The 54,891-nt window shown below is 72.3% G+C and carries 51 protein-coding genes and 5 pseudogenes (2 of these 56 only partly in view); 24 read left to right on the top strand and 32 right to left on the bottom strand.

Going from position 1 to position 54,891, the window contains the following annotated elements; all coding sequences use genetic code 11:
* A protein-coding gene (locus ABZ854_RS02090) for a DUF6716 putative glycosyltransferase (protein ID WP_361202738.1) crosses the window boundary here: on the bottom strand, positions 1 to 1,000 show its 5' portion. Its footprint begins 311 nt before the window's first position; only the first 1,000 of its 1,311 coding nucleotides appear in the window; the start codon lies at positions 998 to 1,000; its stop codon lies off the left edge, out of view.
* 199 nt (positions 1,001 to 1,199) lie between these two features.
* Between ABZ854_RS02090 and ABZ854_RS02085 the strand changes: the two genes are divergently transcribed.
* From ABZ854_RS02085 to ABZ854_RS02075, 3 genes are read left to right on the top strand one after another with little or no spacing between them, the layout of a single operon-like run.
* Positions 1,200 to 2,216 (top strand): glycosyltransferase family 2 protein, encoded by a 1,017-nt coding sequence (locus ABZ854_RS02085; protein ID WP_361202735.1) that lies wholly within the window; start codon positions 1,200 to 1,202, stop codon positions 2,214 to 2,216.
* Positions 2,213 to 3,547 carry a polysialyltransferase family glycosyltransferase gene (locus ABZ854_RS02080; RefSeq protein WP_361202732.1) on the top strand — a complete coding sequence of 445 codons (1,335 nt, stop codon included), beginning with the start codon at positions 2,213 to 2,215 and terminating at the stop codon, positions 3,545 to 3,547. Before ABZ854_RS02085 ends, ABZ854_RS02080 begins: the two co-directional genes overlap by 4 nt.
* A 35-nt stretch (positions 3,548 to 3,582) precedes the next feature.
* Complete coding sequence (locus tag ABZ854_RS02075; RefSeq protein WP_361202729.1) at positions 3,583 to 4,827, top strand: acyltransferase; 1,245 nt, start codon at positions 3,583 to 3,585, stop codon at positions 4,825 to 4,827.
* Here the strand turns inward: ABZ854_RS02075 and ABZ854_RS02070 are convergent.
* Both ABZ854_RS02070 and ABZ854_RS02065 read right to left on the bottom strand, forming a co-directional pair.
* Positions 4,737 to 5,309 (bottom strand): Uma2 family endonuclease, encoded by a 573-nt coding sequence (locus ABZ854_RS02070; RefSeq protein ID WP_361202812.1) that lies wholly within the window; start codon positions 5,307 to 5,309, stop codon positions 4,737 to 4,739. The genes ABZ854_RS02075 and ABZ854_RS02070 overlap by 91 nt on opposite strands.
* A gap of 99 nt (positions 5,310 to 5,408) precedes the next feature.
* Positions 5,409 to 6,989, bottom strand: a complete 1,581-nt coding sequence (locus ABZ854_RS02065; RefSeq protein WP_361202726.1) for a methylmalonyl-CoA mutase family protein — start codon at positions 6,987 to 6,989, stop codon at positions 5,409 to 5,411.
* Between the two features lie 79 nt (positions 6,990 to 7,068).
* Between ABZ854_RS02065 and ABZ854_RS02060 the strand changes: the two genes are divergently transcribed.
* On the top strand, positions 7,069 to 7,902 hold the full coding sequence (locus ABZ854_RS02060; protein WP_361202723.1) for a L,D-transpeptidase family protein: 834 nt from the start codon (positions 7,069 to 7,071) through the stop codon (positions 7,900 to 7,902).
* Positions 7,903 to 8,165: 263 nt separating this feature from the next.
* On the opposite strand, the gene ABZ854_RS02055 is transcribed toward ABZ854_RS02060, so the two are convergent.
* From ABZ854_RS02055 to ABZ854_RS02025, 7 genes and pseudogenes are all read right to left on the bottom strand, one after another.
* Complete coding sequence (locus ABZ854_RS02055) at positions 8,166 to 9,386, bottom strand: hypothetical protein (RefSeq protein ID WP_361202720.1); 1,221 nt, start codon at positions 9,384 to 9,386, stop codon at positions 8,166 to 8,168.
* On the bottom strand, positions 9,386 to 10,048 hold the full coding sequence (locus tag ABZ854_RS02050) for an RNA polymerase sigma factor (RefSeq protein ID WP_361202717.1): 663 nt from the start codon (positions 10,046 to 10,048) through the stop codon (positions 9,386 to 9,388). Before ABZ854_RS02050 ends, ABZ854_RS02055 begins: the two co-directional genes overlap by 1 nt.
* Before the next feature lie 290 nt (positions 10,049 to 10,338).
* On the bottom strand, positions 10,339 to 11,157 hold the full coding sequence (locus tag ABZ854_RS02045; RefSeq protein WP_361202714.1) for a hypothetical protein: 819 nt from the start codon (positions 11,155 to 11,157) through the stop codon (positions 10,339 to 10,341).
* Positions 11,158 to 11,222: 65 nt separating this feature from the next.
* On the bottom strand, positions 11,223 to 11,843 hold the full coding sequence (locus ABZ854_RS02040) for an RNA polymerase sigma factor (RefSeq protein ID WP_361202711.1): 621 nt from the start codon (positions 11,841 to 11,843) through the stop codon (positions 11,223 to 11,225).
* 121 nt (positions 11,844 to 11,964) lie between these two features.
* Positions 11,965 to 13,173 (bottom strand): hypothetical protein, encoded by a 1,209-nt coding sequence (locus ABZ854_RS02035; protein WP_361202708.1) that lies wholly within the window; start codon positions 13,171 to 13,173, stop codon positions 11,965 to 11,967.
* Between the two features lie 12 nt (positions 13,174 to 13,185).
* Positions 13,186 to 13,587 (bottom strand): annotated as a pseudogene (locus ABZ854_RS02030) (MarR family transcriptional regulator); the annotation flags it as partial.
* A gap of 132 nt (positions 13,588 to 13,719) precedes the next feature.
* Positions 13,720 to 13,917 (bottom strand): annotated as a pseudogene (locus ABZ854_RS02025) (helix-turn-helix domain-containing protein); the annotation flags it as partial.
* Positions 13,918 to 14,151: 234 nt separating this feature from the next.
* Here ABZ854_RS02025 and ABZ854_RS02020 point away from each other — a divergent pair.
* From ABZ854_RS02020 to ABZ854_RS02010, 3 genes are read left to right on the top strand one after another with little or no spacing between them, the layout of a single operon-like run.
* Entirely contained in the window at positions 14,152 to 14,820 is a 669-nt protein-coding gene (locus tag ABZ854_RS02020; RefSeq protein ID WP_361202705.1) for a DUF4097 family beta strand repeat-containing protein, read from the top strand.
* Between the two features lie 36 nt (positions 14,821 to 14,856).
* Positions 14,857 to 15,819, top strand: coding sequence for an ATP-binding cassette domain-containing protein (locus tag ABZ854_RS02015; protein WP_361202702.1), 963 nt, complete (start codon positions 14,857 to 14,859; stop codon positions 15,817 to 15,819).
* Positions 15,816 to 16,607 (top strand): ABC transporter permease, encoded by a 792-nt coding sequence (locus tag ABZ854_RS02010; protein WP_361202699.1) that lies wholly within the window; start codon positions 15,816 to 15,818, stop codon positions 16,605 to 16,607. The genes ABZ854_RS02015 and ABZ854_RS02010 overlap by 4 nt, the downstream gene beginning before the upstream one ends.
* 115 nt (positions 16,608 to 16,722) lie before the next feature.
* Here the strand turns inward: ABZ854_RS02010 and ABZ854_RS02005 are convergent, their stop codons facing one another.
* The 3 genes from ABZ854_RS02005 to ABZ854_RS01995 all read right to left on the bottom strand — a co-directional run bounded on the left by ABZ854_RS02005 (position 16,723) and on the right by ABZ854_RS01995 (position 19,672).
* Complete coding sequence (locus ABZ854_RS02005; protein WP_361202809.1) at positions 16,723 to 17,064, bottom strand: hypothetical protein; 342 nt, start codon at positions 17,062 to 17,064, stop codon at positions 16,723 to 16,725.
* 211 nt (positions 17,065 to 17,275) lie between these two features.
* Positions 17,276 to 17,842, bottom strand: a complete 567-nt coding sequence (locus ABZ854_RS02000) for a hypothetical protein (protein WP_361202696.1) — start codon at positions 17,840 to 17,842, stop codon at positions 17,276 to 17,278.
* Between the two features lie 174 nt (positions 17,843 to 18,016).
* A complete protein-coding gene (locus tag ABZ854_RS01995) occupies positions 18,017 to 19,672 on the bottom strand; it encodes a glycoside hydrolase family 20 protein (protein ID WP_361202693.1) in 1,656 nt (551 codons plus the stop codon).
* A gap of 153 nt (positions 19,673 to 19,825) precedes the next feature.
* On the opposite strand from ABZ854_RS01995, the gene ABZ854_RS01990 reads away from it, so the two are divergent.
* From ABZ854_RS01990 to ABZ854_RS01970, 5 genes are all read left to right on the top strand, one after another.
* Entirely contained in the window at positions 19,826 to 20,398 is a 573-nt protein-coding gene (locus ABZ854_RS01990; RefSeq protein ID WP_361202690.1) for a 2-oxo-4-hydroxy-4-carboxy-5-ureidoimidazoline decarboxylase, read from the top strand.
* A 183-nt stretch (positions 20,399 to 20,581) separates the two neighbouring features.
* On the top strand, positions 20,582 to 20,962 hold the full coding sequence (gene sdhC, locus ABZ854_RS01985; protein WP_129307235.1) for a succinate dehydrogenase, cytochrome b556 subunit: 381 nt from the start codon (positions 20,582 to 20,584) through the stop codon (positions 20,960 to 20,962).
* 5 nt (positions 20,963 to 20,967) lie between these two features.
* Positions 20,968 to 21,456: a succinate dehydrogenase hydrophobic membrane anchor subunit gene (locus ABZ854_RS01980; RefSeq protein WP_129307236.1), complete on the top strand. Its 489-nt coding sequence runs from the start codon at positions 20,968 to 20,970 to the stop codon at positions 21,454 to 21,456.
* Positions 21,457 to 21,475: 19 nt separating this feature from the next.
* Complete coding sequence (gene sdhA / locus ABZ854_RS01975; RefSeq protein WP_361202685.1) at positions 21,476 to 23,230, top strand: succinate dehydrogenase flavoprotein subunit; 1,755 nt, start codon at positions 21,476 to 21,478, stop codon at positions 23,228 to 23,230.
* Entirely contained in the window at positions 23,230 to 24,009 is a 780-nt protein-coding gene (locus ABZ854_RS01970) for a succinate dehydrogenase iron-sulfur subunit (protein ID WP_361202682.1), read from the top strand. The genes sdhA and ABZ854_RS01970 overlap by 1 nt, the downstream gene beginning before the upstream one ends.
* A 412-nt stretch (positions 24,010 to 24,421) precedes the next feature.
* Here the strand turns inward: ABZ854_RS01970 and ABZ854_RS01965 are convergent.
* Positions 24,422 to 24,487: pseudogene (locus tag ABZ854_RS01965) on the bottom strand (hypothetical protein); the annotation flags it as partial.
* A 281-nt stretch (positions 24,488 to 24,768) separates the two neighbouring features.
* On the opposite strand from ABZ854_RS01965, the gene ABZ854_RS01960 reads away from it, so the two are divergent.
* Both ABZ854_RS01960 and ABZ854_RS01955 read left to right on the top strand, forming a co-directional pair.
* Positions 24,769 to 25,191 (top strand): VOC family protein, encoded by a 423-nt coding sequence (locus ABZ854_RS01960; RefSeq protein ID WP_361202679.1) that lies wholly within the window; start codon positions 24,769 to 24,771, stop codon positions 25,189 to 25,191.
* 142 nt (positions 25,192 to 25,333) lie between these two features.
* Positions 25,334 to 26,086 carry a TetR family transcriptional regulator gene (locus ABZ854_RS01955; protein ID WP_361202676.1) on the top strand — a complete coding sequence of 251 codons (753 nt, stop codon included), beginning with the start codon at positions 25,334 to 25,336 and terminating at the stop codon, positions 26,084 to 26,086.
* Here ABZ854_RS01955 and ABZ854_RS01950 read toward each other — a convergent pair whose 3' ends face one another.
* Positions 26,087 to 27,634, bottom strand: coding sequence for an ABC transporter substrate-binding protein (locus ABZ854_RS01950; protein WP_361202673.1), 1,548 nt, complete (start codon positions 27,632 to 27,634; stop codon positions 26,087 to 26,089).
* Between the two features lie 202 nt (positions 27,635 to 27,836).
* Positions 27,837 to 28,076 (bottom strand): hypothetical protein, encoded by a 240-nt coding sequence (locus ABZ854_RS01945; RefSeq protein ID WP_361202670.1) that lies wholly within the window; start codon positions 28,074 to 28,076, stop codon positions 27,837 to 27,839.
* A 91-nt stretch (positions 28,077 to 28,167) separates the two neighbouring features.
* Here ABZ854_RS01945 and ABZ854_RS01940 point away from each other — a divergent pair, with 91 nt between their 5' ends.
* Positions 28,168 to 29,463 carry a D-alanyl-D-alanine carboxypeptidase gene (locus tag ABZ854_RS01940; protein ID WP_361202667.1) on the top strand — a complete coding sequence of 432 codons (1,296 nt, stop codon included), beginning with the start codon at positions 28,168 to 28,170 and terminating at the stop codon, positions 29,461 to 29,463.
* Here the strand turns inward: ABZ854_RS01940 and ABZ854_RS01935 are convergent.
* Positions 29,411 to 30,334 (bottom strand): YihY/virulence factor BrkB family protein, encoded by a 924-nt coding sequence (locus tag ABZ854_RS01935; protein ID WP_361202664.1) that lies wholly within the window; start codon positions 30,332 to 30,334, stop codon positions 29,411 to 29,413. The two genes, ABZ854_RS01940 and ABZ854_RS01935, sit on opposite strands and share 53 nt — an antisense overlap.
* An 86-nt stretch (positions 30,335 to 30,420) precedes the next feature.
* On the opposite strand from ABZ854_RS01935, the gene ABZ854_RS01930 reads away from it, so the two are divergent.
* Positions 30,421 to 31,155 carry an SDR family NAD(P)-dependent oxidoreductase gene (locus ABZ854_RS01930; protein WP_361202661.1) on the top strand — a complete coding sequence of 245 codons (735 nt, stop codon included), beginning with the start codon at positions 30,421 to 30,423 and terminating at the stop codon, positions 31,153 to 31,155.
* On the opposite strand, the gene ABZ854_RS01925 is transcribed toward ABZ854_RS01930, so the two are convergent.
* Together ABZ854_RS01925 and trpS are read right to left on the bottom strand one after the other, a co-directional pair.
* On the bottom strand, positions 31,152 to 31,775 hold the full coding sequence (locus ABZ854_RS01925) for a 2'-5' RNA ligase family protein (protein ID WP_361202658.1): 624 nt from the start codon (positions 31,773 to 31,775) through the stop codon (positions 31,152 to 31,154). The two genes, ABZ854_RS01930 and ABZ854_RS01925, sit on opposite strands and share 4 nt — an antisense overlap.
* A gap of 101 nt (positions 31,776 to 31,876) precedes the next feature.
* Entirely contained in the window at positions 31,877 to 32,890 is a 1,014-nt protein-coding gene (gene trpS / locus ABZ854_RS01920) for a tryptophan--tRNA ligase (RefSeq protein WP_361202655.1), read from the bottom strand.
* 259 nt (positions 32,891 to 33,149) lie between these two features.
* On the opposite strand from trpS, the gene ABZ854_RS01915 reads away from it, so the two are divergent.
* Positions 33,150 to 33,692 carry a hypothetical protein gene (locus ABZ854_RS01915; protein WP_361202806.1) on the top strand — a complete coding sequence of 181 codons (543 nt, stop codon included), beginning with the start codon at positions 33,150 to 33,152 and terminating at the stop codon, positions 33,690 to 33,692.
* 18 nt (positions 33,693 to 33,710) lie between these two features.
* Here the strand turns inward: ABZ854_RS01915 and ABZ854_RS01910 are convergent, their stop codons facing one another.
* Positions 33,711 to 35,162: a glycine hydroxymethyltransferase gene (locus tag ABZ854_RS01910; RefSeq protein WP_361202652.1), complete on the bottom strand. Its 1,452-nt coding sequence runs from the start codon at positions 35,160 to 35,162 to the stop codon at positions 33,711 to 33,713.
* Between the two features lie 238 nt (positions 35,163 to 35,400).
* Here ABZ854_RS01910 and rocD point away from each other — a divergent pair, with 238 nt between their 5' ends.
* The gene (gene rocD / locus ABZ854_RS01905) at positions 35,401 to 36,615 is read left to right on the top strand and encodes an ornithine--oxo-acid transaminase (protein WP_361202649.1); all 1,215 of its coding nucleotides are present in this window, start codon (positions 35,401 to 35,403) and stop codon (positions 36,613 to 36,615) included.
* 357 nt (positions 36,616 to 36,972) lie between these two features.
* On the opposite strand, the gene ABZ854_RS01900 is transcribed toward rocD, so the two are convergent.
* From ABZ854_RS01900 to ABZ854_RS01890, 3 genes and pseudogenes are all read right to left on the bottom strand, one after another.
* Positions 36,973 to 37,890, bottom strand: a complete 918-nt coding sequence (locus ABZ854_RS01900; protein WP_361202646.1) for an RNA polymerase sigma-70 factor — start codon at positions 37,888 to 37,890, stop codon at positions 36,973 to 36,975.
* Positions 37,887 to 39,080: an FAD-dependent oxidoreductase gene (locus ABZ854_RS01895; protein WP_361202643.1), complete on the bottom strand. Its 1,194-nt coding sequence runs from the start codon at positions 39,078 to 39,080 to the stop codon at positions 37,887 to 37,889. Before ABZ854_RS01895 ends, ABZ854_RS01900 begins: the two co-directional genes overlap by 4 nt.
* Before the next feature lie 164 nt (positions 39,081 to 39,244).
* A pseudogene (locus ABZ854_RS01890) lies at positions 39,245 to 39,349 on the bottom strand (alpha/beta hydrolase); the annotation flags it as partial.
* 72 nt (positions 39,350 to 39,421) lie between these two features.
* On the opposite strand from ABZ854_RS01890, the pseudogene ABZ854_RS01885 reads away from it, so the two are divergent.
* Positions 39,422 to 39,605 (top strand): annotated as a pseudogene (locus tag ABZ854_RS01885) (IS5/IS1182 family transposase); the annotation flags it as partial.
* Between the two features lie 29 nt (positions 39,606 to 39,634).
* Here ABZ854_RS01885 and ABZ854_RS01880 read toward each other — a convergent pair.
* The 5 genes from ABZ854_RS01880 to ABZ854_RS01860 all read right to left on the bottom strand — a co-directional run bounded on the left by ABZ854_RS01880 (position 39,635) and on the right by ABZ854_RS01860 (position 47,797).
* Positions 39,635 to 42,523 (bottom strand): LuxR family transcriptional regulator, encoded by a 2,889-nt coding sequence (locus ABZ854_RS01880; RefSeq protein WP_361202641.1) that lies wholly within the window; start codon positions 42,521 to 42,523, stop codon positions 39,635 to 39,637.
* Positions 42,524 to 42,760: 237 nt separating this feature from the next.
* A complete protein-coding gene (locus tag ABZ854_RS01875) occupies positions 42,761 to 44,956 on the bottom strand; it encodes a M4 family metallopeptidase (RefSeq protein ID WP_361202638.1) in 2,196 nt (731 codons plus the stop codon).
* Between the two features lie 166 nt (positions 44,957 to 45,122).
* Complete coding sequence (locus ABZ854_RS01870; RefSeq protein ID WP_361202635.1) at positions 45,123 to 46,334, bottom strand: glutathionylspermidine synthase family protein; 1,212 nt, start codon at positions 46,332 to 46,334, stop codon at positions 45,123 to 45,125.
* 15 nt (positions 46,335 to 46,349) lie between these two features.
* Positions 46,350 to 46,709 (bottom strand): hypothetical protein, encoded by a 360-nt coding sequence (locus tag ABZ854_RS01865; RefSeq protein ID WP_361202632.1) that lies wholly within the window; start codon positions 46,707 to 46,709, stop codon positions 46,350 to 46,352.
* A 101-nt stretch (positions 46,710 to 46,810) separates the two neighbouring features.
* Entirely contained in the window at positions 46,811 to 47,797 is a 987-nt protein-coding gene (locus ABZ854_RS01860) for a ferulic acid esterase (RefSeq protein ID WP_361202629.1), read from the bottom strand.
* A 153-nt stretch (positions 47,798 to 47,950) separates the two neighbouring features.
* Between ABZ854_RS01860 and ABZ854_RS01855 the strand changes: the two genes are divergently transcribed.
* On the top strand, positions 47,951 to 48,817 hold the full coding sequence (locus tag ABZ854_RS01855) for a DMT family transporter (protein WP_361202804.1): 867 nt from the start codon (positions 47,951 to 47,953) through the stop codon (positions 48,815 to 48,817).
* A 174-nt stretch (positions 48,818 to 48,991) separates the two neighbouring features.
* Here ABZ854_RS01855 and ABZ854_RS01850 read toward each other — a convergent pair whose 3' ends face one another.
* Positions 48,992 to 50,383: a PLP-dependent aminotransferase family protein gene (locus tag ABZ854_RS01850; protein WP_361202626.1), complete on the bottom strand. Its 1,392-nt coding sequence runs from the start codon at positions 50,381 to 50,383 to the stop codon at positions 48,992 to 48,994.
* 47 nt (positions 50,384 to 50,430) lie between these two features.
* Between ABZ854_RS01850 and ABZ854_RS01845 the strand changes: the two genes are divergently transcribed.
* The gene (locus ABZ854_RS01845; protein ID WP_361202623.1) at positions 50,431 to 50,928 is read left to right on the top strand and encodes a carboxymuconolactone decarboxylase family protein; all 498 of its coding nucleotides are present in this window, start codon (positions 50,431 to 50,433) and stop codon (positions 50,926 to 50,928) included.
* Positions 50,925 to 51,647, top strand: a complete 723-nt coding sequence (locus tag ABZ854_RS01840) for an isocitrate lyase/phosphoenolpyruvate mutase family protein (RefSeq protein WP_361202620.1) — start codon at positions 50,925 to 50,927, stop codon at positions 51,645 to 51,647. The genes ABZ854_RS01845 and ABZ854_RS01840 overlap by 4 nt, the downstream gene beginning before the upstream one ends.
* 118 nt (positions 51,648 to 51,765) lie before the next feature.
* Here ABZ854_RS01840 and ABZ854_RS01835 read toward each other — a convergent pair whose 3' ends face one another.
* The 3 genes from ABZ854_RS01835 to ABZ854_RS01825 all read right to left on the bottom strand — a co-directional run bounded on the left by ABZ854_RS01835 (position 51,766) and on the right by ABZ854_RS01825 (position 53,748).
* Positions 51,766 to 52,470, bottom strand: a complete 705-nt coding sequence (locus ABZ854_RS01835) for a chaplin (RefSeq protein WP_361202617.1) — start codon at positions 52,468 to 52,470, stop codon at positions 51,766 to 51,768.
* A gap of 128 nt (positions 52,471 to 52,598) precedes the next feature.
* Positions 52,599 to 52,874: a hypothetical protein gene (locus ABZ854_RS01830; RefSeq protein ID WP_361202614.1), complete on the bottom strand. Its 276-nt coding sequence runs from the start codon at positions 52,872 to 52,874 to the stop codon at positions 52,599 to 52,601.
* Between the two features lie 70 nt (positions 52,875 to 52,944).
* A complete protein-coding gene (locus tag ABZ854_RS01825; protein ID WP_361202611.1) occupies positions 52,945 to 53,748 on the bottom strand; it encodes a hypothetical protein in 804 nt (267 codons plus the stop codon).
* Positions 53,749 to 54,140: 392 nt separating this feature from the next.
* On the opposite strand from ABZ854_RS01825, the gene ABZ854_RS01820 reads away from it, so the two are divergent.
* Together ABZ854_RS01820 and ABZ854_RS01815 are read left to right on the top strand one after the other, a co-directional pair.
* A complete protein-coding gene (locus tag ABZ854_RS01820; RefSeq protein WP_361202608.1) occupies positions 54,141 to 54,626 on the top strand; it encodes a hypothetical protein in 486 nt (161 codons plus the stop codon).
* A gap of 208 nt (positions 54,627 to 54,834) precedes the next feature.
* On the top strand, positions 54,835 to 54,891 hold the start of the coding sequence (locus tag ABZ854_RS01815) for a hypothetical protein (protein WP_129307274.1). The gene runs 237 nt beyond the window's last position; 57 of the gene's 294 nt are visible here — the first part of the coding sequence; its start codon is at positions 54,835 to 54,837; its stop codon lies beyond the right edge, outside the window.

Genomic DNA, 54,891 nt, shown 5'->3' with positions numbered 1-54,891 from the left:
CCTGCCGGGCCAGCCAGCCGTCGTCCGGCCGCGGGCGGTGTCCGGCGTCCAGCTGGTTCCAGGAGGCGAGGCAGCCCGAGCCGGTGAAGTGGTGGTTGCCGAGCGCCTCGCGCACCCCGAGGTCGGTCAGTACGGCGGTCGGGACGCGCCGGTGCAGGGCCTCCAGGGCGGCCGTGGAGCTGACGGTGACCAGCAGGTCGGTCCGGTCCAGCACCTCGCCCATGTGGCCGTACACGAGGCGGAGGTTGGCCGGCAGGTCCCGGCCCCGCACCAGCTTCTGGTACGGCAGCTCCTCGATGTGCGTGGTGTGTTCGCCGGGCCGGGAGCGCAGCTTGAGCAGCACCTCGCGCCCTGGGTACCGGCGGGCGTGGGCGATGAGCCGGTCGAGGAGGTAGGTACGGTCCCGGCGGCTGTCCGGCACGGAGGGCTGGGCGGCGAACACCACGGTGTACGGCTCGTGTTCACCGCCGTACGGCTCTCCACCGAGGAACGGCAGCGCCACCTCGGTGACCGCGCCCGCGTCGGCGCCCACCCCTTCGTACACGGCCCGGAAGCGCTCCGCGTCCTGGCGGGAGTTGGCGAGGACGAGGTCGGCGCCGTGCCGCAGCAGCAGTCCGTCGGCGAGCTTCTCGTAGACGACGCCGACGTAGCCGGTGACGACGACGGGCCGCCGCCCGGAACCCCGGGCGGCCTTCAGGCCGTGCAGCATCGCCTGGACGCCGCCGCCGACGAGCGCGAGCACGAGGACGTCGTACGACGTCTCGCTCATCGCCCGCAGGAACTCGGCGCCGGTGACCTCGCGAAGGGAGTCCGCGTGGACGCCGACTTCGGTGAGCTGGCGGGCTGTCGGGGTGGCGCGACCGCGCAGGAGGTAGCCGTCGAGCCGGAGTCCGCCGCCGGTGGGGGTGACGCGCTGCGCGGTGAGCGCGCCCCATTTCCACCGGGTGTCGGAATCCGCGAGGACGGCGACCCGCAGGGCCTTCGTTGCACTTGCTGGCACGCCGAAGACGCTAGGAAGGCATTTCGTTGTTCCGCCCAACCCGAAAGCAACAAACGGTTAACAGCACGCCGCCGAATGGCGAATCGGGCCGCGACGGCCGCCGGAAAAGGCCCGGTTCACAGCTTCGCCACGCGTCATTCACCCACCGTCAAGACGGCCGTCAGGACGAATGACGGGGCCCCGTCCTAACGTCCCCCACGTGGTCAAGCTCTCCGTCATCGTGCCGTTCTACAACGTGCGGCAATACGCGCCCGACACCCTCAGGAGCCTTGGTGCCAACGCACGTGAGGATTTCGAATTCATTCTCGTCGACGACTGTTCCCGCGACGGGACGGCCGAGATCCTCGCGCGCGCGGAGCGCGAGCTGCCGGGCGCCGTGCTCGTCCGGCACGAGCGCAACGGCGGGCTGGCGACGGCCCGCAACACGGGCATCGACCGGGCGCGCGGCGAGTTCCTGACCTTCCTGGACGGCGACGACTGGCTCGCCCCCGGCTACTACCCGCGGCTCGTCGCCGCCGCCGAGGAACTGGGCTGCGACTTCCTGCGCACCGACCACGTGCAGTGCACCGCGCGCGCCCGCACCGTGCACCGGGTGCCGGTCGGCCGGCGGAACGTGGTGACGGACCCGCGCGCGGCGATCCTGCCGGCCGACCGGTCGACGTCCGTGGACTACGCCTACGCCTGGGCGGGCGTCTACCACCGCCGGCTGGTGGACCGGGGGCTGCTGCACTTCACCGATGGGCTGCGCACGGCCGAGGACCGGCCGTGGATCTGGCGGCTGCACCGGGAGGCGGAGTCCTTCGCCGCGGTCGGCCTGCTCGGGGTGTTCTACCGGCGTGGCGTCGCCTCGTCGCTCACGCAGATCGGCGATGTGCGCCAACTCGACTTCGTCCGCGCCTTCGACCAGGTGATCGCGGAGACGGCCGGGGACCCGCGGGCGGACGTCCTGCTGCCGAAGGCCGTGCGCACCTACTGCGCCATCATCTCCCACCACCTGGGGTCCATCGAGAGGTTCGAGCCGGCGGTGGCGAGACAACTGAGGGCCCTGAGTGCCGCGGCGCTGCGGAACATGCCGCAGGACGTGCTGGACGAGGCGCTGGACTCCATGGACGTGCAGCGGGCCACACGGCTGCGCCGGCTGCGCCGCCGCCCCTCCCCCGGCACCGGCTACGGCTCCCCCGCCTCCGACTCTGCATCCTCGGGAGCCGCCGCGTGACCACTCAGATCTTCCAGGCGTCGACGCTGTACGGCACGGCCACGCTCGCCGCCGCCCTCGACTCGGGCTGCTTCGGCCCCGCCGACCGCCGCGTCCTGCTGCTCTGCAACAACGCGGCCACCCCCGAGACCACGCCCGGCCCGGACCGGATGCCCGGCTTCGAGCTGCTGCGCGAGCGGTTCGACGACGTGCTGTCGTACAACGAGGCGATCTTCCCCTTCCACCCGGGGGGCTGGGCGCCCCGGGCGGACGACCTGCCGCTCTGGGAGCGTTATCTGCGCCACGAGTGGCGACTCGGCGACGACGACGTCCAATTGGCGGTGGAGTCGATCCAGGTCAACCCGTCGCTCGCGCTCGCCCAGATCTTCACCGGCTGCCCGCTCACCGTCTACGCGGACGGCCTGATGAGCTACGGGCCCACCCGCAACAAGATCGACCCGCTGGTCGGCACCCGGGTGGACCGCGTCCTCCACCTGGACCTGGTGCCGGGCCTGGACCCGCTGCTGCTCACCGAGTTCGGCGTGCCGACCGAGATCGTGCCGACGGCCGCCTTCACCAAGGTGCTGGCCGCACTGGCCTCCCTCGGCGACGGCGTCCCCGAGGTGGCGGAGCCCGCGCTGCTGCTCGGGCAGTATCTGTCGGCCCTGGGCATCCTCACCACCGAGCAGGAGGAGGACCTGCACGTGCGGATGCTGAGGGGCGTCCACCGGCTCGGGCACGACAAGGTCGTCTTCACACCGCACCCCACGGCACCCGCACGCTTCACCCGCACCCTGGAGGCCGAGGCGGACACGCTCGGGGTGGACCTGACGGTGCCGGCCACCCCGGTCCTCGCGGAGGTGCTGTACCAGCGGCTGCGTCCCGCCCTGGTCGTCGGCTGTTTCTCCACCGCCCTGTTCACCGCCCGCGCGCTGTACGGCCTCCCCGTCGCCCGGACCGGCACCGAACTGCTGCTGGAGCGGCTCACGCCGTTCGAGAACAGCAACCGGATACCGGTCACCGTGGTCGACGCGCTGCTGCCCGATCTGGCGGACCCGGCCGCGGTCACCGAGCAGCGGCAGGGCATGGACGTGGCGGCGCTGGGCGCGCTGGTGCGCGCGGTGGGCTTCGCGATGCAGCCGAAGATCCTCCCGGGGCTGCGCCCGGAGACGGAGGCGTTCCTGTCCGCGCGCCCGGACGACGCTGCGCTGCGCTATTTCAAGCGCAGGCGGCTCACGTCGCTGGCGCTGCCCGGCGGTCTCCCGGCACCGCTGGGGTTCATCCCGCGCAATCCCACCCTGCGCCGCGTCGCGCGGCGGGCCAGGGCGTTGAGAAGGGCCGTGCGGCGCTGACTCCCGAACACCAGCCTTTCCAAGAGGGGACCACTGTGACCGAGACGGTCGTGACCACACCGGACGTACCGCCTCCCGGGAACACGGCGGCCGAGGGAGCCCCGCCCGCCCCGGCGGCCGCACGCGCCGGGGGCGGCAGACTCCGCGCCCTGGACGGACTGCGGCTGATCGCCGCGCTCATGGTGGCGCTCTACCACTACGGCGGCCGCGGCGGTCCCGTCACCCAGGCGTGGGGCACCTCGCCCCAGCAGCAGTTCCCCACGCTGCACACGCCGTTCGCCTACGGCTGCCTCGGCGTCGAGATCTTCTTCGTGATCAGCGGGTTCGTCATCTGCATGAGCGGCTGGGGGCGCCCCCTGCGCTCCTTCTTCGCCTCCCGCGTGTCCCGGCTGATGCCCGCCTACTGGGTCGCGGTCGTCCTGGTCACGGCGGTGTTCGCGTTGCCCGCGGTGGCGTACACGACGGTGTCCCCGAGCGACGCCCTGGTGAACCTCACGCTGCTCCAGGAACCGCTGGGCGTCGACCGGGTGCTGGGCGTCGACTGGACGCTGTGGGCGGAGATCCGCTTCTACGCCCTGTTCGCCCTGCTCGTGGTCCTGCCGGGCGTCAGCCGGCGCAGGGTGGTCATGTTCTGCGCCTGCTGGACCCTCGCGGCCGCCGTCGCGCAGGGGGCCGGGCAGCCCCTCCTCGACATCGTGCTGATGCCGCGGTACGCGCCGTTCTTCGTGGGCGGCATCGGGCTGTACCTCGTCCACCGCGACCGGCGGGACGCCCTGGCGTGGGGGATCGTCGCGGTGAGCTTCCTGACCGGCCAGCACTACGCGGTGCGCGACCTGTGGAACGCCGCCGACCCGCACGCCTTCGCGCACCGCACGTCGCACGGCATCATCGCGGTCGTGGCCTTCGGGTTCCTGGCCGTCACGGCGATCGCGCTGGGTTGGCTGGACCGGGTGAACTGGCGCTGGCTGACCGTGGCCGGGGCGCTGACGTACCCCTTCTACCTGGTCCACGAGCACCTGGGCTGGGTGGTGATCCGCGTCCTGCACCGCGACCTGCACCTGGCGTCGGCGGTGACCTTCGCCGCGACGCTCACCGCGATGCTGCTGCTGGCCCGGCTGCTGAACCGCTTCGTGGAGGAACCGCTGACACCCCGGCTGCGCCGGGCGCTGAACACCCCGTCGGGTGCGCGTCAGTCCTCGCCGTCGAGGAGGGTGTCGACGGACAGGTCGAGGGAGACGCCGACGGACTCCGGGACGGGGACGGACTGCCCCCGCTTGTAGTGGACGGGGTCGACGTACTTGCCGTCGACCGGATCTGTGTAGAGCAGGACCTCGGCGTGCCGGCGGTCGACGATGAGATACACGGGAATACCGGCTCGCGCATAGACGTCGACTTTGGTGGCGGTGTCGTTGGTCCAGTTGGAGGACGTCACCTCCAGAACGAGTCGGAACACGTGGGGTGCGTAGCAGTTCTTCTCGACCAGCGCGTCCTGGAAGTCCGCGTCCACGATCGCCAGGTCCGGCACCGCATAGTCGTCCGGGCCTGTAGGCAGCCAGAGCCCGATGCCCGCGACGGTTCTGAGCCCAGCCCGCCGGTCCCCGGCCTCGTGGCACGCCACGATCAACGAAGAAAGTGTCACTTGATGCGGCCCGTCCGGCGGCGGTGTCACAACGATGCTCCCGTTGAGGATCTCGACCCGGTGCCCGGGCAGCTCCTCCCAGAGCCGGTCGGCAGCATCGGCAAGCGACGACTCGTGCAGCATCACAGCCACGGCACCCTCCTTTCGGAAACACCCTTCACGAGCGTAACCGGACGTGGCCACCTTCCGCCCATGATCACCCGAACGGACTAACCGCCCAGCTCAGAACACGTCCGACGGCACGTACACCCCCCACACCCCCCGCAGCGCGTCGCACACCTCGCCCACCGTCGCCCGCGCCCGCAGGGCCTCCTTCATCGGGTACAGGACGTTGTCCGTGCCCTCCGCCGCCTTCCGCAGCGCGTCCAGGGCGGCGTCCACCGCGGACTGGTCCCGGCCGGCGCGCAGGGTGCGCAGCCGCTCCGCCTGCCGGGCCTCGATGGCGGGGTCCACGCGGAGCGGCTCGTACGGCTCCTCCTCGTCCAGCTGGAAGCGGTTGACGCCGACCACGACGCGCTCACCCGAGTCGGTCTCCTGCGCGATGCGGTAGGCGTTGCGCTCGATCTCGGCCTTCTGGAAGCCCTGTTCGATCGCCGCCTCCGCCCCGCCCATGTCCTCGACCCGGCGCATCAGGTCCAGCGCGGCGGCCTCCACGTCGTCGGTCAGCTTCTCGACCGCGTAGGAGCCGGCGAACGGGTCGACGGTGGCGGGCACGTCCGTCTCGTACGCGAGGACCTGCTGGGTGCGCAGGGCGAGTCGCGCGCTCTTGTCCGTGGGCAACGCGATCGCCTCGTCGAAGGAGTTGGTGTGCAGCGACTGGGTGCCGCCGAGGACCGCGCCGAGTGCCTGTACGGCGACCCGGACCAGGTTGACCTCCGGCTGCTGGGCGGTCAGCTGCACGCCCGCGGTCTGGGTGTGGAACCGCAGCATCAGCGACTTGGGGTTCTCGGCCCCGAACTCCTCCTTCATCACCCTCGCCCAGATCCTGCGGGCCGCACGGAACTTCGCGACCTCCTCCAGCAGGGTCGTACGGGCCACGAAGAAGAAGGACAGGCGGGGCGCGAAGTCGTCGACGTCCATGCCGGCCGCCACCGCCGTACGCACGTACTCGATGCCGTCGGCGAGCGTGAACGCGATCTCCTGCGCGGGCGAGGCGCCTGCCTCGGCCATGTGGTAGCCGGAGATGGAGATGGTGTTCCACTTCGGGATCTCGGTCCGGCAGTACTTGAAGATGTCCGCGATGAGCCTGAGCGACGGTTTCGGCGGGAAGATGTACGTGCCGCGCGCGATGTACTCCTTCAGCACGTCGTTCTGGACGGTGCCGGTCAGCCGGTCGGCCGGGACTCCCTGCTCCTCCGCCACCAGCTGGTAGAGGAGCAGCAGCAGGGCGGCCGGGGCGTTGATCGTCATCGAGGTGGAGACCTGGTCCAGCGGGATGCCGTCGAACAGCACCCGCATGTCCTCGATGGAGTCGATCGCCACGCCCACCTTGCCGACCTCACCGTGCGCGAGGGGCGCGTCGGAGTCGTGGCCCATCTGGGTGGGCAGGTCGAAGGCGACGGACAGACCGGTGGTGCCGTGCTCGATCAGCTGCCGGTAGCGGGCGTTGGACTCGGCGGCCGTGCCGAAGCCGGCGTACTGGCGCATGGTCCAGGGGCGCCCGGTGTACATGGTCGGGTACACGCCCCTGGTGTAGGGGTACGACCCCGGGTCGCCGAGCTTGGGTCCGGGGCCCCAGCCCGCCAGGTCGCCCGGCCCGTAGACCGGCTCGATGGGCAGGCCCGACTCCGACTCACGCGCCATGGATGCCTCCGCAGGATGATTCGTACCTCTCACCATGCCCCGTAGTTCGGCGGCCCTCACGCGGGGGAAGCCTCCCGGAATGAGGATCAGGGGGGTAGCCGTCGCGGGCACCGTCTTCGCCGCTCTCGCCGTGCTCGGCGGCTGCACCGCGCAGGCCCCCGGCGCCGACGGCAAGCACCGCTCCCCGGTGCACATCACGCTGCCGTCCCGTTCGGCTCCCGCGCCGGACCGGACGGGCGGGGCCCCGGCCACGACCCCTGGTAGGACCCCGGCCGCCGCGCCCCGGGTCCTGTGGTCGCGCGGGGACAGCGGCTCGGGCGTACGCGAACTGCAGGCCCGGCTGCGCCAGGTCGCCTGGCTGGCCGACGGCCCGACGGGGACGTACGACGACCTCACCGAGCAGGCCGTCCGGGGCTTCCAGGGCAAGCGCCGACTGCCCAGGACGGGCCGGACGGACACCGTCACCTGGCAGCGGCTGCTCGCCATGACGCACCGGCCCGGGACATGGGAGCTGTACCTGATGGGCGGTCAGCCGGCCGCCGCGCCCGACCCGCGCTGTCTGACCGGCCGGGTGCTGTGCGTCAGCAAGACCAGCCGGACGCTGCGCTGGATGATCGACGGCCGGACCGTCTCGACGATGTCCGTGCGCTTCGGCACCCAGTACTCCCCCACCCGCGAGGGCGTCTTCCACGTCTACTGGAAGTCCCGGCACCACGTGTCGACCCTGTACGACTCCCCGATGCCGTACGCGATGTTCTTCAGCGGCGGCCAGGCGGTGCACTACTCGTACGACTTCGCGGCGCGCGGGTACGCGGGCGGTTCGCACGGGTGCGTCAACGTGCGGGACGAGGCGGCGATCGCGGCGCTGTTCGCGCAGGTGCGGACGGGCGACAAGGTCGTCGTCTACTGGTGACGCCGGGGCGAGTGCCGGGAGAGTTCGGGAGTTTGGGGCGCGGGCGGGACCGGGGGAACGTGTCCCGCCCGCGCCAGGTGCACGAGCCGTAGGTACGGGGGGAACCCCGGCTCAGTGCGACGGCCGATGACCAGTCGGCTCACTCAGTACTGCGTCACCGGCTCCAGAAACGTCACACCCTGCGCGGAGAATTTTTCGCGAGATACGAATCCGCAGGTCAGAGTGGGCGTGGGGTGCGGGTGGGTCAGGATGCGGCGACGCCGCTACGACCGTGGACCGCCACCGGAACCGTGGCCACCACTGACTTGACCGCCACCCGAGTGACCGCCGCCGAGGTGGCCTCCGCCCGAATGACCGCCGATGGAATGACCGCCGCCCGGACGACCGCCCTTGGAGTGGCCACCACCGGAATGTCCGCCACCCGAATGTCCACCCCCCGAGTGGCCATGGCCCGCATGACCGCGCCCCCCGCCCGAGTGACCCTCGTCGTCACCGCCCTGGCCGGCGTCGCCGCCGCCCTTGCCCTTGTCACCACCCTTGCCGCCGCCGTGCCCCTTGCCGGACCCACCCGAGTCACCGGAGTCGCCGGAACCACCGGTCCCCTTGGAGCCACCGGTGCCCTTGGAGCCGGCGGAGCTGTCGGAGAGGCCGGACAGGAGGGTCTTGCAGTAGTGGTTCACCCGCGAGGAGCCGCCCGCCTGGCCCTCCAGGACACGCCGGCGGTCGGCGCCCGGGTCCTTGCCGTCCCGGACGTCCCGGCACGTTCTGGCGATGCCGCGCCACCAGGTGCCGTCGGACGTGGCGGGGTGATGGGCGCCGGGCGCTCCGCTCTTGTCGCCGCCCGGTCCGCCGGCCGCGTCGGAACCGTCCGAACCGGGGTCCGCGCTCGGACCGCCGTCGGACGTTCCCGTGCCGGAGGTGTCGGGCGGGGAGGGCGAGGTGAGGGGGTGGTCCGGGGTCGGCCCGGTGGTGACGGAGGCGGCCGGACGGGGGTGGTCGTCGCGGAAGGGGGTCGGCAGCACCCCGGTCTGGGCGGCCATCGCGACGCCGCCGAGCGTGCCGACGGTGAGGGCGGCGGCGAGGGCCAGCCGTGCCGGCCGGGCCCAGCCGGGGCGTCCGCCGCGGGCCCGGGTTCCGGGCCGGCCGGGGATTCCGCTACGGGCCGGGGAGCCGATGCGCACCAGGCCGGCGTCGGCCGCGCGCGCGGTCAGGCCGAAGCGGCGGCCGGCGCCGTCCGCGCCGGCTCCGGCGGCGGTCCGCTCGGCGTCCGCGGCCTCCCGGGCCTTGCGGAACGCGGCCAGGGCACCCTGCTCACCGGGGAGTTCGGCGGTCGCCGGAGCGGTCCCGGCGGAGAGCGCGCCGAGCGCCTCGGCGAGCCGTTTTGCCTGGTCAGGGGCAGAGGCGTCGACGGCTTCCAGCGACTCACCGCTCAGCAGACGTTCCGCTGTCTCACGGTTGAGCCACTTGTCCTGCTCGTCGGCCATCACATGTCCTTCTGCGTCCGCGCGCGCGTATGCGTCACAGTGGCGGACGTCACCGCGCCACCGCGCGGTTCTCGCTGCGGGGGGAGCGCGTCGAGGGCGCCCGCGGATTCCGGATCGTCGCCGAGCAGCTCGGCCAGCCGTTTCAGACCGCGGTGCGCGGCGGTGCGTACGGCGCCCGCGCGCTTGCCGAGGGTCTCGGCGGCGGTCTTGGCGTCGAGGCCGACGACCACGCGCAGGACGACCGCTTCGGCCTGGTCCTGCGGGAGCGTTGCGATGAGGGAGAGGGTGTGGCCGGTGGTCAGGGCCTCCAGGGCCTCACCGGCGGTGTCGGAATCGGCGGCCCGGCCGGTCAGCTCGGTCTCGTCGCCGCCGATGGCGGGGCGGCGGCCGCGCATCCGGATGTGGTCCAGCGCACGGTTGCGGGCTATCCGGGCGGCCCAGCCGCGGAACCGGTCGGCGTCGCCGCTGAACCGGTCGAGGTCCCTGGCTATCTGCAGCCACGCCTCGGACGCCACGTCCTCGGCGTCGTGATCGCCGACGAGTGTCCGTACGTACCCGAGCAGCCGTGGGTGCACCGCACGGTACACAGTCCGGAACGCGGTCTCGTCACCGTCCTGTGCCGATCGCACCGCGGCGGTCAGCTCCGCGTCGTCCCCCAGCACCTGACTCCCTAACGCCTGTCTTCTGGTCGGCGCGAAAGGCACGTTACGGCGTGAAACCTCTCTTCGTCCACGTCTGTAGAAGATGCAACTAACTCGTGACGCGTTCGGTTGCGGACTGGGTGTGACAGAAACAGCACTCACGGCGCTGAAGGAAGTACGGGCCGCCACGCGGCCCGTCCCGCGCGACGACCGGGGCCTCTCCTGTGGGGGGTGGCGGCCCCGGTCGTTGCCATGGCGAGCGGTGTCCGACCGCGCAGGCGGCAGCCGATCGACCGCAGCCGTCACGGCCGTCACTTGCCGGCGTTGCCGTGCCCCGGCTCGACGGCCTTGCCTCCGCCTCCCGTACCGCCTGCCGCACTGTGGGCGTCGCCACTCCCGTTGCCCTTGGCACCGCTGCTCGGCGTGCCGTCCTTGTCATTCCTGCCGGAGTCCCGGCCTGCCGTGTCGGCGGCGAGTCGGGCGGTGCAGTAGGCGGCGACCTTGTTCGTGCCGCCAGCGGCGGTGACGAGGCGCTGCCAGGCAGTGGCGTCCAGAGCCTTGCCGTGGCGCGTGGCCCGGCCGTGCTGGTAGGCGCGGCAGTGCGCCGCGGTGTCCTGGGCGGTGACGGGGTGACCGGGACGTGCGGGGGCGGGTCCGGTCGGGGATGGCGTATCGGAGCGGGATTCGCCGTCGGCCCGCTGGGCGTCCGGCTGTTGGGTGACACCGGCGGACGGCCGGGACGGCTGCCGGGCGCCGCCGCCACCGGCGCGGGACGCGCCGGGTCCGCCCGAGCCGATGGCCGCGACGGCGACTCCGCCGAGGACCAGGCCGGCCAGGAGGACGGAGAGCGTGGCCCGCACCGAGAGCCTCAGGCGGCGCGGCTCGCGGGGCCGCCAGTCGTCCCGGCGCCGGGTACGCGCCCGGTGGGTGCCGGTGTCCCGGGCCGCGTGGAAGGCGGCCAGGGTCCGCTCCTCGGCGGCGGGGTCGAGGCCGGCCGGGCCGGCGTCCGCACGCAGCAGGGCGGCGAGCCGTGCCTCCAAGGGGGTGGTATCCGCTTCCGCCGGGCCGGTGCCGGCTGGGTGCAGGTGCCGGCGGCCGGGCAGCAGGCCGTCGCTCTGTCGCTCACCCATGTCGTTCCCGCTTCCTCGTGGATCCGTCGCTCGCGGACCCATACGGCCGCCACGGCCGTCGCCGTTCACCTCGACTCCCCCAGCGTCCGGGGACCGTCATCCGTCACACCGCCGGCGACGCCCAGACGCCGGGCGAGGCGCTTGAGCCCGCGGTGCGCGGCGGTACGCACCGCGCCGGGCCGCTTGCCCAGGACGCGGGCGGCACCGGGGCCGTCGAGGCCGACGACCACCCGGAGCAGTACCGCCTCGGCCTGGTCCCGTGGCAGGTCCCGGATCAGGGCCAGGGCGCGCTCGGTGGACAGCGACTCCAGCGCCTGGTCGTGGGTGCTGTGCGGGGCGGGCAGGTCGAGTACGTCCTGTTCGAGGGCGGACGGGGTGGGCCGCACCCGGCGCCGGCGCAGGTGGTCCAGGGCCCGGTGCCGGGCGATGGTCGCGGTCCAGCCCCGGAAGCCGGCCCCGTCGCCGCGGAACCGGCCGAGGTCCCGGGCGATCTCCAGCCAGGCGTCGGAGGCCACGTCCTCGGCGTCGTCGCCGACCAGGCCGCGCAGGTAGCCGAGCAGCCCCGGCTGCACGATCCGGTAGGCCACCGCGAAGGCGCTCTCGTCGCCGTCCTGGGCCCGCGCGACGGCGTCACCCAGCTCCCCGTCCCGCGCCTGCCCGCGACGGGGCTGCCCTCCCTGGCCCAAGAACCGTCCTCGTCCGCACCGAACGCGCGCCGTGCCCGCACGCGCACCGAATCAGCACGCGGAACACATCAGACGTGTCCCGCCGCCCCCACCTTGATCAGCGCCGGACCACACAGAAGTGTCACAGCTCAGCAAATCCCCGGCGGGCGCCCAGGATGCCGTCGAGGGCGCCGCAGGTCGCGACCGCGACGGACAGGGAGGCGGCCGCGGCCGGGAGGAGCGTGGCCTCGTAGTACGTGGCCGGGGCTAGGCGGGTGACCGAGTACGCCGCCGCCGTCCCGGCCAGGACCGCGCAGCCGAGGCGGGCGGCGAGGGTGCGCAGCAGAGGCCCGCGGCGGCGGCCGGCCCGGAACCTCAGCGTGTCCCGTACGGCGTACGCGCCCGCCGCCGCCGCCGGCACCGTCCCCGCTACGGCGGCGAGCAGCGGGGTGCCGAACAGGACGCCGTAGCGCACTGCGAGCGCCGGCAGAAGGAACAGGGTCAGCCAGTGGCGCAGGGCCAGGTGCAGGAAACCGACGGCGAGCTGCGGGCGGGGCTCGGCGAGGCGTGCGGCGGTCAGGCGGGCCGCGGCCAGCACCGCCCCCGCGCCCAGCGCGAGCGGGAGGCGCCCGCCGAGCCGGCCCAGGCTGTAGAGGAGCGCGGTGTCGTACACGACCAGGACGAGGACACCCAGCGCGCCGAGGGACGCGATGAACGTCAGCAGCCCAGGTACGGAGGCGGGGGTCCGGTCCCTGCCGCGGTCCCGGGCCGCCAGGCGCGCGAGGAACAGGGGCGTGAGGACGGCGGAGACGGTACGGACGGCCAGGTCGTCGGCCGTGTACGGGTTGTGCAGGTCCCATTCGACCAGGCAGAACACGGCCGTGTACGACGCCGACGCCAGCGGCAGCAGCGGGGAGCGGGCGATCCGCCGGTACAGGCCGGCGTCCAGCCAGCGCACGACGGTCGCGAACGCCAGCAGGACGAAGGGGAGTTCGAGGAAGGCCTGGACCCGCAGGACGGTCGGGGCGAGCGTCCACGGGGCGGGGAAGTCCCGTGCGAGCGAACGCACCACGGGGTCGCGTGTCGCCAACTCGAACCAGCCGCCGGGCAGATAGCGCGCGATGAAGGACGGGTCGCCGTCGTGGACGCGCAGCACGTACACGGTGAACAGCACCTGGTTGACGTAGATCAGGGCGGTGACCAGCGCCAGCGGCAGCAGGGGGGACAGCGACCGGCGGGGGGACCGCGGCTGGCGCGGGCCGTCGGTGCCGGGGGGCCGTCCGGCCGCGAGCCGTGGGGCGAGCGCGACCGCCGCCGCCACCGACACGAGCACCAGGGCGTTCACGAGCATCCGTACGCCCATTCAGTCGTCCGGGAGTTGAGCGGTGCCGTCGGACGTCAGGATCTCGCGGGCCTGGTTCGCCGCGCGGGCGAGGCTCTCGGACACGAAGTCCAGGAAGCGGGCGGTGTTCTCCAGGCGGGCGCCGGCCGGGGTGCCGGGGCCGAGGACGCCGACGCCCTGCCGCGCGGTCTCGGCGACCTGGGCGGTGGAGCGGGCGCTGGCCATCATCGCCTGGTACATGACCTCGCTGTCGACGACGTACCGCTCGCGGCGGCGTTCGTCGCGCTCCCGGCGGACGAGGTCCTGGCCCTCCAGGAACGCGATGGCCTTGGACACGGACGCCGGGCTGACCTGGAGGCGCCGGACGAGTTCGGACGCGGTGAGGCTGCCGGTGTCGCTGATGGTGAGCGCGGCCATCACCCGGGCCATCATCTGGGGCGTACCCGACTGCATGAAGACGGTGGTGAGGGTCTCCTCGTACGCGCGCACGGCCTCGGGGTCGCGGCCGTGGGCCTGCGGGGCCGCCTGCGCGCTCCGGGGCGCGGCCTGCCTGCGGCGGTGGGCGCGCTGCCCGGTGGCGCGGTGGGCGAGGTCGGCGCGGTAGGCGGTGGGGCCGCCGTTGCGCATGACCTCGCGGGTGACCGTCGAGGTCGGACGGTCCAGGCGGCGGGCGATCTCGGCGTAGGCGAGGCCGTCGGCCAGTCCCAGCGCGATCTGCCGGCGTTCCTGCTGGGTGAGTCTGCCGCCCGGCATCACGGCCTCCTTCGTGGTGTGCGATGCCTCGACCATAGCGTTCACATTCATTCCATTGCAACGAGCCCGGCTCTGACGTTGCGTTAGCCAACAGCGCCATTGCAACAAATGATGGGTCCTGAGCTGGGATTACGAACATCGCATGCAACAAGCTTGTTGCCAGGACCATGAACGCAACGTAGCGTTTCCAATGTCGGAAACAACGAACGCACAACGGACCAGCAGGAGAACACCATGCCGAAGTTCGACACCCCCGCCCCCGTCTTTGTCGTCCTCGCCGTCAACGCGGGACGCGTCCAGTTCATCGCCGCCGACCGCCCCGACACCACGGTCGAGGTCCTCCCCGCGAACGCCTCGAAGGGCCGGGACGTGAAGGCGGCCGGGGAGATCGGGGTCGCCTTCGAGGACGGCGTCCTGCGGATCACGGCCCCGGAGGCGGAGAAGAACCAGTTGTTCGGCCCCTCCGGATCCGTCGAGGTCACCGTCCAACTGCCCGCCGGCTCCCGCGTCGAGGGCACGGCGGCCGCCGCCGAACTGCGCGGTGTGGGCCGGCTCGGCGACGTCACCTTCGACGGCGCCTACCGGCACATCAAGGTCGACGAGGCCGCGAGCCTCCGCCTCACGGCCGTCGACGGCGACGTCGAGATCGGCCGGCTGGCCGGCTCGGCGGAGATCAGCACCGCACGGGGAGACATCAGCGTCGCCGAGGCCGCGGCCGGCACGGTCGTCCTGACCACGCAGTCCGGCGACATCTCGGTCACCGCCGCCCACGGGGTCTCCGCCTCCCTGGACGCCGGCACCTCCTACGGCCGTGTCAGCAACGCCCTCAAGAGCGACGGCACCGCCGAGCTCGACATCCGCGCCACCACCTCGCACGGCGACATCACCGCCCGAAGCCTGTAACCCACCTCCACCACGAGCGAATCAGGGGGCACCCTCATGACCGAACCGGCCATCGCGGCCAGCGGGCTGCGCAAGTCCTACGGCGACAAGGTCGTGCTCGACGGCATCGACCTGACCGTCCCGGAAGGCACGATCTTCTCCCTGCTCGGCCCGAACGGCGCCGGCAAGACGACCGTCGTCAAGATCCTCTCCACCCTCATCGGCGCCGACGAGGGGGTGATCCGCGTCGGCGGCCACGACCTGGCCGCCGACCCCCGGGCGGTCCGCGCCGCGATCGGCGTCACCGGGCAGTTCTCCGCCGTCGACGGCCTGATCACCGGCGAGGAGAACATGCTCCTCATGGCGGACCTGCACCACCTCTCCCGGCGGGAGGGCCGACGGGTCGCCGCCGAGCTGCTGGAACGGTTCGACCTGGTGGACGCGGCGCGGAAGCCCGCCTCCACCTACTCCGGCGGCATGAAGCGCCGCCTCGACATCGCCATGACGCTGGTCGGCAGCCCGCGCGTCATCTTCCTCGACGAGCCGACCACCGGCCTCGACCCGCGTTCCCGGCACACCATGTGGCAGATCATCCGCGAGCTGGTCACGGGTGGTGTCACCGTCTTCCTCACCACCCAGTACCTGGAGGAGGCCGACGAACTCGCGGACCGCATCGCGGTGTTGCACGACGGCGTGATCGCCGCCGAGGGCAGCGCCGAGGAGCTGAAGCGGCTGGTCCCCGGCGGGCACGTCCGCCTCCGTTTCACCGACCCGGCGGAGTACCGCGGCGCCGCCGCCGCGCTCGGCTCGGCCTCCCCGGACGACACCTCCCTGACCCTCCGGGTTCCCGGCGACGGCAGCCAGCGCGATCTGCGCGCGCTCCTCGACTCGCTCGACTCGGCCGGCGTCGAGGCCGCCGAACTCACCGTGCACACACCGGACCTGGACGACGTGTTCTTCGCCCTGACCAGCACCCCGGTCCCCACCCAGCCGAACGAGCCCCAGGAGACCGTCCGATGAGCGCCCTCTCCCTCGCCGTACGCGACTCGACGACCATGCTGCGCCGCAACCTCCTGCACGCCCGGCGCTACCCGTCCCTCACCCTGAACCTGCTGCTCACGCCGATCATGCTGTTGCTGCTGTTCGTCTACGTCTTCGGCGACGCCATGAGCGCGGGCATCGGCGGCGGCCATCCGGACCGCTCCGCGTACATCGCGTACGTCGTCCCCGGCCTGCTGCTGATGACCATCGGCAGCACGGTGATCGGCACCGCGGTCTCCGTCTCCAACGACATGACCGAGGGCATCATCGCCCGCTTCCGCACGATGGCGATCCACCGCGGTTCGGTGATCGTCGGGCACGTCATCGGCAGCGTGCTGCAGTCGGTCGCGAGCGTGGTCCTGGTCGGCGCCGTCGCCGTGGCCATCGGCTTCCGCTCCCACGGTGCCACCGCCCTGGAGTGGCTGGCGGCCTTCGGCCTGCTCGTCCTGTTCGCCACGGCGCTCACCTGGATCGCCGTCGGCATGGGCCTGGTCAGCCCCAACGCCGAGGCGGCGAGCAACAACGCCATGCCCCTGATCCTGCTGCCGCTCCTGTCCAGCGCCTTCGTCCCCCTGCACGCGCTGCCGGGCTGGTTCCGGCCCGTCGCCGAGTACCAGCCCTTCACCCCGGCCATCGAGACCCTCCGCGGCCTCCTCCTCGGCACCCCGATCGGCCACAACGGCTGGCTCGCCCTCGCCTGGTGCGCGGCCCTGACGGTCCTGGGCTACGTGTGGTCGACGGCGACGTTCGACAAGGACCCGGAGTAACCACCGTGAACCGCCGACAAGCGAGAACTACGCTGCGCCGACCTCCCGTTGACGCCGTGACTTCCCGCCGGCCGGGGCCCCGCCCCACTCGGGGCGGCTCCCGGCCGGCGCGCGGTCAGTGGGCGGCCGTCGCGTCCCTGCACAGCAGCCGTAGGGAGCCGTGGCCGCCGAAGCAGCGCCGGGCCTCGTCGATGGGGTCCCACAGGCGGCCGTCGGGGGTGCGGATCCAGTGCTCACCGCCGGTCGCCCACCACTCGGCGCCGGTCTGGCGGGCGACGACCTCCCCGGCGTAGGCGCCCAGGCCGCGCAGCACGGTCTCGACCGCCGCGTACGGCGGGCCCTCGCGCCGTATCTCCTCTATCAACCGGTCGACCCGCCACAGGCTCTGCGCCGAGTAGTCGAGCCGTACCCGCGCGCCCTCGCGCATCGTCGCCACCGCGTCCGCCGCCCACCGCACGGGCTTGGCGGCGGCGTGCGGCCTGGTCTCCTGGGTCACGTGTGCTGTCACGTACTGGGCTGTCACATAGGGGAAAGCGGTCCGGCCGCGCCATCCGTCACGCCGATCGGCCCGGTTCCGGCAACCGGCGCAACACCGCCCCACGTCCACCGCACGACTGCCACAGGACTTCCCCCGCCGTGCGGGTTTACGACGCTCCGGTCAGCAGAGGTCAGCCCCGGCCGCGTGCCCGGCGGGAGACCACCGCGCGCAGGATGCGGCGGCCCTCGACCGACGCCTCCAGGGCGCCGCGCAGGCCGGCCGCGCCGTGCTCGGCCAGGAGGTCGAGGACGGCGATCTGGCGGCGCAGCTCGGCGGCGACCAGCGGGGACACGCCCTCGGTGCCGCCCGTGCCGCGGGCCTCCAGGCCGTCGGTCCCCTCTGTGGCGGGGTCGAGGAGCCGGTGGACGCGGAGGGCGTCGACCGAGCAGGTGTCGGCCCAGGCGCGTAGGGCGTCGGCGGTGCGGTCCGCGGGGGCGGCGTCGAGCATGCCGCGGGCGAGGGTGGCGGCTTCCGTCTCGGCGGAGCCGGTGTCGTCCGGGTCGCCCGGTGCGGTGAGTGCGCCGCACGCCTTGTCCAGGTGCTGGGACCAGTCGGAGCTGTCGGCGAGGGCGGCCCACAGGGGGCGCAGGGCCTCGTCGTCGCCGCCGAGCAGGGGTACGCACCGATCCAAACAAGCCAGGGCGCTGGCCGCTAGGGCTCGGTCGTCCGCCTGTGCGAGTCGTTCCACTAGGGTCATGCCGGTCTGCCTCCCCGGGGCCCCATCGTTGCGGAACCCACACTTCCCCTTACTCTGCGTGCGGGGCGCTCCGCGTGTTACAGGGCGGCTGATGGGCAGTCGCGTGCCTGTCGTTCGCCAGGTGCGGGCGCGTCGTGGTTGCTCGCGCCGTTCCCCGCGCCCCTTTGGGGCGCGTCAGCCTAGCTTGGCTGAAAGTTGACGGAAAGATGTCCACGACAACTTCGGGGTGCCCGGGTCCCAGAGTTTCTGGATCGTGGCCCTCAAGGGCAGGTGGATGCCGTTGGCTACCTGGGCTTCCGTCTGGGCGTTGGGGTAGTCGCACCAGACCGCGAAGGAGCCGCCGAGGATCTCGCTGTCGTACCGGGCCGGGACGGCTGTCGTGCCGCGGATGACCCTCGGGGTCCACTGTTCGTAGATGCGCTGCCCGGTCGGGTAGACGAAGCTCTGGGGCTGGCCGAGGACGTAGTAGAGGAACTCGTCGTTGTAGTTGATGACCTTGCGGCCCGCGCCGAGGTACTCAACCGGCTGCCGGGCGCCGATCTCCTTGCCGGTCCAGTAGGCGACCTGGAGGTCCTTGGCGGCCTGCACGGACGCGCCGCGGAAGAAGCCGTCGTTCCACGCCCGCATGGTCTTGTGGTGGGCGCGCACCGTGGCGGCGCGGTCGTTGAGCCAGCCGGTGGTGAGGTCGGTGACGGTGCCGCCGGGGCCGTACTTCTGCCGGGCGGCCGCCGCGAGCTGCGGATACGACGCCTGCGGGTCGGACACGGTCAGGGCCTGGTACTCGTCGCCGCCGAGGTGCCACTGGCCGCCGGTGAAGAGGCCGGCGTACTCGTTCAGCAGGTCGTCGACGATCTTCGCGGCCCCGGGCTTGGAGATGTCGATGGCGCCGCGCGTGGCGACGCCGTTCACGTTGCGCAGCTGGAGGTCGGGGTGGGCGGCGATGACGGCGCCGAGGTGTCCGGGCGAGTCGATCTCGGGCACGACGGTGATGTGCCGGCTCGCCGCGAGGGCGACGATGTCCTTGACCTGCGCCTTGGTCAGGTGGTCCCGGGAGACGATCTCGGGGTGGCTGCTGGACTCGATGCGGAAGCCCTGGTCGTCGGAGAAGTGCAGCCCCAGCTCGTTGTACTTCAGGTCCCCCAGCTCGCGGATCCGGTCCTCGATCCAGCCCGCGGAGTACGGCTTGCGCGCGATGTCCAGCATGAACCCGCGCACCGGCTTCGCCGGCTCGTCGCGTACGACGCCCTCCGGGGCCGTACCGCCGCCGTGGACCTCCTGCTTGAGGGTGCGGGTGCCGTAGAAGACGCCCGCGTCGGCCGGGCCGCTGATGTCGACGCGCCCGCCCCGGACGGTCATGGTGTACGACTCCGGGTTCCCGCTGCCCTTGAGCGCGAGCCGTACGTCCCCGGACCGCGTGTCGCTCTTCTGCCCGGCGTAGGTCAGCCCCAGCTCACCTGCGATCAGCCGGCCCTCGTCGGCCAGCCTGCCGTCGGTCACGACCACCCGGTCCGCCCGCCGGGGCTGCCAGCCGGGCCCGTGCTCGGCGGTGTGGGAGCGCACGGCGGGGATCGTGCGCGGCGCCTGGGAGAGCGGGTACGACCTGGTCGGCGAGGGAGTCGGCGGGGCCGACTTCCCGCCGGCGCCCGAGGAGGCCGTCGCCCCACCGGACGACGACGGCGCCGCCCCCGCGGAGCCACCGCGCCCGCCGTCCGCCGAGGCCCACACGCCGACGCCCACACCGAGCGCGACCGTCCCGACGAACGCCACGGCCACGACAGCCTGCTTCCGCCCCACCTGCTGCACCGCGACCCGGCGCTTGTGCTGGCTCACTCCGCCAACGTACGACCGATCGCGCCCCCTGTGGTCATCGAGACGTTCCGAAACTCTCCCGTCCGGGTGAATTTCGGCTATCGGTCGGACACGGCTTGATCACTCTCGATAACCTGGCACACACTCTTCACACCATCCCCTGCCACACCACATGTGACGCGAGGACCCACGCTGCCTGCGCACCGTCTCCCGTACCTGCCCACGCCGCTCGACGCCTTCAACGCCGCCCCAGCCGACGAGGCCCGAGCCCTGCTCCTGCGCTGCCTGCGCAGCCTGCGCTGGTCCCGCCGGATCGCCGACCACCGCCCCTACCCCGACCTGGACGCCCTCCTCGCGGCAGCGGACGAGGCGGCCTACGACCTCTCCCCCACCGACCTCTCCGAGGCCCTCGCCGGCGAGTCCCTCCCCGAGCTCCCCGCCGACACCTACTCCGCCGCCCACACGGCCCTGGCCGCGGCCCACGCAGCCTACGAATCCCGCTTCGGCCACGCTTTCGTCATCTACCTGGGCAATGCGCACCCGAACGAGGCGATCGACCACACCCTCGAAGGCATCCGGTCACGATTGACCAACGATCCCGAGGACGAGCGGGTAGTAGCGGCTGAGCAGCTCCGGCGCGTCGCAAGAAGCAGACTCTCCACCTGCCTCAGGGGCGCGGGGCCGTGCCCATCAGCGGCTCCGCCGCGGGGCGCGACCAGCCACAACGCACCCGCGCTCGGTAGCTGACAGGGCCCGCACCCCCGTGGCCGATACCCCATCCGGTGCCACTTTGATCACACAACAAGGCCCCCCGTAAACCACTCCCGCCCGCATGGATACGATGCTGAGGGCCGGTGGACCGTACCCGGCCGGGCCCGACCGACACCGAAGCCGGCGCGGCCCTAGTCCCCGCTCCCGGAGGGTTCTTCCGTGCCGGCTGGAACGCTGTACCGCGGCCGGGAAGGAATGTGGTCCTGGGTGGCTCACCGAGTCACCGGCGTCCTCATCTTCTTCTTCCTGTTCGTCCATGTGCTGGACACCGCTCTCGTCCGTGTCAGCCCCGAGGACTACGACAAGGTCGTAGCCACCTACAAGACGCCGATCGTGGGCCTGCTGGAGTACGGCCTCGTCGCCGCCATCCTCTTCCACGCGCTCAACGGCCTGCGTGTCATCGCCGTCGACTTCTGGTCGAAGGGCCCCCGCTACCAGAAGCAGATGCTCTGGACCGTCGTCGGCGTCTGGGTCGTGCTGATGCTCGGGGCGATCTACCCCGTCCTCGGCCACGCCGTTCGTGTTCTGTTCGGGAGCTGACAGCCATGTCCACGACTGAAACCACCGCGCCCGGGATCGGCCCCGTCGAGGGCTCCGGCTCGTCCCTCTACGACGTCGACAACCCGGCCCCCGTCATCGAGGCGCCGCGCAAGCGCACCAAGAAGACCCCGCGCTCCACCCGCGGCAACTTCGAGATGGTCGCCTGGCTGTTCATGCGGCTGTCCGGCATCGTGCTGGTCGTCCTCGTCCTCGGCCACCTGCTGATCCAGCTCGTGCTGGACGGCGGCGTCTCCAAGATCGGCTTCGCCTTCGTGGCCGGCCGCTGGGCCTCGCCCTGGTGGCAGGTCTGGGACCTGCTGATGCTGTGGCTCGCGATGCTGCACGGCGCCAACGGCCTGCGCACCGTCATCAACGACTACGCGGAGCGTCCCGCCTCCCGCATGTGGCTGAAGGCGCTGCTGTACACCGCCACGGTGTGGACCATCCTGCTGGGCACGCTGGTGATCTTCACCTTCGACCCGAATATCCGCTAGGCACGGGGCTGCGAGAAACATGAAGATCCACAAGTACGACACCGTCATCGTCGGCGCCGGTGGCGCCGGCATGCGCGCCGCCATCGAGGCGACGAAGCGCAGCCGCACCGCCGTGCTGACCAAGCTCTACCCCACCCGCTCCCACACGGGCGCCGCGCAGGGCGGCATGGCCGCCGCGCTGGCGAACGTGGAGGAGGACAACTGGGAGTGGCACACCTTCGACACGGTCAAGGGCGGTGACTACCTGGTCGACCAGGACGCCGCCGAGATCCTGGCGAAGGAGGCCATCGACGCCGTCCTCGACCTGGAGAAGATGGGCCTGCCGTTCAACCGGACGCCCAACGGCACCATCGACCAGCGCCGGTTCGGCGGTCACTCCCGCAACCACGGCGAGGCCCCGGTCCGCCGCTCCTGCTACGCGGCCGACCGCACCGGCCACATGATCCTCCAGACGCTGTACCAGAACTGCGTCAAGGAGGGCGTGGAGTTCTTCAACGAGTTCTACGTCCTGGACCAGCTGATCACCGAGGTCGACGGGGTCAAGCGCTCCGCCGGTGTGGTGGCCTACGAGCTGGCCACCGGCGAGATCCACGTCTTCCAGGCGAAGGCCGTGATCTACGCGTCCGGCGGCTGCGGCAAGTTCTTCAAGGTGACGTCCAACGCACACACCCTCACCGGTGACGGCCAGGCCGCCGTGTACCGCCGGGGTCTGCCGCTGGAGGACATGGAGTTCTTCCAGTTCCACCCGACCGGCATCTGGCGCATGGGCATCCTGCTCACCGAGGGCGCCCGCGGTGAGGGCGGCATCCTGCGCAACAAGGACGGCGAGCGCTTCATGGAGAAGTACGCTCCCGTCATGAAGGACCTGGCGTCCCGTGACGTCGTGTCCCGGTCCATCTACACGGAGATCCGCGAGGGCCGCGGCTGCGGTCCCGAGGGCGACCACGTCTACCTGGACCTGACCCACCTGCCGCCGGAGCAGCTGGACGCCAAGCTGCCCGACATCACCGAGTTCGCGCGGACCTACCTCGGTATCGAGCCGTACACGGACCCGATCCCGATCCAGCCGACCGCGCACTACGCCATGGGCGGCATCCCGACCAACGTCGAGGGTGAGGTCCTCAGCGACAACACCACCGTCGTCCCGGGTCTGTACGCGGCCGGCGAGGTCGCCTGCGTCTCCGTGCACGGTGCCAACCGCCTCGGCACCAACTCGCTGCTGGACATCAACGTGTTCGGCCGCCGCGCCGGCATCGCCGCCGCCGAGTACTCCGCGAAGTCCGACTTCGTCGCGCTGCCGGAGAACCCGGAGACGATGGTCGTCGAGCAGATCGAGCAGCTGCGCGCCTCCACCGGCACCGAGCGGGTGGGCGCGCTCCGCAAGGAGCTGCAGGAGACCATGGACGCCAACGTCATGGTGTTCCGCACCGAGCAGACGATCAAGACGGCGGTCGAGAAGATCGCCGAGCTGCGCGCGCGGTACAAGAACGTGTCGATCCAGGACAAGGGCAAGCGGTTCAACACCGACCTGCTGGAGGCCATCGAGCTGGGCAACCTGCTCGACCTGGCCGAGGTCATGGCCACATCGGCGCTGGCCCGCAAGGAGTCCCGCGGCGGTCACTACCGCGAGGACTACCCGAACCGCGACGACGTCAACTTCATGCGCCACACCATGGCGTACCGCGAGGTCGGCGACGACGGGTCCGAATCCATTCGTCTGGACTACAAGCCGGTCGTCCAGACCCGGTACCAGCCGATGGAGCGTAAGTACTGATGGCTACCCCCGTTATGGACAAGGAAGAAGCGGCCGGAGCGCCCGAGCCCGGCTTCGCCGACTCCCCCAACATCACGGTCACCTTCCGCATCCGCCGGTTCAACCCGGAGGTCTCGGCGGAGGCGGTCTGGGAAGACTTCCAGCTGGAGCTCGACCCGAAGGAGCGTGTCCTCGACGGTCTCCACAAGATCAAGTGGGACCTCGACGGCAGCCTGACGTTCCGCCGTTCCTGCGCGCACGGCATCTGCGGCTCGGACGCGATGCGGATCAACGGCAAGAACCGGCTGGCGTGCAAGACGCTGATCAAGGACATCAACCCCGAGAAGCCGATCACGGTCGAGCCCATCAAGGGTCTCGCGGTCCTCAAGGACCTGGTCGTGGACATGGAGCCGTTCTTCCAGGCGTACCGGGACGTCATGCCGTTCCTGGTCACCAAGGAGACGAACGAGCCGACGCGCGAGCGTCTGCAGTCGGCCGAGGACCGGGCGCGCTTCGACGACACCACGAAGTGCATCCTGTGCGCGGCGTGCACCTCGTCCTGCCCGGTGTTCTGGAACGACGGCCAGTACTTCGGTCCGGCCGCGATCGTGAACGCCCACCGCTTCATCTTCGACAGCCGTGACGAGGCGGGCGAGCAGCGCCTGGAGATCCTGAACGACCGGGACGGCGTGTGGCGTTGCCGTACGACGTTCAACTGCACGGACGCCTGCCCGCGCGGTATCGAGGTCACGAAGGCGATCCAGGAGGTCAAGCGGGCGCTGATCACGCGCCGCTTCTGACCGTCCGCCCCGGTCCACCGAGAGGGCCCCGCTTCCGTCCGTACCGGACCGGAGGCGGGGCCCTCGGCCGTGGTGGGCGGGTCCTGGGCGGGTCCTGCGGACGGGTTCGCCAGCCAGGGCCGGAACTGGCAGGATGAGGCGCTGATCCGACAGGGTGATCAGTAGGGCCGGGAAGCGGGGGACGAGAGCATGAGCACGCCGAATCCGTATGAGGGCGGAGCCGAACAGTGGGGCCCGGGTCAGCCGCCGGCCGCACCCGGCTACGGCTACCCGGCCAAGCCCAACATGCCCGTCCCGGCGGGCCCGGCCTACGGTTTCCCGCACCAGCAGCCGCCCGGTCCGGCACCCATGGGCGGGGGCGGTGCGCCCCTGCTGTCCATCGGGGACATCACCGTGATGGGCGATCAGATCATCACGCCGGCCGGCACGCTGCCGTTGCGCGGTGCGGTGTGGAACGCCACGGACATGTCTCACACCGAGGAGAAGATGCCGTCGCACGCGATCGTGCTCGCCATCATCTTCTTCATCTTCTGCCTGCTCGGCCTGCTGTTCCTGCTGATGAAGGAGAAGAAGACCACGGGCTTCATCCAGGTCACCGTGACGAGTGCGGGACGGCACCACTCGACGATGCTCCCGGCCCACAGCCCGCAGAGCTTCACCCAGGTGATGGGGCAGATCAACTACGCGCGCTCGCTCAGCAACATGTGAGGCCGTGCGCGTCTCCCTGGTCCGGGGAGGGTCGGGCGCTAATCTGACGACATGTCAGACGAAGAGTCGTACGAACTGCTCGGGTTCGACAACGTCGTCCTGCCCGTCGGCAGCCTCGCGGAGGCCGTCGGGTTCTACGAGCGCGCCGGGTTCACCGTGGGCTTCCGCTTCGACGAGGCCGGGATCGCCCTGCTGAAGGTGGGCGGCGAAACACCGGGCATCCTGCTCCGCGTCGAGGAGGAACTGGGCCACCGCACCCCGCCCTGGCCCTCCCCCCGCATCTGGCTGGAGGTCCCGGACACCCGCACGGCCGCCCGCGAACTCACCGCAGCCGGCATCCCCCTCCTCGACACTCCCTTCCCCACAGCAACGGGCTGGACCGTAGAACTGGCCGACCCCTGGGGCAACACCCTCGGCCTGACCGACTACACCAAACGCCCAGAACTGGGCAGGCGAACAAGCATGACTGGATAACTCCGTGTGCTTGAAGCGCCCTGAAGGGGCGCGGGGCTGTATCAATATGCGGCTCCGCCGCGTGGGCACGACCAGCCACGACGGTGCTGTAGCCGAACCACCACCCCCCGGGGGGCGCAGCCAACCGCATAGGCTCACCTTCGTGCCCGCCAAGAACGACGGCCCCGCGGCCGCGCCCAGCAGCAAGTCCGAGCAGACCCGCGCCCTCATCCTGGAAACGGCCATGCGCCTCTTCCAGGAGAACGGCTACGACAAGACGACGATGCGGGCCATCGCCAAGGAGGCCGGCGTCTCCGTCGGCAACGCCTACTACTACTTCGCCGGCAAAGAACACCTGATCCAGGGCTTCTACGACCGCATCGCCGCCGACCACCAGCTGGCCGTACGCCAGGTCCTGGACCGCGAGACCGACCTGGAGTCACGGCTGGCCGGGGTCCTCACCGCGTGGCTGGACATCGCCCGGCCGTACCACGAGTTCGCGGTCCAGTTCTTCAAGAACGCCGCCGACCCGGACAGCCCGCTCAGCCCCTTCTCCCCCGAGAGCGAGCACGCCCGCGCGCAGGCCATCAGCGTGCACCGGGAGGTGCTGGCCGGCTCCAAGTCCAAGGTGGCGCCCGAACTGCGCGACGCCCTCCCGGAGTTGATGTGGCTGGCCCAGATGGGCCTGGTCCTGTACTGGGTGTTCGACCGCACCGAGGGCCGTGAGCGCAGCTACCGGCTGGCCCGCCGCGGCGCCCGGCTGACCGCGCGCGGGGTGGCCCTGGCCCGGTTCCGGGCCCTGCGCCCCCTGGTGCTGGAGGTCCACGAGCTGTTCACGGACTTCCTGCCGGGCATGACGAAGGCCTTGCCGGACCCGGCGGCCAAGGGCCGGCCCGGGTCCGTCAACGGCGACTGATCAGATCCACTTCAGGAGCCACAGGCGGAACACGCCCGTGCCGTCGGCGAGGTACTGCCCGCCGCCCACGTCCTCGTTGCTGACGACGTACTCCTTGGCCTGCCACAGCGGGATCAGCGGCACGTCGGCGGCCACGTCACCCTGGAGGCGGCGGAAGTCCTGCGCCACCCGGCTGCGGTCGGCGTACTGCTGGCTGTCCCGGATGAGGCTGTCGACGGACTTGTTGCTGTAACCGGTGAACATGGTGGAGCCGGTGCCGACGAGGGGGGCGCCGAAGGTGTCCGGGTCCGGGTAGTCGGCCACCCAGCCGACCGCCCAGGCGTCCATCTTCCCCGCGGCCCACAGCTTCTGGAACCTGGTCCACTCGTAGCCCTTGACGTCCACCTTGAACAGGCCGCCCGCCTCCAGCTGCTTCTTCAGCTCGGCGGCCTCCTGCTTGCCCGCGCCCCGCCCCTCGCCGTACCCGAACGTGAACTCGACGGGCAGCTTGACGCCGGCCTCGGTGAGCAGCTCGCGCGCCTTCTTCACGTTCTGCGTCGGGTAGGCGTCGAAGAAGGACGTGGTGTGGCCGATAAGGCCGGTCGGGACCAGCGAGTACAGCGGGTCGACCGTGCCGTCGTACACCGTCGAGGCCAGCTGCTCGCGGTTGACCAGCCAGGCCATCGCGCGCCGCACCCGCGCGTCGTGCAGCGGGGAGCCGGCGTGGGTGTTGAGGTACAGGTTGCGGGTCTCGGCGCTGTCCGAGACGGACACGCGTTCCTTGGGGTCGCTCGGGTTCAGCGCGGACAGCACGTGCGGCGGGAGCGTCCGGGTGGCCACGTCGAGCTGCTTGCCGGCCCAGGCGGCGTTGAGCTTCTGGGAGTCGCCGTAGTAGCGCAGCTCGATCGGGCGCCCGGTGCTGTCGAGGTAGCCCTTGTAGCTCTTGTACGGCGTCAGGTCGGCCTTGCTGTTCTTGGTGTACGCCGTCAGCGTGTACGGGCCGGTGCCGTCCACCTCGGAGCCCTTGCGCAGCGCGTCCGCCGGGTACTTCTCCCGGTCGACGATCGACCCCGCGCCGGTGGCCACCTTCAGCGGGAACGTGGCGTCGGGCGACGACAGGTGGAAGGTGACGGTGTGCGCGTCGTCGGCGCTCACCGAGCCGAGCGTGGAGAACAGGGACACGGGGCCGACGTCCGAGTGGATCTTCTTGACCCGGTCGAAGGAGAACTTCACGTCCTCGGCGGTCATCGCGCGCCCGCTGGGGAAGGTGATGCCGTCACGCAGTGTGCACCGGTACTGCTTCAGGCCGCTGCCGCTGACGAAGGCGCAGCTCTTGGCCGCGTCGGGGACCGGCTGCACGCCGCCCGGCTCGAACGTCAGCAGGGTCTGGAAGACGCTGCTGTACAGGGCCCAGGAACCGGCGTCGTAGGCGCCGGCCGGGTCCAGTGAGGTGACGGCGTCCGTCGTACCGACCGTGATCGTCTTGTCTTTGTTCTCCTGCGACGGCAGCAACTGCCAGCCGCCGATTCCCACGACCGCGAGTACGAGCAGTGTCACGAGAATGCGCATGCGAACAGATCGCATGGTGGTGCCCCTCCCAGGCCTGCCAAGGCCCTACCCCTGGCTCAGCACACATACCGCCACCCCCTAGTGGCGCGGCTCACCTAATCACACGTTTTTCACCTGGGGGAAGAGCAATCCGACAGATGTGCCAGAACTTACGAAGGCCCGGCTTTCACAGGGTGCGCACAGACGAGGGGCCGACGCCCGGCTACGACGTCCGGCGCAGTGCGCGCAGTCCGCGCAACCCGATGCCCCCGATGACCGTCCCCAATACGAAGGAGACGACCGCCAGCAGCAGGTGCACCCAGAAGTAGGCGGTGGGGTGCCCGTCGTCGAAGGCGAGTCCGCTGCCGTCCTTGACGAGATTCTTGACGAAAGTGACCCAGATGACCCAGCTCCACACCCCGAAGGCGAGCAGGAACCAGGAGACCGGGCGGCTGAGTTTCATACGTCCAGTATCGCGGTGCCCCTCCTCGTTCCCGGCCGGGGGTGGGGGCCGGGTCGGGGCGCCGGGGGCGGCTCCAGGTACGTTTCCGAGCGTGCCCGCACCGAAGAACACCGCCCGGCGCGCCCTGCTGGTCGCCTCCGCCACGCTGCTGTCCCTGTCCGCCGCCGCGCCCGCCGCCCTCGCGGCCCCGACGCCCTCGGCCACCGCGTCGGCCACCTCGGGGGCCAATTCACCGGCCAATTCATCGGCCACTTCGGCGGCCAGTCCCCCGGCGACGATGTCCACGCTGGGCGGGGCCCGGCTCGGCCTGACCGGCACCCAGGTCAATCTGGGCGGCGGGGTCCCGGTGCTGCCCGAGGGCCTCACCGCCAAGTCCTGGATCGTCGCCGACGCCGAGTCCGGGCAGGTGCTCGCCGCGCACAACGCGCACTGGCGGCTGCCCCCGGCGAGCACCCTGAAGATGCTGCTCGCGGACACCCTGCTGCCCCGCTTCCCGAAGACGACGAAGCACAAGGTGGTGGCCGCCGACCTGAAGGGCATGGGCGCCGGTTCCAGCGTGGTCGGCATAAAGACGGGCCACACGTACACCGTTCACGACCTGTGGCTCGGTGTCTTCCTGCGCTCCGGCAACGACGCCGTGCACGTGCTGTCCGCGATGAACGGCGGAGTCCCGCAGACCGTCGAGGACATGCAGGCCCACGCGGACGAACTCCAGGCCGGCGACACGCACGTGGTCAGCCCCGACGGCTACGACGAGCCGGGACAGGTGTCGTCGGCGTACGACCTGACGCTGTTCGCCCGTTCCGGGCTGCAGAAGAAGGACTTCCGGGACTACTGCTCGACCGTGCGGGCCACCTTCGAGTCGAAGCCCATCCAGAACACCGACCGGCTCCTGAGCGGCGACACCGACGTGCCGGTCTACCAGGGCATCGCCGGGGTGAAGAACGGCAACACCACCCACGCGGGCGCCACCTACACCGGCGTCGCCGAGCGGAACGGCAAGGTGCTGCTGGTCACGATGATGAACCCGCAGAAACACGAGCACAACGAGGTCTACAAGGAGTCCGCGAAGCTGCTCGACTGGGGCTTCCAGGCGGACGGCAAGGTCACTCCCGTCGGCGAACTGGTGCCGCCGCTGAACGCCGTACAGGCGTCCGCGCAGCCGTCGGCAGACGCCACGTCCGGCGCCTCGGCGAGTACGACGCCGCGCACCGGCGGCGCCGGGTCCACGGCCGTGGCGAGCGCGACGACCGGGCACGGTTCGCGCGGCATCGGCATCGCCCTGGCCGTCGCCGCGGGGCTGCTCGTGCTGCTCGCGGGCGGGGCGTTCCTGGTCAACCGCCGGTGGCCGCTGCCCGACCTGATGCGCCGTCGGCCCCGTCCGTGACGGGGGCCGCCGCCGGCTGCGCCTCCTTGCTCGGCGTCGCCGTCCAGGAGGCGCAGAACAGGACCAGTTTCGTGGTGAAGTTGATCCACAGCAGCAGGGCGACGGGGACGCCGAACGCGCCGTACATGCTCTTCGCTGCCACCCCCTGGATGTAGCCGCTGAGCAGCAGCTTCAGCAGTTCGAAGCCGATCGCGCCGGTCAGCGCGGCCACCACCAGGCGGCGGCGCGGCGGTTCGACGCCGGGCAGCAGGGTCAGGACGTAGAGCAGCACCAGGACGTCGGCGGCCACGGCGACCGCGAACGCGGCGATCCGCAGCAGGACCGTGCCCCAGCCGTGTTCGGCGAGGCCCAACAGTGAGGCGAGCCGGCCCACCAGCGCCGAGGCCAGGGTGGACACGGCGAGCGTCACCAGCAGGGCGCCGCCGAGCCCGAGCAGGATGCCCGCGTCCTTGGCCTTGGCGACGACCGGGTTCTCGTCGTGGTCGGGCAGCTCCCACACCGCGCGCAGGCAGTCCCGCGTCTGGCCGACCCAGCCGATGCCGGTGAACAGCAGCGCGGCACCGGCGATGACACCGACCGTGCCGGCGTTCTGGACCAGCGAGGTGAGGTCCAGCTGGTCGGAGAGGCCCGGGAACTGGGCGGCGATCTTGTGCTGGACAGTTTTCTGCCGGGCCGGGTCCAGCGTGGCGGCGGCGATCGCTGCGGCCACGGTGAGCAGGGGGAACAGGGCCACGAAGCTCACGAACGTCATCGCGGCGGCCAGGCGCGCCCACTTCACCCGGTCCAGCCGCTCGTACGACCGCCACGCGTGCGTGTCCATCAGGCGGGTGACGATCGGCCCGACGCCGGGGAGCTTCTTCAGCCAGTCCATGAGCGGACGTCTGCCCGCTTCCCGCGCTCGTCAACACCGCGTTTCTTCACCAAGGCGGACATATGCGGGCGATACGGTCGACTGTCATGAAGGACGCCACCGATCTGCCCCAGTCCCTGCTCGTCCTCGGCGGAACCTCCGGGATCGCGCTGGCCACCGCCCGCCGGCTGATCGCCCGCCGCACCCGCACGGTATGGCTGGCCGGACGCCCCTCCCCCGCGCTTCAGTCCGCCGCGGACTCGCTGCGCCGCCTCGGCGCCGACGTCCGCACCGTCGCCTTCGACGCGCTCGACCCCGAGTCCCACGTGGAGACGCTCGGCAAGGTCTTCGCCGACGGGCCCGTCGACTGCGTCCTCCTCGCCTTCGGCGTCCCCGGCGACCAGGCCCACGACGAACGCGACCCGCTGCGCGCCGTCCGCATCGGCCAGACCAACTACACCGGCGCCCTGTCCGCCGCCCTCGTCTCGGCGAGCGCCCTCCAGACCCAGGGCCACGGCTCCCTGGTGGTCCTCTCCTCGGCCACCGCCGAACGCCCCCGCCGCGCCGACTTCATCCACGCCTCCAGCAAGGCCGGCCTGGACACCTTCACCCAGGGCCTCGGCGACGCCCTGCACGGCACCGGCGTCCACGTCATGCTCGTACGCCCCGCCCCCGTCCGCCGCACGGGCCTGATCACCACCACCCCGGAAGCGATCGCCACATCCATCGAACTGGGCCTGCGCAGAGGCTCGGAGATCATCTGGGTACCGGGCGTCCTGCGCCTGCTCATGTCAGCCCTGCGCCACACCCCGAGGGCCCTGTTCAGAAGGCTGCCGATCTAGCGCCCCAAGGGGGGCGCGGGGCTGCATCCGATATGCGGCTCCGCCGCGCGGGCGCGATCAGCCCTCGACGCGCTGCCCTGTGAAGGCACCACCCCAGCCCCCCCGAACACGTACTCCCGCAGCTTCCGCCACACCCCGTCGGGCCCCTGCTCGTACAGTGCGAACCCCGTGCAGGACCACCCCGCGTCGAACCCGGCCAGTTCCTCGAACGCCCGGTCCATCGCGTCCTCGTCGATCCCGTGCGCCACGGTCACGTGCGGGTGGTACGGGAACCGCAGCTCCAGGGCCACGGGCCCCGACGCGTCCCGCACCCTCTGCTGCAGCCGGGTGCACTCCTCGGCCCCCTGGACGACCCGTACGTAGACCACCGGCGACAGCGGCCGGAAGGTCCCCGTGCCGGAGAGCCGCATCGGGAACGGCCTGCCGGTCGCGGCCACCTCGGTCAGGTGCGCCTCGACGGCGGGCAGCGCGGACGCGTCCAGCTCGGTCGGCGGCAGCAGCGTGACGTGCGTGGGGATGCCGTGCGCGGCGGCGTCGCCGAAGCCCGCGCGCCGCTCCTGGAGCAGGCTGCCGTGAGGCTCCGGGACCGCGATCGACACACCGATCGTTACGGTCCCCACGTCGTCTCCTGTCGTCGGTGTCCGGGCTTCGACTGTACGGCCACACCCGCGGTGTCGGCAGGTGCGGCCGAGGTGATGTGCAGCGCTCGGCTCAGCGGGGCTCAGTGCTTGGCCGGCAGGAAGCCCATCCGGTCGTAGGCGTGGGCGAGCGTCTCCGCGGCGACGGCCCGCGCCTTCTCCGCGCCCTTGGCCAGGATGGAGTCGAGCGTCTCGGAGTCGTCCAGGTACTGCTGGGTGCGCTCGCGGAACGGGGTCACGAAGTCGACCATGACCTCGGCGAGGTCGGTCTTCAGGGCGCCGTAGCCCTTGCCCTCGTAGGCGGCCTCCAGGTCGGTGATCGCCCTGCCGGTGAGCGTCGAATAGATCGTCAGGAGGTTGCTGACACCCGGCTTGTGCTCGCGGTCGAAGCGGATCACCGTGTCGGTGTCGGTGACGGCGCTCTTGACCTTCTTCGCGGTGGCCTTCGGCTCGTCCAGCAGGTTGATCAGGCCCTTCGGGGTGGCCGCCGACTTGCTCATCTTGGCGGTCGGGTCCTGAAGGTCGTAGATCTTCGCCGTCTCCTTGAGGATGTACGGGCTCGGCATGACGAAGGTGTCGCCGTAGGTCTGGTTGAACCGGTCGGCGAGGTCGCGGGTCAGCTCCAGGTGCTGGCGCTGGTCCTCACCGACGGGGACCTGGTCGGCCTGGTAGAGCAGGATGTCGGCGACCATCAGCATCGGGTACGTGAACAGGCCGACGGTGGTGCGGTCGTTGCCCTGCTTGACGGACTTGTCCTTGAACTGCGTCATCCGGGACGCCTCGCCGAAACCGGTGATGCAGTTCATCAGCCAGGCGAGCTGGGCGTGCTCCGGCACGTGGCTCTGCGCGAACAGCGTGCACCGCTCGGGGTCCAGGCCGGCCGCGAGCAGCTGGGCGGCGGCGACCCGGGTGTTCTCCCGCAGCTCCTTCGGGTCCTGCGGGACCGTGATCGCGTGCAGGTCGACGACCATGTAGAACGCGTCGTGGGTGTTCTGCAGGTCGACCCACTGGCGGACGGCGCCGAGGTAGTTGCCGAGGTGGAACGAGCCTGCGGTGGGCTGGATTCCGGAGAGCACACGGGGACGATCGTTGGCCATGTTCACCATTCTCTCAGGTTCGGCACCCCGATCCGGAACTGGTCGGGAACAGGTGGGCCGCGATCGGTGCCCGGCGGTGTAACAAGGGAGCAGGGCGGGGCGGCCGGGGCCCCGGAGCGGGAGGGGGCGGTCGGTGGGCGGGCGGGGTGGACGGCTGGTGGGAGCCGTGGCGGCGGCGCTGCTGCTCGGGTGGGCGGGGGCCTTTGCCGCGTGGGCCGAAGCCGGCGGCACGGACGCGCCGGACGTGCCGGACGTGGCGATGGTCGTGGCGGGGGGCACCGGGCGGACGGCGGCGTTCACCGACGGGTCGGCGGACTTCGCGCGGCTCGTGCGGTTGCTGGATCCGGCGTACGCGGGGTCGGAGCGGGTGCCCGAGGCGTGGGCGGAGGGGCGGTACCCGGCGGTGCGGCTGACCGTGGTGTGGGGGCTGAGCGGGGTGGGCGGCTGGCCGCGGACGCGTCGGGCGCCGGGCGGTGATGTGGCCGTGGAGCGGCAGGACCAGTTGTTCCTCGCCGAGGACGGCACCCCGTGGGTGCGCTCGGACCCGGCGCCCGACGTGGAGGACGACGACATCCGCTGGCACCGGGCGTCCCGGGCGGTCTACGACGAACTGGAGCGCACGGGGCTGCTGGGCGGACAGGCCGGGGCTCCGGGCGGGTCCGGTGGCGGGGCCGGGTGGTGGTGGGCCGGCGCGGGGCTCGGCGCCGGGGTGGGCGGCACGCTGCTGGTGCGCCGCGCGGCGGCCCGGCGTGAGGCCGGGCCGCCGCGTGGGGAGCCGCGTCAGGAGCTGATCGATCTGTGAGCCGGCGACCGGGCCGGCTCAGCCGAGGTCGATCTCCGGGTACAGCGGGAAGCCGGCGACCAGGTCGGTCGCGCGGTGGGAGATCTCGTCGGCGATCTTCGGGTCGAGGACGTGGGCCGCCTTGGAGGGGGCGCCGGACTTGGTGGTGCCGGGCTCGGTGGTCGTCAGGACGCGGTCGATGAGGCCGGCGACCTCGTCCATCTCGGCGGCGCCGAGACCCCGGGTGGTCAGGGCGGGCGTGCCGATACGGATGCCGGAGGTGTACCAGGCGCCGTTCGGGTCGGCCGGGATCGCGTTGCGGTTGGTGACGATGCCGGACTCCAGGAGGGCGGCCTCGGCCTGGCGGCCGGTGACGCCGTAGGAGCCGGCGACGTCGATCAGGTTGAGGTGGTTGTCCGTGCCGCCGGTGACCAGGGTGGCGCCGCGCTTCATCAGGCCCTCGGCCAGGGCGCGCGAGTTGTCGACGACGCGCTGGGCGTAGTCCTGGAAGGCGGGCTGCCGGGCCTCGGCGAGGGCGACGGCCTTGGCGGCCATGACGTGCGGCAGCGGGCCGCCGAGGACCATCGGGCAGCCGCGGTCGACCTGGTCCTTGAGGGAGTCGTCGCACAGGACCATGCCGCCGCGCGGGCCGCGCAGCGACTTGTGGGTGGTCGTCGTCACGATCTGGGCGTGCGGGACCGGGTCGAAGTCTCCGGTGAGGACCTTGCCGGCGACGAGACCGGCGAAGTGGGCCATGTCGACCATGAGGGTCGCGCCGACCTCGTCGGCGATCTCGCGCATGATCCGGAAGTTCACCAGCCGGGGGTAGGCCGAGTAGCCGGCGACGATGATCAGCGGCTTGAACTCTCGGGCCTGGGCGCGCAGGGCCTCGTAGTCGATGAGGCCGGTGGCGGGGTCGGTGCCGTAGGAGCGCTGGTCGAACATCTTGCCGGAGATGTTCGGGCGGAAGCCGTGGGTGAGGTGGCCGCCGGCGTCCAGGGACATGCCGAGCATCCGCTGGTTGCCGAAGGCCTGGCGCAGCTCGGCCCAGTCGGCGTCGGTGAGGTCGTTGATCTGGCGGGCGCCGGTCTTCTCCAGGAAGGGGACCTCGACGCGGGCGCCGAGGACGGCCCAGAACGCGACGAGGTTGGCGTCGATGCCGGAGTGCGGCTGGACGTAGGCGTGCCGGGCGCCGAAGAGTTCCTTCGCGTGCTCGGCGGCCAGCGCCTCGACCGTGTCGACGTTGCGGCAGCCGGCGTAGAAGCGGCGGCCGATGGTGCCCTCGGCGTACTTGTCGCTGAACCAGTTGCCCATGGTGAGCAGGGTGGCCGGGGAGGCGTAGTTCTCGGAGGCGATCAGCTTGAGCATCTCGCGCTGGTCGTGGACCTCCTGGCCGATCGCGTCGGCGACCCGGGGCTCCACGGCGCGGATCACGTCGAGGGCGGCGCGGAAGGCGGTGGACTCGGTGGAGAGGGGCTGCTGCTCTGACATGGCGCTCGGCCTCCGGCTGGCGTGCTTGCTGCGGTCACGGTTCACGGTTCGGCCCAGGCGCACGGCACTCGCTGCTACGAAGCCGCTCCCCGATGGTCGGTCCCATCCCAGCGCGCCAGTCACGGCCCGCCGCCAGCCTATACGGCACGCCGGGCCGTCGGGCGGCCGCGTCCACCAGGCGGGCGGGATGAGGGGGTAAGCAGGGGGTGCCGTTCGTCCGCCGTTCCCGGGAGCCGCTGTGACCGCCACGGAAGCACTGATCGCCGCCGCCGACGCGCACGGCGCGCCCACGTACCACCCGCTGCCGGTGGTGATCGCCACGGCGGAGGGCGCGTGGATGACGGATGTGGAGGGGCGGCGCTACCTGGACTTCCTCGCGGGCTACTCGGCGCTGAACTTCGGGCACGGCAACCGGCGGCTGCTTCAGGCGGCGAGGGCGCAGCTGGAGCGGGTGACGCTGACCTCGCGGGCGTTCCACCACGACCGGTTCGGGGCGTTCTGCGCCGAGCTGGCGGAGCTGTGCGGGATGGAGATGGTGCTGCCGATGAACACCGGCGCGGAGGCGGTGGAGACGGCGGTGAAGACGGCGCGGAAGTGGGGGTACCGGGTGAAGGGGGTGCCCGCGGAGATGGCGAAGATCGTGGTCGCGGGCGGCAACTTCCACGGCCGTACGACGACGGTGATCAGCTTCTCCACCGACGCGGAGGCCCGCGCGGACTACGGGCCGTACACGCCGGGGTTCGAGATCGTGCCGTACGGGGACCTGACGGCGATGCGGGCGGCGGTCACGGAGAACACGGTGGCCGTGCTGCTGGAGCCGATCCAGGGCGAGTCGGGGGTGATCGTGCCGCCGGCGGGCTATCTGGCCGGGGTGCGGGAGCTGACCCGGGAGCGGAACGTGCTGTTCGTCGCCGACGAGATCCAGTCGGGGCTCGGCCGCACGGGGCGGACCTTCGCGTGCGAGCACGAGGGGGTCGTACCGGACGTGTACGTGCTGGGAAAGGCGCTCGGGGGCGGGATCGTGCCGGTGTCGGCGGTGGTGTCGAGCGCCGAGGTGCTGCGGGTGTTCCGGCCCGGTGAGCACGGGTCGACGTTCGGCGGGAATCCCCTGGCCTGCGCGGTGGCGCTGGAGGTGATCGCGATGCTGCGCTCCGGCGAGATCCAGGAGCGGGCGGCCCGGCTCGGCGAGCGTCTGCACGGGTCGCTGGCGGCGCTGGCCGGCACCGGCAGGGTGACGGCGGTGCGGGGGCGGGGCCTGTGGGCGGGGGTGGACGTCCATCCGGCGTACGGCACCGGCCGCGAGGTGTCCGAGCGGCTGATGGACCGTGGCGTCCTGGTCAAGGACACCCACGGCGCGACGATCCGCATCGCCCCGCCGCTGATCGTCTCGGAGGAGGACCTCGACCGGGGGCTGGCGGAGATCGGACGGGTGCTCGGTGGTGACGGGGCTTAGGGCCTGTCCGGCGGATCTTCGTGGAGCAGCCCGCGGCGTCTGCTGCGTGCTCTCGGCGTGCGCCCGGATCGCCCTCGTACTGGACGTACTCGGGTGATTCGGGCGTGCGGCGAGAGGGCGTGCCAGTCGTCGCGGGCCCACGAAGATCCGCCGGACAGGTCCTAGTGGTCTCCCCGGCCGCGCCTGCCGTCCCCGCCGTGTCGTTGCCGGCGCGCGGCCCGCCCGCCCGCGTCGGCAGCGCTCCGCCGGAGGGTCGTGGTCACCGGGTTGTTCGGCGGTGGCCGCTCGAAGGCCGAAGTCCGACCTGGCGCCGGCACCGACCGGCAGCTGCCGGGCCGTCCGCAACGACGGTGCTCCTCAGGCGAGTTCGTGTCGGGTGCCGTCGGCGACGGCGTGGAGCTTGTCGGGGTTGGCCACATTGTGGATGGCCGAGATGCGCCCGTCCGGGTCGAAGTCGAAGGTCATCGTGGCGACTACGCGGTCCGGGCCGCGGAAGACCACCCCCGGGCCGCCGTTGATCCAGGTGAGTTCCGCCCGCATCTGCCCGGGCTCGATGCCCTGGTAGGTCGCGGTGCCGAGTGCGGCGAACCAACCGGCGACAGTCTCCAGGCCGACGACCGGCTTGAGAGCCTGACGGACCTTGCCGCCGCCATCGGTCCACAGCGTCACGTCCGGGGAGAGCAGCTCCATCAGGGTGTTGATGTCGCCGCCCGTCGCCGCCGCGAAGAACCGCTCGGTGACGTCGCGTTGGCGGGCGCGGTCCGCGGTGAAACGGGGCCGACGGGCCTGTACGTGTTCGCGGGCGCGATGCGCCGCCTGCCGGACCGCCGGCTCCGAGCGTTCCACCGCCTGGGCGATCTCCGCGTAACTGAAGGCGAAGACCTCCTTCAGCACGAAGACCGCGCGCTCCAGGGGGCTCAGCGTCTCCAGGACCACCAGCAGCGCCATGGAGACCGAGTCCGCCATGGCGGCGCCGTCGGCGGTGTCCGGGCCGGTGAGGATCGGCTCGGGCAACCATGGCCCGACGTAGGTCTCGCGCTGGTGGCGCGTCGAGCGGAGCCGTTCCATCGCCAGGTTGGAAACGATCCGGGTGAGATATGCCTTGGGGTCGACGACCTGGGAACGGTCGGCCGCCGACCACTTGAACCAGGCGTCCTGGACCAGGTCCTCGGCGTCGGCGGCGGTGCCGAGGATTCGGTAGGCCACGGAGAAGAGCAGGGTGCCGTACTGCTGGAAGGCGAGCTGGTCGGGGCCGGCCTGCTGCGGCTGGGTCACTTGGCGCTCCTGATCCGGGTGTAGCGGCCGCCGTGCGGCCAGAACGCGCCCGAGGCGGGCATCTTCTTCATGCGGACGAAAGTCGCCCACGGCGCGGCGGAGACCGTCTCCTTGTACTTCGCGGCCCGCTTGCCGGTCAGTACGATCCGGCGCGGGCTGTCGTCGGGATGGGTGAACTGCACGACGCCATCGTTTCGGCCCAGGCTGACGGGTGTGTGGTAGTAGCCGAAGCGGAAGGGCTTGGGCTCCTTGCCGGCCCGCACCCGCAGGATGGAGAGGGCCGCGTGCACGCCGGTGGGCATGCCGCTCTGGCAGGTCCCGTGCATCACGCCGTAACCCTGGTAGATCGCCGCCGCGTCGCCCACAGCGTAGACGTCCGGGTGGGAGACCGAGCGCAGCGCGCTGTCGGTGACCACACGGCCGCGCTCGTCGACGGTCAGGCCCGCGGCGGCGGCCAGCGGTGAGACGCGGGTACCGCTGGTCCACAGAACCGCGGCCGCCGGGATGCTGGAGCCGTCCGCGAGTTCGACGCTGCCCGGCAGCACCTTGACCACGTCGACGCCACTGCGCACCCGCACACCGAGCCGGGCGAGCACCGCATCCAGGTGGGCCTTGGCCTTCGGATGCATGCTCGCGCCCGGCTCCTGCCGGCCCAGCAGCACCACCTGGAGTTCCGGGAGCCGCTCGGCGATCTCCGCCGCGGCCTCGACGCCGGTCAGGCCGCTGCCGCCCACCACGACGGTCCCGCCGCCCGACCGGGTCAGCCGTTCGGCGAGGAGGACGGCGTCCTCCGGGCTGTCGAGGGTGTAGGCGTGGTCGTCCACGCCGGGGACGGCGGCGGTGTCCGCGATGCTGCCCAGACCGTAGACCAGGGTGTCGTAGTGCAGGACCCGGTCGTCGTCGATCCGGACGGTCTTCGCCCCGGCGTCCACGGCCGTGACCCAGCCGCGGACGAAGGAGGCGCCGGTGCCGTCCAGCAGCTCCGGGATGTACCTCTCGGCCGTCTCCTGGCCGGTGGCGGTCATGTGCAGGCGGAGCCGCTCGGTGAAGGTGTCGTAGGGGTTGACCAGCGTCACACGCGGTGTCCCCCGCTTCCCTGCGCGGGCCGCGAGCTGGATCGCGGCGGAGAGCCCCGCGTAGCCGGCGCCCAGGACCAGGACCTCGTGCTGCTGTGCCGCTGTCGCGTTCATCGCTCTGCCATCTCCATCGTGTCGGTCTTTCCCGCCGTGCGGACGACCACCAGACGCGAGCTGCCCTTCCGTTCGTGACATGGAGCCGATGTAACCCGCGTCACACCAGGAAGGGGGACGGGCGGCCGCGGCGACAGCCCCCCTGAGAACCGCGACGCGGTAGGCCGGCCCGCGCTGTCGGCCTCGAACCGCTTGCCCGAGTTCACGTGCGGGGACGTCTCCGTCGAGGCGAAGGCGTCGAACAGCGCGAGACCTTCCTCGCGCGCGATTCGGGGTGTTCGGTGGTCCGCGGCCGTGGGTGGTCGATCGGGCGGCTGGTGCCGGACGAGTTGTGGGAGTTGTTCCGCCGCTTCGGCGAGTGGAGTCAGGCCCGGGTGCGGGTGAAGCCGTACCGCCTGGTCCTGGACGAACTCGGGGCCCGGTCCGACCCGGACTGGTCGCGGGGCGCAGTCCGCTCGGTGAACCCGCGGGCCCTGGAAGGGGGGCCTGACGGCTCCGTATCCCGCGGCCAGGGGCAGGAAGGGGCCGCCGACCCGGCCGGATGAGATGGCGTCTCAGCCGGTCGGGCGGGTCATGAGGGTGCGGGTGAGTTCGACGCGGGACTTGACGCCGAGTTTGCGGTAGGCGCGGGTGAGGGCCGCCTCGACGGTCTTGACGCTGAGCATCAGGCCCGTGGCGATCTCGCGGTTGGTGGCGCCCTGGGCGACGCGGGCGGCGACGCTGCGTTCGGTGGCGCTGAGGCCCTCGGACCAGGAGCCGGAGCCGGTCTCGGGGAGGCGGAGCGGGTCGTCGGCGCCGGACCTGTCGCGTTCGGCGCGGGTCACGGAGATCCAGGTGCGGGCGCCGGCCTTGGTGAAGATGCGCAGCGCGTCGGCGAAGGCCGCGTGCGCGGCGACCTCGTCGCCGAGGCTGCGGCGGACCCTGCCGAGGGCCACGCGGGCGCGGGCCTCCTCCAGGGGGTACCCGGCGGCGCGCAGCCGGGCCGCGGCGTCCTCGAACCCGGCGGCGGCCCGGCCGGGTTCGCCGCGGGCCTCGCTGACGACGGCCGCGGCGCGGGCGAGGGTGGCGAGGACGCCGGGGCGGCCGAGCCGTTCGGCCTGGCCGCGGGCGCGGGCGATGACGGCTTCGGCCTCGTCGGTGGCGCCGCTGCCGGCGAGGGCTTCGGCGAGGTCGGCGTGCCAGCGCCGGGTCGCCGGGTCCTGCTGGCCCTGCGCGGTCTCCGACTCGGCTGCCTGGCGGAGTAGTTCGGCGGCCTGGTGGGCCTGTCCGCCGAACAGCCGGATGCGGCCCTCGGCGTGCAGGGCGCGGGGCAGGAAGAGCCGGTCGTCGTCGTCCTCGCTGTGCCGGCGGGCGGCCTCGGCGGCCGCGAGGGCCTGGCCGAGGGTGCCGCCCGCGGTCTCGGCGAGGGAGACGCCGTACCAGGAGGGCCCCTGGCTGAGTCCGGCCTGTTCGGCGATACGCAGGCTCTGCCGGGCGATGGTGAGGGCCGGGCGGCAGCGGCCGCGCCAGATCTCGACCTGGGCGAGGCCGAGCAGGCACTGGCTGAGGCTGTCGGCGGAGCCGCGCTGCCGCAACCGGTAGACGAGGGTACGGAGTTCGGCTCTCGCCTCGTCGAGTTCGTCATGGACGAGGTGGAAGCGGTGCTTGAGGTAGAGGGGGCCGTTGTGGTGGGCCATGGCGTGGGCGTCGTGCGGTGCGCTGAGGGCGGCGGCCAGGGTGGTCTCGGCCTCGGGCAGGCCGAGGAAGAGTTCGAGGGCGGCCTGCTGGGTGAGTGCCATGAGTTCGGTGCGGCGGTCGCCGGTGCGGGCGGCGAGCGCGGCGGCGCGGACGGCGTGCCCGTGGGCGCGGGCGGCGGAGCCGCCGACCATCCATTCACGCCAGCTCATCCGGTAGTGCAGCGGGGCGAGCAGCGCGGGGTCGCGGCCGGCGTCGCGGACGGCCTCGTGGAAGACGGTGGAGATCTCGGCCATGGCCTGGCCGCAGGAGTCGATGACGATGTTCCAGGCGCGGACCCGGTCGGCTGGCCGGTCGGCGTCGCCGAGGACCTCGTGGGCGAGTTGGCGAGCGAAGTCGAAGTCCCCGGCGTCGAGTCCGTCCTCGGCGGCGGTGAGCCGACGGTCGGTGTCGGCGTGGCTCTCGCCGACGGGCGTGTGGTCGGCGGCGAGACGCCCGAGGCGGGCGGCGGTGCCGGGGGCGCCGCGGCGCCGGGCGGCGGTGGCGGCGTCGGCGAGGCGGGCCGCCACGGCGGGGTCGGGGCCGGCGGTGAGGCGGGCGAGGTGGTGGGCGCGTTCGACGGGGTCGGTGGCGGCGTCGGCCAGTGCGCGGTGGGCGTCCATGAGCTGGTCGTAGGGGGTGTCGGCGTGCAGGACCAGCGGGGTCAGCGGGTCCGGGAACCGCAGGACGCCGTGGTCGCCGGTCTGCAGCAGTCCGCGTCGTACGCAGGTGTCGACGTCGGCCGGGGCCTGCCGGCAGCCGGCCCGTCGCAGCAGGTCGACGGTGGGGCGGGCGGCGGCCGCGGCGGTGAGCAGGGTCCGGCGGGCGCCGGCGGGGAGGGCGGCGACGCGGTCGAGGACGGGGCGGCGCAGGGAGTCGGGTACGGGGAGGGGGTCCTCGGCGTGGGGCGGGTCGGCGCCCTCGGTGCGGACGCGTTCGTCGAGCGCGGCGCCGAGTTCCAGCGCGGTGCGCGGGTTGCCGCCGCTCGCCTGGTGCAGGCGGGCGATCAGGGGGCGGGGCCATGTGGGCTGGTCGTGGGCTTCCAGGAGGTCGGCGATCTCGTGGGCGGTCAGCGGGGGCACGGGCACGCGGCGTACAGGCTGCGGGCACAGGTCCTGCGGCTGGACGGAGCCGGCGTACGGCTCCTCGTGCCCGGGGACGCCGGTGTGCAGTGCGGCCAGGACGGCGGGGCCGGGGCCCGGTCCGCCGTGCGCGGCGAGGAACCGCAGGACGCCGGCGGTGGGCGGGTCGAGCCACTGGGCGTCGTCGACGACGAGCAGGACCGGGTGGTCGGCGGCCAGCAGGGCGAGGGTCTTGCGGACGGCAATCCGCAGGACGAGCGCGTCACGCCCGCCGAGCGACGCGGTGGCCGGGGTCGGTTGTGGGGTGCTGCGGAGCAGGGCCGATTCGAGTACGGCCCGCTCGTACGGGGCGAGACCGGCGAGGGTGTCGTCGCCGACGGGGGTGAGCAGGTCGATGAGGCCGAGGAAGGGGGTGTCGCGGTCGGCCGGGGAGGGTGAGCAGCGCAGGACCCGGTGGCCGCGGGCGGCGAGGTCGGCGGCGAGCCGGGAGACGAGGGTGGTCCTGCCGATGCCGGGCGGCCCGGTGAGGAGGACTCCGCCGTGGCCGGTCAGGTGGGCGCGCGCGGTGTCGTGCAGGGCGCCGTGGCCGACGACGGGCGGTGCGGGAGGCTCGGCGCGCTGCGCCGGCAGCGTGGACGGCTCGGTCATCGCAGGCCCCCTCGGACACGGCCTCGTGCCCGCCTGGACACGGCCTCGTGCACCCCGCGGGTCCCGGTCGTGAACCCGCCCCGGCACGGCTCTGCCGCGCCGAATGTAGGACCGCCCCCGGGGAAAGGTCAAGACCAATCGCGGGGGCGGCCGGGAGGCTGCCGGGCAGGCCGGCCGGGCCGTCGGCGGGGAGGTCAACGGCCCGGTCGTACCTGGGTGTTGCGGGTTTTCAGGTGGTCAGCAGGCCCCCTCGTCGCTCCAGACGGCCCAGGAGCCGGGCGCGTCCGGTTCGGCGCCGGTGGAGTACCAGGTGGAGGACCACTTGTGGCCGTTGTACGACACCTCGTCACCGGGCACGTACGCGGTGCTCGCGCTCCAGGCCGGCAGGTTGCCGCAGCCCTGGGGCGGGGTGCCGCTGCCGTTGACGGTCCAGGTGAAGGAGGCCGTACCGGTGGCGCCGTCGGTGTTCTTCGCGGTGACGGTCACGGACGAGGTGCCCTCGGCGGTCGGGGTGCCCGTGATCCGGCCGGTGGAGGAGCTGATGGACAGCCCGGCGGGCAGGCCGGTCGCGCTGTAGCTCAGCGACTCGCCGCCGGGGTCGCTCGCCTGGATCTGCAGGGAGACGGCGGTGCCGACGGCGGAGGTCTGGTTGCCGGGACTGGTCACCGTCGGGGAGCCGCCCGGCTGGGTGCCGCAGGTGCCGGGGACCGGGTCGTTGCCGGTGACGCTGACGGCCGCCCAGGCGGCGTTCACCGTGTTGTACTCGGTGCAGTGCGCGCCGTACAGGTCGGCGGCGGCGCGCAGCGAGTCGATGCGGGCCTGGTGGTAGTTCTCGCTGCTGTTGGCGTAGGACGCGAGGGCCTTGTACCAGATCTTGGCGGCTTTGTCGTTGCCGATGCCGTTGACGGTGGAGTTGTCGCAGGTCGGGCTGTTGCCGTAGCCGTGGTTGCCGCTGCCGACGGCCAGCAGGAAGAACCAGTGGTTCAGCGGGCCCATCGAGTAGTGCGGGTCGAGGCTGCCGTTGCCGCTGTTCCAGCAGTTGGGCGAACTGCCGTCCAACGAGGGGTTGTACATGTAGCGCAGCGGACGGTTGTCGCCGCTGATGTTGATGAGTTCGCCCATGGTGTAGTCGGGGGTGTCGACCGGGTTGTTCGCGTAGAACTCGACCATGGTGCCGAAGATGTCGCTGGTGCCCTCGTTCATGCCGCCGGTCTCGCCGGTCTCGTCCCAGCCGGTGAGCGCGCCGCTGACACCGTGGCTCATCTCGTGCCCGGCGACGTCGAGTTCGACGAGCGGCCGGGCGTTGCCCTGGCCGTCGCCGTAGGTCATCTGGGAGCCGTCCCAGAAGGCGTTGACGTAGGCGTTGCCGTAGTGGGTGCGGGAGGGCACGCCCCGGCCGTCGCCGAAGATGCCGTTGCGGCCCTGGACGTTCTTGTAGTAGTCGAACGTCATGGCCGCGCCGTAGTGGGCGTCGACACCGGCGGACGCGGGGTCGCTGGTGGAGCCGTTGCCGAAGGTGCCGGTGGAGCTGGTGAAGACGGAACCGGTGCCGCTGGTGGCGTGGTTGAGGTTGGTGGTGTAGCCGTTGCCGTGCGCGGGGTCCTGCATGGAGTAGCCGCCGCCGGACTGGGTGACGTCGAGGGAGACCCGGCCGCTGTAGAGGGACTGGCCGTTGGCGGCGACGGACGGGGTGACGGCCTTCGGGGCGGCGGCCGGACCATCGGCGTGCCCGGCTCCCTCCGGTACGAAGGTGTCGATGTCGTCGCTGGTCCGCACGACCTTGCCGCTCTTGGCGTCCACGAGGACGTGCAGCCTGCTGGGTGTCTGGTCGGGCCGTACGCCGCTGACGACGGTCTCCCAGACCAGGGTGGCGCGGGTGCCGTTCATCTGGACGGCGAGGTGCGAGCCGGAGACGGACTTGATGTGCCCGTGGAAGGCGGCCTTGGCGGCCTCGGCGGCGCGGGAGGCGGGGAGTCCGGGCTTGGTGGACACGGCCCCGGTCGTCCGGGAGCCGGTGGCGAGCGAGTCGTACGTGCCGTCCTTCTTGAGGTGCACGACGACGTCGCCGCCGTAGGTCGGCAGGCCCTTGTACGTCCGGTCGAAGCGGACGGAGGCGGAGCCGTCGTGGTCGACGACCATGTTGCGCACGGAGAAGGTGTCGCCGGCCGCCTGGTGGGCGGCGTGGGAGTGGTCGGCGAGGGCCTTCCTCGCGTGGTCCACGACCCGGTCGCGGACGGCGGCCGACGGGTGGGTGGTGAAGGTGGCCTTGGCGAAGGCGTCGGGGCCGGCCGCCGGGGCGGGCCGGGCGTGCGGGTGGGCGTGCGGGTGGGCGTGCGGTGCCGGGGCCGCTGTCGCGGCGGGCAGGGCGATGGCGGATGCGGATACGCAGGCCAGGGTGACTGTCAGGAGTCTCGCGGCTCTTCGTATGTACATACGGCGGGAGTTCCTTTCGCCTCATGCGGGGGTGAGCCGGCGCCGCTCGTGGGTGGGGAGCGGCGCCGACGCATGAGTCTGGGGAATCCGCGCGCACGGCTGCCAGGCACTGCGCGAAGTGTGAGGGGTTTCCCTGTCGGCCCGTTGGCGATGCGGAGCTGTGGGTCTACAGGATCACGTGGGGCAGGAAGCGGGCGTACTCGTCGGTGATCAGGCCGCTGGACTCGCGGATGCCGAGGCCGGCGGACTCGTTACCGACGACCCAGGCGCCGAGCAGGACGTGGTTGCCGTCGAAGGCGGGAAGCGGCGCCAACTGCTGGTAGCAGCAGGGCTCTTCGCGTACGGCACCGGGTGCGGCGGAGTCACGTGCCTCGCCGGCCTCGCCGGGCTCGTGCACGGTGATCCCGGCGCCCTCCCGGCCGAGCAGCGGCTTGGCGACGTAGCCGGTGGTCCCGGCGAGTTCGCGGGGGCCGTCGAGGTAGGCGGGGAGGAGGTTCGGGTGGCCGGGGTACAGCTCCCAGAGGACGGCCAGCAGGGCCTTGTTGCTCAGCAGCATCTTCCAGGCGGGCTCGATCCACAGGGTGCTGCCGGTGCCGCCGCCGTTGTCCAGGGTGTCCAGGACGTGGCCGGCGAACTCGTCGGTGGTGAGCCACTCCCACGGGTACAGCTTGAACAGCGCTCGTATGAACCGCAGTCGGTTGTCCACGAAGCGGCCGGAGAGGCTGTCCCAGCCGATCTCCTCCATGGCGAGCCAGTCGGTGTCGAGGCCGGCCTGTTCGGCGGTCTCCTTCAGATAGCCGACCGTCATCAGGTCCTCGCCGAGTTCGTCGGCCGAGGAGTGCGCGAAGTGCAGTGGGCTGCCGGGCGGGAGCAGCGCGGCCTGTGCGCGCCAGGCGTCGACGAGGCGCTCGTGCAGGGAGTTCCACTGGTCGGCGCCGGGGAAGCGGTCCTCCATCCAGAACCACTGCGGTGAGGCCGCCTCGACGAGCGAGGTGGGGGTGTCGGCGTTGTACTCCAGGAGCTTCGCCGGGCCGGTGCCGTCGTAGCGGAGGTCGAAACGGCCGTACAGGGACGGCAGTTCGGCGCGGCGGTGCCAGGCCTCGGTGACCGCGTCCGCCACCCGCGGGTCGGTGATGCCGAGGTCGGCGAGGCGGTCCTCGGCGACGAGGTGGCCGGCCGCCGCGAGGCACATGGCGTGCAGTTCCTCGACGGTCTCCTCCAGTGCCTCGACCTCGGGGAGCGAGAAGACGTAGTAGGCGCTCTCGTCCCAGTACGGGCGGAGGGTGCCGTCGGGGTGACGGGTGAGCGGGTAGACGAGCCCCTGCTCCTCGACGGTCTGCTGCCAGCCGGGGCGGGGGGTGATCGTACGGCGTTCCATGCGGGCGTGGCCGGTTCAGCCGCCGGAGCTGCCGTGGCCGCCGCCGAAGCCGCCGCGCTTGACGGAGCCGTGGTAGCCGCTGCCGTGCCCGCCCGAGGAACCGCCGGAGTTCTTGCGGGGCTTGGTGAAGGAGCCGCCCGAGACCCAGGAGCCGTCCTTGTCGCCGCCGTAGTACCAGGAGCCGTTGACGGCCGCCTTGACGGACTTGCAGTTCTTGTCGGCGACGACCTTGTAGCCCTTGCCGTAGTGGTAGCTGTCCCGGTCGACGCAGCGCTTGTCGGGCTGCGAGGAGCAGGCGGTGAGGGCGGCGGCGAGCAGGCCCATGCTGCCGAGCACGACCGCCCCCGAACGCAGTTGCCGGCGTGCGTTTGCCATGGTGAAGCTGTCCCCCGTCGAACGGCGTACTGATTGCTGTGCCGGGAGCCTAGTGCCTCGGCGGGCGGCGCCGTCCGGCGGGGGCCGGTGCCTTCGGTGCCTCAGCTTCCGGCGCGCGACCGCAACGGGTGGTGGCGCATGAACTGCCACATGACCGGGGTGGCGTCGAGCACGGCCGGCTGGTCGGAGTCGAGGTTGGGGCTGGTGCTCGGCCAGTCGTGGGCCAGGCCTGCGACGCGGTAGTGGACGAGGGCGCCGCGGCCGTCGCAGTGCCGCCAGGTGCGCACGGTCACGCCGTCAGCGCGGTCCCTGTCCCGGGACGCGGGCGCGCACCCGGCGAGCGCGGCCCGGCCGGCCAGCCAGTCCGGCACGGCCGGCAGCCCCTTCGCGGGGTTCCCGTCGTACGGGATGGTGGTGTCGGCGAGGCCGTGGAAGTCCAGCACGGGGGCGGGGGCGCCGGGTTCGCACGGTCCGGACTGCGGATAGAAGGCACCGGAGGCGATGCTGAACGACGCGATGCGTTCCGGCATCCGGCAGGCGAGCAGCGCGGTGAAGCCGCCGCCGTTGGACTTGCCGGCGGCGTGCACCCGGGTCTCGTCCACGCACAGGTTCCGCTCCAGGGCGGTGATCAGGTCGCCGGCGAAGCGCACGTCGTCCACGCCGGGCGCCGAGTACGGGGCGCCCTGCCAGGACGGCTTGCCCTTCTCGGTGCCGGGGACGCCCTGCGGGTACACGGCGATGGCGTCGACCGCGTCGAAGCCGGTCAGCTCCTCCATGTAGGCGGAGGTGCGGCCCTGGCCGTGGAAGGCGAGGACGACGGGCAGCGGGCGGCCCGTGCGGTAGCCGGCCGGCAGGTGCACGCGGTACCGGCGCTCGATGCCGCCGGAGACCAGGGTGTGGTCGGCGGAGGTGCCGGCCGCCTGGCCGGGGTTCTCGCCGCAGCCGGGCGAACGGTGCGACAGAGCGGGACCACCATGCTGGGCGGCCGCCGTCGCCGGCAGGGCCGCCGCGAGCAGCGTGGCCGCGGCGAGGAGGGTGGAACCCAGGGCGCGGCGGACCACCGGACGGCGCGATGACGTCTTCGGCACGTGTACGACTCCTTGTCCTTGGATCACTGGGGAGTTGGGGGTGAGTGGGGGTGGAGTGGCAGTGACTCTCCCCCACCCCGGCGGGGGCGTCACGGTTGCGTGCATTACGTACACGGCGCACCGGGCACCTACAGTCAGCCCGTGCTCTTCGGAATGGTGTGCGCGCTCGGCGCGGCGGTCTGCTTCGGTACGGCGACGGTGTTGCAGGCGGTGGCCGCGCGGGAGGCGGCCACGACGGACGACGGCGGCGGGGACGCCGCGCTCCTTTTGCGCGCACTGCGCCAGTGGCGTTACCTGGCGGGCCTGGCCCTGGACGGCCTCGGCTTCCTGCTCCAGATCGCGGCGCTGCGCTCCCTCCCCATCTACGCGGTGGGCGCGGCCCTGGCGGCGAGCCTCGCGGTGACCGCGGTGGTCGCCGCGCGACTGCTGCGGGTACGGCTGAGCGGGGTGGAGTGGGCCGCGGTGGGGGTCGTCTGCGCGGGCCTGGCGATGCTGGGTCTGGCGTCGGGCGGCGAGGGCGACCGGTCCGGCCCGTCCTGGCTCGGCTACGCGATGCTCGCGGCGGCCGTCGGCGTGCTGCTCCTCGGCGCGGTCGGCGGCCGGCTGTCCGGCCGCACGCGCGCCCTGCTGCTCGGGCTCGGCGCCGGCTTCGGCTTCGGCGTGGTCGAGGTGGCGGTCCGCCTGATCGACTCCCTCCACCCCGTGGACCTGCTCACCAACCCGGCGTCGTACGCCCTGCTGGTGGGCGGCGGCGCCGCCTTCCTCCTGCTCACCTCAGCACTGCAACGGGGCTCGGTGACCACGGCCACCGCCGGCATGGTCATCGGCGAGACGATCGGCCCGGCAGCGGTGGGCGTGATCTGGCTCGGCGACCGGACGCGAGAGGGACTGGGCTGGCTGGCCGTCCTGGGCTTCGCCGTCGCCGTGGCGGGGGCATTGGCGCTGGCCCGCTTCGGCGAGGCCCCGGAGGCGCCGGCCGCCCCGGATGTGCCAGTTGCCTCGGGGGGCGAGGGCGCCTGAGGGGTTGGGGCCCCGGGTGCGTCGGCGAGTGCGGGTCGCCTTCAGCTGATCGCGCAGTTCCCCGCGGCCCTACGGGGGCGCTGGACGGCTGGGTACGTCGACCAGTGCGGAGCGTCTTCCGCTGATCGCGCAGTTCCCCGCCCCTACGGGGGCGTTGGGGTGGTGCGGTGGTGGTCATGGGAGGACTCGGCACAGCGCTTCCAGGGTGGTGGGCCAGGCGCTGTCCGGTGGGGTGGCGTAGCCGACTACCAGGGCGTCGGAGTGGGGGGTGTGGGACTGGGGGTGGCGGTGGAGGGAGAGGCCGTGGAGGGCGAGGCCCTGCCAGGTGGCGGCTTGGACCACTGACTGTTCGGTGCCGGGGGGCAGGCGGAGGACGGCGTGGAGGCCGGCGGCGATGCCCGTCGCCGTGACGGACGGGGCGGTGTCGGCCACGGCCGCCGTGAGGGCGTCCCGGCGGCGGCGGTAGCGCAGGCGGGAGGCGCGGACGTGGCGGTCGTAGGCGCCGGACGTGAGGAACTCGGCCAGGGTGAGCTGGTCCAGGACCCCGCACGTGTCGATGCGGCCCTTCGCCGCGAGCGCCTCCGCGGCCAGGGACGGCGGCAGCACCATCCAGCCCAGGCGCAGGCCCGGCGCGAGGGACTTGCTGGCGGTGCCGAGGTAGACGACCCGGTCGGGGTCCAGGCCCTGGAGGGCGCCGACGGGCTGGCGGTCGTAGCGGAACTCGCCGTCGTAGTCGTCCTCCAGGACCAGTCCGCCGGTGCGCCGCGCCCAGTCGACGACGGCCGCCCGCCGGTCCGGGTGGAGCGGGGTGCCCATGGGGAACTGGTGGGCGGGGGTGAGCAGGACCGCCGCGGCCGTGTCGTCCAACGCGCGGGGGTCCGTGCCCAGTTCGTCGAACGGGAGGGGTGGGGTACTGAGGCCGGCCTCGCGCAGGAGGGACCAGTGGACGTCCAGGCCGTACGACTCGACCGCCACCGTCCGCGCCCCGCGCGCCCGCAGCACCGTGCCGAGGATGCGCAGGGCGTGCGCGAAACCGGCGGTGATCACGATCATCGCGGGGTCGGCGCGGACGCCCCGGGCGCGCGCGAGGTAGCCGGCGAGGGCGGTGCGCAGTTCGGGCCGGCCGCGCGGATCGCCGTAGCCGAGGGCGTGGAAGGGGGCCGTGGCCAGGGCTCGGCGGGCGGCCTTGAGCCACTCGGTGCGGGGGAAGGCCGCCAGGTCGGGGGTGCCCGGGATGAGGTCGAGGGTGGGGCGGGCGGGTTCCCGCTGCCGGGGGGCGCCGGCCTCCGGAGGCACCACGGCCCGCTCGGGCACCCGGGTGCCCGAGCCCTGGCGGGCGGTGAGCCAGCCCTCGGCGACCAGGTCGGCATAGGCCTCGGCGACCGTGTTGCGGGCGATGCCCAGGTCGACGGCGAGGGCGCGGGAGGACGGCAGCCGGGTGCCGGGCGCGAGCCGGCCGGTGCGGACCGCGTCCCGCAGCGCGTCGGTGAGGCCGCGGCGCACCCCGCCCGCGCCGGACGGTTCGAGATGCAGGTCGATACCCAAAGTGGCCCATGATTCCACCATGGGAATGGACCATACCCCTGGGCAGCCTGGCTCGTAGGGTCGAGAGCATGAGCATTGACGAAACGGTCGAATACGCCCCCGAGCACGCCCCCCGCCTGCAGTGGGCCCAGCACGCCCCCGAGGTCTACAAGGCGATGATCAGGCTGGAGGCGGCGGTCAGGAAGGGCCAGGACCCCAAGCTGTACGAGCTGGTGAAGATCCGCGCCTCCCAGCTCAACCACTGCGCCTTCTGCCTGGACATGCACACCAAGGACGCGCTCGCGGCCGGTGAGAGCGTGGAGCGGATCGTGCAGCTCAGCGCGTGGGAGGAGTCCCGGCACTTCTACACCGAGAAGGAACTGGCGGCGATCGAGCTGACCGAGGCGGTGACCGTCCTGACCGACGGCTTCGTGCCGGACGAGGTGTACGAGCGGGCCGCCAAGCTGTTCGACGAGGCCGAGCTGGCCCAGCTGATCGCCGCGATCACGGTGATCAACGCCTGGAACCGGTTCGGCGTGACCACCCGGATGACGCCGGGCCACTACCAGCCGGGGCAGCACGCGTGAGCGAGGTGGACGTCTTCCGCGCGCTGCACCTGGGGCGCGCTCCCGGCGATCCGCTCGTGCTGCCGGGCCCGTGGGACGCGGCCAGTGCCCGTACCTTCGTCGAGGCGGGGTTCCCCGCGCTGGCCACGCCCAGCGCGGGCGTGGCCGCCGCCCTCGGGTACGCGGACGGGTCGACGCCGACCGACGAGATGTTCGCGGCGGTCGCCCGGATCGTACGGGCCGTGGACGTACCGGTGTCGGCGGACGTGGAGGGCGGCTACGGCCTCCCCGCGAAGGAACTCGTCGAGCGGCTGCTGGAGACGGGGGCCGTGGGGTGCAACCTGGAGGACTCGGGTGCGGGGGGCGTCCTGAAGGACCCGCGTGAGCAGGCCGAGTTCCTCGCGGAGGTGCGTGAGGTTGCTGGTGACCGGCTGTTCGTCAACGCCCGTGTCGATGTGTTCGTGCACGGTGACGGGGATGCCGCGGACGCGATCGAGCGGGCTGCGGCCTATGTGGCTGCCGGGGCCGACTGCGTGTATCCGATCCTCGCGCCCGCTGAGGTGCTGCCGGTGCTGCGGGAGGGGATCCCGGGGCCTCTGAACATGCTGGCGCGGGTGGGGGGCGAGGGCCCCGGGCTCGCCGTGCTGGGCGAACTCGGGGCCACTCGGGTTACGTTCGGGCCTGGGCTTCAGCGGGGCGCTCTGGCCGCGTTGAGCGATCTGTGCCGGGGGCTCCGCTGAGGTGCCCTCTGGCGTCGTCCTGCGTCTGCGGCGCCGCTGTGGCTAGTCGCGCCCACGCGGCGGAGCCGCATATGTACACAGCCCCGCGCCCCTTTGGGGCCGCTGCCCTGGCCGGGGCTTACGCCTCGCGGTGGGCGATCCTCGGGCGGAAGCGGCGGTAGAGGACCGCTCCGGCCGTGAGGGAGGCGAGGCTCGCGGCGGCGGGGACCCAGGGGTTGTCCGCTCCGGTGTGGGCGAGCATGGGGCCCGTCCGCTCCCGTACGACGGTGGTCCGGTGAACCTTGGTGGTGTGGTGGGCCCGCGACTTGGTGGGCTGGTCGGCGGGGCCGTTGACGGACTCGTTGCCGAAGACCGGGTTGCCGACGCCCACCGCGTTCACGCTGTTGCCGCTGAGGTTCACGGGCAGGTGGATGGGGAGCTCGAGGCCGTTGCCGGAGAGGATGCCCGGCGAGTCCTCGGTGACACCGGAGGCCGAGGCCCCGCCCGACGTGGAGGAACCGCCGTCCCTGGACGTCGGCGAACCGTGGTGTCCCGACGCCGAGGAGCCGTGGTGCCGGTCCCGCGACGGGCCGTGCTGCCCGGACGCCGAGGACGACTTGTCCCCGCCGGAGTCGCCGCCGCGGTTGGCGCAGCTGTTGCCCATGGCGGGGTTGAGCAGCCCGACCACGTCCACGGTGTTCCCGCACACGTTGACCGGGACGTCCAGCGGCACCTGGACATTGTTGCCGGAGAGCACCCCGGGCGAGCCGTTCGCGGAGCCGTCCGCGGCGGAGTCGGCGTGCGCCGGCCCCGCGACCGCCATCGCACCGGAGGCGACGGCCATCGCGATCAAACTGTTTCGGGTAGCCCGTTTCATGGGTTCCCTGCCCTTCCAGACGTGACGCGGGCACTCACCCGCGCCCAGTCAAACGCAAAAGAAACGAAAAAGTGGTGGTTTGTCAGCCGGTGAGGTCAGAAAGCGCCGTTGTTGCAGCCCATGTCGGAGCCGAGGTGGCTCTGCTGGGCGCCCGGGTTGCCCTCGCCGTTCAGGGCGTTGCCCGCGAGGCCGGTGAGGGCGCCGACGCTGCCGAGGACCTCGATGTTCATGTCGTGCGAGCGGCACTCGGTGCCCTGCGTGACGTCGATGTCGTGGCCCGGCTCTCCGTGGGCGAGGGCGGTGCCGGCGCCGAAGGAGCAGACACTGCCGAGGACGGCGCCCACGAGGACTGCCTTGTGGAGCTTGCGCATTGGTTCTCCGTTGGTCGAGCGGTTGGTCGAAAAGGGGATGCGGGCGGAGCGGGGGGTTGCGGGGCCCCTGTCAGCCGAGTCGGGGCAGGCCCAGCTGGCCGACGGGAGGCGCCGCGATCTGGCCGAGGCCGACCGGGGAGAGCTGCGGCACGCTCGGCTGGCCCAGCACCGGGTTGATGAGCGGGTTCACCTGCGGGTTCAGCTGGGGGTTGACCTGCGGGGTGACCTGCGTCGGACCCGACTGGGGGGCGAGGCCGGGGGGCATGGCCACCTGCGGGGCGACCTGCGGCATGACCTGGGGCACGACCTGCGGGACGACCTGCGCCGGCGCGGCCTGCGGCTGGCCGTAGGCGGGGGCCGGCTGCTGGTACTGCGGGGCCGGCGCCGCCTGCTGCTGCGGGTACGGCGACGTGGTGGCCTGGGCGGTGCCCTGCGAGGAGGCCGAGGCGGCGGCGTACCCGGTCTGCTGCGGGTACTGCGGCGCCGGAGCGTACTGGGGCGCGGGCTGCTGGTACTGCGGCGCGGGGGCCGGCTGCTGGTACTGGGGTGCGGGCTGCTGGTACTGCGGGGCCGGCGCGGGCTGCGGCTGGCCGTAGGCGGGGGCCGGCTGCTGGTACTGCGGCGCGGGCGCGGGCTGCTGGTAGACGGGGGCGGCCGTGGCCCGGGCCGTGCCCTGCGAGGAGCCGGCGGCGTAGGCGGCCTGCTGGGGAGCGGGCGCCGGGGGTGCGGCCAGGGGAGCCGGCTGCTCCGGAGCCGGCGCCGGCACGGGACCGCCATATCCCACGGGGGCGTCGGCCTGGCTGACGCCGGCGCCGATGGCGGACAGACCACTGGCCGCTGCCAGCACGATCGCGGCCTTGTGAAGCTTGCGCATGAAACCCTCGGCCCTTCAGTACCTGAATGAGGAAGTCGACTGGGAGCCGACAGCGTCCGCGTCACTCTCCGCAGGTCCGCGTCCACTGCCCTCTCCCCGCTGAAACGAGGATTGTCCGGCGGGGGTCACGGCCGCCCAAACGTCCATCACCCGTTTGCCACCCTCAAGACGCGTGTCGCCGCCCGTACGGCGTGCGGCAAACGGGTGACCACGGCGCGGCGGCCGTATCCGAGTCCGCGCGGATCTCGTTCCCCCACGGGGCGAGGACGATGGTCCGTCGCGGCCTTTCACTGCCCTTGCCATTCAGGGCCACGGCGACAGCACCACCCGCGCTGCCTCATAAGTCATTTCATCAGTTTCCCCGCACAGGTCAATGAAGGGCCGAGGATTCCATGCGCAAGCTTCAGAAAGTCGCGCTCATCGTCGCAGCAGCCGGTGGTCTGGCCGGAGTTGGCGCCGGCCCCGGCTCCGCCGCCCCCCTGTATCCCGGCACCGCGCCAACTCCCGTCTCGCAGCAGGACGCCCAGGCGGCCTCGGCCACCAACGCGCAGGCGAGCGTGCAGTCGTACGGCACGCCGGCCCCGGAGCAGTCGCGCGGCACCGAGGTCGCCCCGCAGGTCAACCCCCAGCTGAACCCGCAGATCAGCCCCCAGATCTCCTCGCCCGCGCCGGCGCAGCAGACGGCGCAGAACGGGCCCGTCGGCCAGGCCAACCTGTTCCGCCCCTACCAGGAGTGCAGCCCGCAGACCCTGCTCGGCGCCAACGTCCCGGTGGCCCTGCTCGCCGCCGCCGAGACCCGGGGTGTCGACTGCACGCAGGCGAACAGCCAGTCCAACTCCTTCGCCAGCGCACAGTCACAGTCGCAGTACCAGGGCTGACGGCCTCAATTCGCCGTCGTGCACGGGCCTTTCGGTATGCACGGCCGAGAGGCCCGTTCGCTGTGCGATACGACATTGGGGTGTTTTTGACGCGCCGCCGACCGAGCGGCGTGCCGCTGCCCGTTTTTGGCGTATTTCCTACTAATCTCCCGTGTCTGTAAAACATCGATCTGTCACAGATCGCACCACTCACTCCCTCGGAGATGACATGCGCAAGCTTCGCAACGTCGCCGTCCTCGTCGCCACCCTCGGCACGATCGGGCTC

The organism is Streptomyces sp. NPDC047028 (genome assembly GCF_040644095.1).
Classification (GTDB): Bacteria; Actinomycetota; Actinomycetes; order Streptomycetales; family Streptomycetaceae; genus Streptomyces.
The sequence above is the reverse complement of the archived record's forward strand: the minus strand, read 5'-3'. Positions and strand labels throughout refer to the sequence as shown.

What these genes read in the sequence shown, in the direction of transcription:
- ABZ854_RS01930 (WP_361202661.1), top strand. Translation starts at nt 30,421, where the DNA reads ATGAAGGACGCCACCGATCTGCCCCAGTCCCTGCTCGTCCTCGGCGGA.
- ABZ854_RS02060 (WP_361202723.1), top strand. Translation starts at nt 7,069, where the DNA reads ATGAGGATCAGGGGGGTAGCCGTCGCGGGCACCGTCTTCGCCGCTCTC.
- ABZ854_RS01915 (WP_361202806.1), top strand. Translation starts at nt 33,150, where the DNA reads ATGGTCGTGGCGGGGGGCACCGGGCGGACGGCGGCGTTCACCGACGGG.
- ABZ854_RS02010 (WP_361202699.1), top strand. Translation starts at nt 15,816, where the DNA reads ATGAGCGCCCTCTCCCTCGCCGTACGCGACTCGACGACCATGCTGCGC.
- ABZ854_RS01825 (WP_361202611.1), bottom strand. Translation starts at nt 53,748, where the DNA reads ATGCGCAAGCTTCACAAGGCCGCGATCGTGCTGGCAGCGGCCAGTGGT.
- ABZ854_RS01980 (WP_129307236.1), top strand. Translation starts at nt 20,968, where the DNA reads ATGTCCACGACTGAAACCACCGCGCCCGGGATCGGCCCCGTCGAGGGC.
- ABZ854_RS01950 (WP_361202673.1), bottom strand. Translation starts at nt 27,634, where the DNA reads ATGCGCATTCTCGTGACACTGCTCGTACTCGCGGTCGTGGGAATCGGC.
- ABZ854_RS01960 (WP_361202679.1), top strand. Translation starts at nt 24,769, where the DNA reads ATGTCAGACGAAGAGTCGTACGAACTGCTCGGGTTCGACAACGTCGTC.
- ABZ854_RS01875 (WP_361202638.1), bottom strand. Translation starts at nt 44,956, where the DNA reads ATGTACATACGAAGAGCCGCGAGACTCCTGACAGTCACCCTGGCCTGC.
- ABZ854_RS02015 (WP_361202702.1), top strand. Translation starts at nt 14,857, where the DNA reads ATGACCGAACCGGCCATCGCGGCCAGCGGGCTGCGCAAGTCCTACGGC.
- ABZ854_RS01830 (WP_361202614.1), bottom strand. Translation starts at nt 52,874, where the DNA reads ATGCGCAAGCTCCACAAGGCAGTCCTCGTGGGCGCCGTCCTCGGCAGT.
- ABZ854_RS01855 (WP_361202804.1), top strand. Translation starts at nt 47,951, where the DNA reads ATGGTGTGCGCGCTCGGCGCGGCGGTCTGCTTCGGTACGGCGACGGTG.
- ABZ854_RS01850 (WP_361202626.1), bottom strand. Translation starts at nt 50,383, where the DNA reads ATGGTGGAATCATGGGCCACTTTGGGTATCGACCTGCATCTCGAACCG.
- ABZ854_RS01845 (WP_361202623.1), top strand. Translation starts at nt 50,431, where the DNA reads ATGAGCATTGACGAAACGGTCGAATACGCCCCCGAGCACGCCCCCCGC.
- ABZ854_RS02070 (WP_361202812.1), bottom strand. Translation starts at nt 5,309, where the DNA reads ATGCTGCACGAGTCGTCGCTTGCCGATGCTGCCGACCGGCTCTGGGAG.
- ABZ854_RS01910 (WP_361202652.1), bottom strand. Translation starts at nt 35,162, where the DNA reads ATGTCAGAGCAGCAGCCCCTCTCCACCGAGTCCACCGCCTTCCGCGCC.
- ABZ854_RS01935 (WP_361202664.1), bottom strand. Translation starts at nt 30,334, where the DNA reads ATGGACTGGCTGAAGAAGCTCCCCGGCGTCGGGCCGATCGTCACCCGC.
- ABZ854_RS01865 (WP_361202632.1), bottom strand. Translation starts at nt 46,709, where the DNA reads ATGGCAAACGCACGCCGGCAACTGCGTTCGGGGGCGGTCGTGCTCGGC.
- ABZ854_RS01880 (WP_361202641.1), bottom strand. Translation starts at nt 42,523, where the DNA reads ATGACCGAGCCGTCCACGCTGCCGGCGCAGCGCGCCGAGCCTCCCGCA.
- ABZ854_RS02065 (WP_361202726.1), bottom strand. Translation starts at nt 6,989, where the DNA reads ATGGCGCGTGAGTCGGAGTCGGGCCTGCCCATCGAGCCGGTCTACGGG.
- ABZ854_RS01820 (WP_361202608.1), top strand. Translation starts at nt 54,141, where the DNA reads ATGCGCAAGCTTCAGAAAGTCGCGCTCATCGTCGCAGCAGCCGGTGGT.
- ABZ854_RS02045 (WP_361202714.1), bottom strand. Translation starts at nt 11,157, where the DNA reads ATGGGTGAGCGACAGAGCGACGGCCTGCTGCCCGGCCGCCGGCACCTG.
- ABZ854_RS01970 (WP_361202682.1), top strand. Translation starts at nt 23,230, where the DNA reads ATGGCTACCCCCGTTATGGACAAGGAAGAAGCGGCCGGAGCGCCCGAG.
- sdhA (WP_361202685.1), top strand. Translation starts at nt 21,476, where the DNA reads ATGAAGATCCACAAGTACGACACCGTCATCGTCGGCGCCGGTGGCGCC.
- ABZ854_RS01870 (WP_361202635.1), bottom strand. Translation starts at nt 46,334, where the DNA reads ATGGAACGCCGTACGATCACCCCCCGCCCCGGCTGGCAGCAGACCGTC.
- ABZ854_RS02020 (WP_361202705.1), top strand. Translation starts at nt 14,152, where the DNA reads ATGCCGAAGTTCGACACCCCCGCCCCCGTCTTTGTCGTCCTCGCCGTC.
- trpS (WP_361202655.1), bottom strand. Translation starts at nt 32,890, where the DNA reads ATGGCCAACGATCGTCCCCGTGTGCTCTCCGGAATCCAGCCCACCGCA.
- ABZ854_RS01835 (WP_361202617.1), bottom strand. Translation starts at nt 52,470, where the DNA reads ATGGCCGTCGCCTCCGGTGCGATGGCGGTCGCGGGGCCGGCGCACGCC.
- ABZ854_RS01895 (WP_361202643.1), bottom strand. Translation starts at nt 39,080, where the DNA reads ATGAACGCGACAGCGGCACAGCAGCACGAGGTCCTGGTCCTGGGCGCC.
- ABZ854_RS01945 (WP_361202670.1), bottom strand. Translation starts at nt 28,076, where the DNA reads ATGAAACTCAGCCGCCCGGTCTCCTGGTTCCTGCTCGCCTTCGGGGTG.
- ABZ854_RS02000 (WP_361202696.1), bottom strand. Translation starts at nt 17,842, where the DNA reads ATGACCCTAGTGGAACGACTCGCACAGGCGGACGACCGAGCCCTAGCG.
- ABZ854_RS02055 (WP_361202720.1), bottom strand. Translation starts at nt 9,386, where the DNA reads ATGGCCGACGAGCAGGACAAGTGGCTCAACCGTGAGACAGCGGAACGT.
- ABZ854_RS02035 (WP_361202708.1), bottom strand. Translation starts at nt 13,173, where the DNA reads ATGCTCGTGAACGCCCTGGTGCTCGTGTCGGTGGCGGCGGCGGTCGCG.